The sequence below is a fragment of the Lysobacter sp. 22409 genome (assembly GCF_052045105.1).
Classification (GTDB): domain Bacteria; phylum Pseudomonadota; class Gammaproteobacteria; order Xanthomonadales; family Xanthomonadaceae; genus Lysobacter; species Lysobacter antibioticus_B.
Genome location: NZ_JBQEOE010000030.1, coordinates 1 through 55,877, shown reverse-complemented (window position 1 = coordinate 55,877; position 55,877 = coordinate 1). Strand labels below are relative to the sequence as shown.

The 55,877-nt window shown below is 68.5% G+C and carries 44 protein-coding genes and 2 pseudogenes; 12 read left to right on the top strand and 34 right to left on the bottom strand.

Annotated elements, in window-relative coordinates:
- Window positions 1-645 precede the first annotated feature (645 nt).
- The 6 genes from ACTJJK_RS15495 to ACTJJK_RS15470 all read right to left on the bottom strand — a co-directional run bounded on the left by ACTJJK_RS15495 (window position 646) and on the right by ACTJJK_RS15470 (window position 7,696).
- Window positions 646-1,842, bottom strand: a complete 1,197-nt coding sequence (locus ACTJJK_RS15495; RefSeq protein ID WP_440730651.1) for a hypothetical protein — start codon at window positions 1,840-1,842, stop codon at window positions 646-648.
- A gap of 85 nt (window positions 1,843-1,927) precedes the next feature.
- Window positions 1,928-3,166 (bottom strand): ABC transporter permease, encoded by a 1,239-nt coding sequence (locus ACTJJK_RS15490; protein WP_031373581.1) that lies wholly within the window; start codon window positions 3,164-3,166, stop codon window positions 1,928-1,930.
- Window positions 3,163-3,873 (bottom strand): ABC transporter ATP-binding protein, encoded by a 711-nt coding sequence (locus ACTJJK_RS15485; protein WP_031373580.1) that lies wholly within the window; start codon window positions 3,871-3,873, stop codon window positions 3,163-3,165. The genes ACTJJK_RS15490 and ACTJJK_RS15485 overlap by 4 nt, the downstream gene beginning before the upstream one ends.
- Entirely contained in the window at window positions 3,870-5,447 is a 1,578-nt protein-coding gene (locus ACTJJK_RS15480) for an efflux RND transporter periplasmic adaptor subunit (protein ID WP_440730650.1), read from the bottom strand. Before ACTJJK_RS15480 ends, ACTJJK_RS15485 begins: the two co-directional genes overlap by 4 nt.
- A gap of 197 nt (window positions 5,448-5,644) precedes the next feature.
- Window positions 5,645-6,973, bottom strand: a complete 1,329-nt coding sequence (locus tag ACTJJK_RS15475) for a sensor histidine kinase (RefSeq protein WP_051885307.1) — start codon at window positions 6,971-6,973, stop codon at window positions 5,645-5,647.
- A 12-nt stretch (window positions 6,974-6,985) separates the two neighbouring features.
- The gene (locus tag ACTJJK_RS15470) at window positions 6,986-7,696 is read right to left on the bottom strand and encodes a response regulator transcription factor (RefSeq protein WP_031373577.1); all 711 of its coding nucleotides are present in this window, start codon (window positions 7,694-7,696) and stop codon (window positions 6,986-6,988) included.
- A 106-nt stretch (window positions 7,697-7,802) separates the two neighbouring features.
- Between ACTJJK_RS15470 and ACTJJK_RS15465 the strand changes: the two genes are divergently transcribed.
- Complete coding sequence (locus ACTJJK_RS15465; RefSeq protein WP_031373576.1) at window positions 7,803-8,144, top strand: DMT family protein; 342 nt, start codon at window positions 7,803-7,805, stop codon at window positions 8,142-8,144.
- A gap of 47 nt (window positions 8,145-8,191) precedes the next feature.
- Here ACTJJK_RS15465 and ACTJJK_RS15460 read toward each other — a convergent pair whose 3' ends face one another.
- The 6 genes from ACTJJK_RS15460 to nudE all read right to left on the bottom strand — a co-directional run bounded on the left by ACTJJK_RS15460 (window position 8,192) and on the right by nudE (window position 12,187).
- Window positions 8,192-8,782: a hypothetical protein gene (locus tag ACTJJK_RS15460; protein WP_152566363.1), complete on the bottom strand. Its 591-nt coding sequence runs from the start codon at window positions 8,780-8,782 to the stop codon at window positions 8,192-8,194.
- Window positions 8,783-8,873: 91 nt separating this feature from the next.
- On the bottom strand, window positions 8,874-9,179 hold the full coding sequence (locus ACTJJK_RS15455) for an Mpo1-like protein (RefSeq protein ID WP_440730649.1): 306 nt from the start codon (window positions 9,177-9,179) through the stop codon (window positions 8,874-8,876).
- 32 nt (window positions 9,180-9,211) lie between these two features.
- Window positions 9,212-9,859 carry a hypothetical protein gene (locus ACTJJK_RS15450; protein WP_152566362.1) on the bottom strand — a complete coding sequence of 216 codons (648 nt, stop codon included), beginning with the start codon at window positions 9,857-9,859 and terminating at the stop codon, window positions 9,212-9,214.
- A 90-nt stretch (window positions 9,860-9,949) separates the two neighbouring features.
- Window positions 9,950-10,789: a nucleoside triphosphate pyrophosphohydrolase gene (gene mazG / locus ACTJJK_RS15445; RefSeq protein WP_440730648.1), complete on the bottom strand. Its 840-nt coding sequence runs from the start codon at window positions 10,787-10,789 to the stop codon at window positions 9,950-9,952.
- Window positions 10,782-11,621, bottom strand: a complete 840-nt coding sequence (gene cysQ, locus ACTJJK_RS15440) for a 3'(2'),5'-bisphosphate nucleotidase CysQ (protein WP_051885305.1) — start codon at window positions 11,619-11,621, stop codon at window positions 10,782-10,784. Before cysQ ends, mazG begins: the two co-directional genes overlap by 8 nt.
- Window positions 11,618-12,187 carry an ADP compounds hydrolase NudE gene (nudE, locus tag ACTJJK_RS15435; protein WP_408950813.1) on the bottom strand — a complete coding sequence of 190 codons (570 nt, stop codon included), beginning with the start codon at window positions 12,185-12,187 and terminating at the stop codon, window positions 11,618-11,620. The genes cysQ and nudE overlap by 4 nt, the downstream gene beginning before the upstream one ends.
- Before the next feature lie 77 nt (window positions 12,188-12,264).
- Here nudE and bioA point away from each other — a divergent pair, with 77 nt between their 5' ends.
- Window positions 12,265-13,665 (top strand): adenosylmethionine--8-amino-7-oxononanoate transaminase, encoded by a 1,401-nt coding sequence (bioA, locus tag ACTJJK_RS15430; RefSeq protein WP_440730657.1) that lies wholly within the window; start codon window positions 12,265-12,267, stop codon window positions 13,663-13,665.
- The gene (locus ACTJJK_RS15425) at window positions 13,656-14,393 is read left to right on the top strand and encodes a 16S rRNA (uracil(1498)-N(3))-methyltransferase (protein WP_440730647.1); all 738 of its coding nucleotides are present in this window, start codon (window positions 13,656-13,658) and stop codon (window positions 14,391-14,393) included. Before bioA ends, ACTJJK_RS15425 begins: the two co-directional genes overlap by 10 nt.
- Window positions 14,394-14,594: 201 nt before the next feature.
- Here ACTJJK_RS15425 and ACTJJK_RS15420 read toward each other — a convergent pair whose 3' ends face one another.
- The 4 genes and pseudogenes from ACTJJK_RS15420 to ACTJJK_RS15405 all read right to left on the bottom strand — a co-directional run.
- Complete coding sequence (locus ACTJJK_RS15420) at window positions 14,595-15,734, bottom strand: acyltransferase family protein (RefSeq protein WP_440730646.1); 1,140 nt, start codon at window positions 15,732-15,734, stop codon at window positions 14,595-14,597.
- On the bottom strand, window positions 15,731-16,240 hold the full coding sequence (locus ACTJJK_RS15415; protein ID WP_051885304.1) for a chemotaxis protein CheW: 510 nt from the start codon (window positions 16,238-16,240) through the stop codon (window positions 15,731-15,733). The genes ACTJJK_RS15420 and ACTJJK_RS15415 overlap by 4 nt, the downstream gene beginning before the upstream one ends.
- A 133-nt stretch (window positions 16,241-16,373) precedes the next feature.
- Complete coding sequence (locus ACTJJK_RS15410; protein WP_440730645.1) at window positions 16,374-18,116, bottom strand: chemotaxis protein CheB; 1,743 nt, start codon at window positions 18,114-18,116, stop codon at window positions 16,374-16,376.
- A pseudogene (locus ACTJJK_RS15405) lies at window positions 18,109-20,442 on the bottom strand (response regulator); the annotation flags it as partial. The pseudogene ACTJJK_RS15405 and the gene ACTJJK_RS15410, both read right to left, overlap by 8 nt.
- A 305-nt stretch (window positions 20,443-20,747) precedes the next feature.
- Between ACTJJK_RS15405 and ACTJJK_RS15400 the strand changes: the two are divergent.
- Window positions 20,748-21,800 (top strand): pentapeptide repeat-containing protein, encoded by a 1,053-nt coding sequence (locus ACTJJK_RS15400; RefSeq protein WP_440730656.1) that lies wholly within the window; start codon window positions 20,748-20,750, stop codon window positions 21,798-21,800.
- Between the two features lie 667 nt (window positions 21,801-22,467).
- Here ACTJJK_RS15400 and ACTJJK_RS15395 read toward each other — a convergent pair.
- The 5 genes and pseudogenes from ACTJJK_RS15395 to pilG form a co-directional block, all read right to left on the bottom strand.
- Window positions 22,468-24,861 (bottom strand): annotated as a pseudogene (locus ACTJJK_RS15395) (Hpt domain-containing protein); the annotation flags it as partial.
- A 154-nt stretch (window positions 24,862-25,015) separates the two neighbouring features.
- Window positions 25,016-27,034, bottom strand: coding sequence for a methyl-accepting chemotaxis protein (locus tag ACTJJK_RS15390; protein ID WP_057918989.1), 2,019 nt, complete (start codon window positions 27,032-27,034; stop codon window positions 25,016-25,018).
- Between the two features lie 50 nt (window positions 27,035-27,084).
- Window positions 27,085-27,636, bottom strand: coding sequence for a chemotaxis protein CheW (locus tag ACTJJK_RS15385; RefSeq protein WP_031372854.1), 552 nt, complete (start codon window positions 27,634-27,636; stop codon window positions 27,085-27,087).
- 4 nt (window positions 27,637-27,640) lie between these two features.
- Window positions 27,641-28,006 carry a response regulator transcription factor gene (locus tag ACTJJK_RS15380; protein ID WP_031372855.1) on the bottom strand — a complete coding sequence of 122 codons (366 nt, stop codon included), beginning with the start codon at window positions 28,004-28,006 and terminating at the stop codon, window positions 27,641-27,643.
- Window positions 28,007-28,025: 19 nt separating this feature from the next.
- The gene (pilG, locus tag ACTJJK_RS15375; RefSeq protein ID WP_031372856.1) at window positions 28,026-28,424 is read right to left on the bottom strand and encodes a twitching motility response regulator PilG; all 399 of its coding nucleotides are present in this window, start codon (window positions 28,422-28,424) and stop codon (window positions 28,026-28,028) included.
- 333 nt (window positions 28,425-28,757) lie between these two features.
- Here pilG and gshB point away from each other — a divergent pair, with 333 nt between their 5' ends.
- The gene (gshB, locus tag ACTJJK_RS15370) at window positions 28,758-29,717 is read left to right on the top strand and encodes a glutathione synthase (RefSeq protein ID WP_031372857.1); all 960 of its coding nucleotides are present in this window, start codon (window positions 28,758-28,760) and stop codon (window positions 29,715-29,717) included.
- A complete protein-coding gene (locus tag ACTJJK_RS15365) occupies window positions 29,714-30,595 on the top strand; it encodes an energy transducer TonB (protein ID WP_031372858.1) in 882 nt (293 codons plus the stop codon). Before gshB ends, ACTJJK_RS15365 begins: the two co-directional genes overlap by 4 nt.
- Before the next feature lie 49 nt (window positions 30,596-30,644).
- Here the strand turns inward: ACTJJK_RS15365 and ACTJJK_RS15360 are convergent, their stop codons facing one another.
- The 11 genes from ACTJJK_RS15360 to ACTJJK_RS15310 form a co-directional block, all read right to left on the bottom strand.
- Window positions 30,645-31,061 (bottom strand): DUF4279 domain-containing protein, encoded by a 417-nt coding sequence (locus ACTJJK_RS15360; RefSeq protein WP_031372859.1) that lies wholly within the window; start codon window positions 31,059-31,061, stop codon window positions 30,645-30,647.
- A gap of 119 nt (window positions 31,062-31,180) precedes the next feature.
- Window positions 31,181-31,486, bottom strand: coding sequence for a hypothetical protein (locus ACTJJK_RS15355; protein ID WP_031372860.1), 306 nt, complete (start codon window positions 31,484-31,486; stop codon window positions 31,181-31,183).
- A gap of 173 nt (window positions 31,487-31,659) precedes the next feature.
- Window positions 31,660-32,397, bottom strand: a complete 738-nt coding sequence (tsaB, locus tag ACTJJK_RS15350) for a tRNA (adenosine(37)-N6)-threonylcarbamoyltransferase complex dimerization subunit type 1 TsaB (protein ID WP_031372861.1) — start codon at window positions 32,395-32,397, stop codon at window positions 31,660-31,662.
- Between the two features lie 127 nt (window positions 32,398-32,524).
- The gene (locus tag ACTJJK_RS15345; protein ID WP_031372862.1) at window positions 32,525-32,956 is read right to left on the bottom strand and encodes a VOC family protein; all 432 of its coding nucleotides are present in this window, start codon (window positions 32,954-32,956) and stop codon (window positions 32,525-32,527) included.
- A gap of 20 nt (window positions 32,957-32,976) precedes the next feature.
- Window positions 32,977-35,091, bottom strand: coding sequence for an ATP-dependent DNA helicase (locus tag ACTJJK_RS15340; protein WP_031372863.1), 2,115 nt, complete (start codon window positions 35,089-35,091; stop codon window positions 32,977-32,979).
- 7 nt (window positions 35,092-35,098) lie between these two features.
- The gene (locus ACTJJK_RS15335; protein ID WP_051885162.1) at window positions 35,099-35,731 is read right to left on the bottom strand and encodes a hypothetical protein; all 633 of its coding nucleotides are present in this window, start codon (window positions 35,729-35,731) and stop codon (window positions 35,099-35,101) included.
- A 3-nt stretch (window positions 35,732-35,734) separates the two neighbouring features.
- Complete coding sequence (mrcB, locus tag ACTJJK_RS15330) at window positions 35,735-38,137, bottom strand: penicillin-binding protein 1B (RefSeq protein WP_036149093.1); 2,403 nt, start codon at window positions 38,135-38,137, stop codon at window positions 35,735-35,737.
- Window positions 38,138-38,475: 338 nt separating this feature from the next.
- Window positions 38,476-39,420, bottom strand: coding sequence for a glycosyltransferase family 2 protein (locus ACTJJK_RS15325; RefSeq protein WP_051885163.1), 945 nt, complete (start codon window positions 39,418-39,420; stop codon window positions 38,476-38,478).
- Between the two features lies 1 nt (window position 39,421).
- Window positions 39,422-40,429, bottom strand: a complete 1,008-nt coding sequence (locus ACTJJK_RS15320) for a glycosyltransferase family 2 protein (protein WP_223620272.1) — start codon at window positions 40,427-40,429, stop codon at window positions 39,422-39,424.
- A gap of 244 nt (window positions 40,430-40,673) precedes the next feature.
- Entirely contained in the window at window positions 40,674-42,296 is a 1,623-nt protein-coding gene (locus ACTJJK_RS15315; RefSeq protein ID WP_440730644.1) for a hypothetical protein, read from the bottom strand.
- Window positions 42,297-42,571: 275 nt separating this feature from the next.
- On the bottom strand, window positions 42,572-44,716 hold the full coding sequence (locus ACTJJK_RS15310) for a RelA/SpoT family protein (RefSeq protein ID WP_152566295.1): 2,145 nt from the start codon (window positions 44,714-44,716) through the stop codon (window positions 42,572-42,574).
- Window positions 44,717-44,836: 120 nt separating this feature from the next.
- On the opposite strand from ACTJJK_RS15310, the gene ACTJJK_RS15305 reads away from it, so the two are divergent.
- Both ACTJJK_RS15305 and ACTJJK_RS15300 read left to right on the top strand, forming a co-directional pair.
- Complete coding sequence (locus tag ACTJJK_RS15305; RefSeq protein ID WP_031372870.1) at window positions 44,837-45,361, top strand: hypothetical protein; 525 nt, start codon at window positions 44,837-44,839, stop codon at window positions 45,359-45,361.
- An 89-nt stretch (window positions 45,362-45,450) separates the two neighbouring features.
- Window positions 45,451-45,930 (top strand): hypothetical protein, encoded by a 480-nt coding sequence (locus ACTJJK_RS15300; RefSeq protein ID WP_057972666.1) that lies wholly within the window; start codon window positions 45,451-45,453, stop codon window positions 45,928-45,930.
- Window positions 45,931-45,966: 36 nt separating this feature from the next.
- Here the strand turns inward: ACTJJK_RS15300 and hrpA are convergent, their stop codons facing one another.
- Complete coding sequence (gene hrpA / locus ACTJJK_RS15295) at window positions 45,967-50,016, bottom strand: ATP-dependent RNA helicase HrpA (RefSeq protein ID WP_440730643.1); 4,050 nt, start codon at window positions 50,014-50,016, stop codon at window positions 45,967-45,969.
- Window positions 50,017-50,151: 135 nt separating this feature from the next.
- On the opposite strand from hrpA, the gene ACTJJK_RS15290 reads away from it, so the two are divergent.
- Window positions 50,152-50,733, top strand: a complete 582-nt coding sequence (locus ACTJJK_RS15290) for a Dps family protein (protein ID WP_036149088.1) — start codon at window positions 50,152-50,154, stop codon at window positions 50,731-50,733.
- A gap of 120 nt (window positions 50,734-50,853) precedes the next feature.
- Here ACTJJK_RS15290 and ACTJJK_RS15285 read toward each other — a convergent pair whose 3' ends face one another.
- A complete protein-coding gene (locus ACTJJK_RS15285) occupies window positions 50,854-51,768 on the bottom strand; it encodes a LysR substrate-binding domain-containing protein (protein ID WP_031372874.1) in 915 nt (304 codons plus the stop codon).
- A 179-nt stretch (window positions 51,769-51,947) separates the two neighbouring features.
- Between ACTJJK_RS15285 and ACTJJK_RS15280 the strand changes: the two genes are divergently transcribed.
- The 3 genes from ACTJJK_RS15280 (at window position 51,948) to recQ (ending at window position 55,195) form a co-directional block, all read left to right on the top strand.
- Window positions 51,948-52,838: a nuclear transport factor 2 family protein gene (locus tag ACTJJK_RS15280; protein WP_440730642.1), complete on the top strand. Its 891-nt coding sequence runs from the start codon at window positions 51,948-51,950 to the stop codon at window positions 52,836-52,838.
- Entirely contained in the window at window positions 52,835-53,284 is a 450-nt protein-coding gene (locus tag ACTJJK_RS15275) for a nuclear transport factor 2 family protein (RefSeq protein ID WP_031372876.1), read from the top strand. The genes ACTJJK_RS15280 and ACTJJK_RS15275 overlap by 4 nt, the downstream gene beginning before the upstream one ends.
- A 96-nt stretch (window positions 53,285-53,380) precedes the next feature.
- Window positions 53,381-55,195 carry a DNA helicase RecQ gene (recQ, locus tag ACTJJK_RS15270; RefSeq protein WP_031372877.1) on the top strand — a complete coding sequence of 605 codons (1,815 nt, stop codon included), beginning with the start codon at window positions 53,381-53,383 and terminating at the stop codon, window positions 55,193-55,195.
- The last annotated feature ends 682 nt before the right edge of the window (window positions 55,196-55,877 follow it).

Below are 55,877 nucleotides of genomic sequence, written 5' to 3'. Positions count from 1 at the left end.
TAGCGGACGGAAGCTCTGCTCTTGCTTGAGAGACACGCCGGAGGCCGCGAGAACGCGGTCGCGACTTGCGTCGCTCCTACCCTTAAAGCGGCGACCACTACACCTCAACCTCGCGCTGCTCCCGGCTGGAGCCCAGGGTAGGAGCGGCGCGAGCCGCGACCGCGCTGTCGCGGGTTTGCGGCGTATCGCTCAAGCAAGATCTAGATCTAGATCAAACGCCTAAAGCTTCCGCCACTAAAGCGGCGGGTAACTTTCTTTTGTCTAAAGCAACAAAAGGCCGCCTGGATTCCCTTCGGTCAAAAGTCACCAAAGAAAAATGCTTTTGCTTTGAATCACAGGCCCGCACGAGCGGTGCCTCCGCGGGGATTTTTCATACGGGACATCCCTGTCCCGATGAAAAACGGCCCGCATCCTTGCGGGCCGCCCTCCGGGTCTTCGATTGCCTTCGCGAGTGCTGGGCGACGCACAACAACAGCAACAGCAACAACGCCGCCATCGAATATCGAATATCGACGGCACAGCCTAAGGTTTCAGCCGGAATGAAAGATGCGACGCCAACTTGGCTACGAGTCGCGGCTTACGCCGCTCCTACAAGAGGGCAGCCAACATCCAGACGAGAACTCTCCATCGGGATCTGCGCCCCTTCTATCGCGAGGATTTCGCCACCGCCACATCGCGCTGCCAATAGCCACGCAACTGCTCGCGTTGCCGCAGGCTCAGCCCTTCGGTGCAGGCCTCCAGCAACTCGCTCGCAGCGGCCGCATCGCCGGCCGCCCAGGATTCCCGCGCCGCCTCCAGCAGGGCGCGGCGGCGTACGTCGAGGTTGCCGAACGGGTCGAACCAGGAATCCACGCGCGCGACATCCTTGACTCCGGTCCAGGCGAAACGCGCATCGCCGGCGTCGGCGGCGATGGCGCGGTAGCGCGCGATGGCCTCTCCGCGCTCGATCCGGCCTTGCAGCAGATCCAGGCGAACCTGGAACAGCCGCGCCTGCGGCGTTGCGCCGGCGGCTTCCAGCGCCGCCACCGCGCGTCCGACGTAGCCGTAATCCACCGGACCGGCTACCGATTGCTGGCCGAGCAGATTGAAACTCGCAATCGCGGTGCGGTACTCGATGCGGTCGTGCGCCGCGATCGCCTTGGCATCGGGGCGGCCCAGCGACGACGGCTGCACCAGGCGCACGCCGGGTTCGTCCTTGAGGATCGCTTCGATATCGTGCTTATGGAATTCGCCCACGACCACCACCACCGTGCCGCCCGGATGCGCACGCGCCGCGGCGGCGATGCGCTGCGCCTGCAGATAGGTGCGGTAGAGATAGAGCCGGCGCGGCAGGTCGTGCTTGGCGCGGGAGGCCGGGGTCGCGGCCCAACTCGCCACTTTGGCCAGCTTGGCCGGGTCGTCGGCATGGAAGAAATCGCGCATCGACGCTTCTTGGCCGAAGGCGAGAAAGCCCATGAAACCCTTGGCCGGACGCAGCTCCGGCGGTGCGTCCAGGCTCAGGCCGAAGCCAAGCCGCTGGTCCTCCGCCGGCGGCTCCCAGTCGATCGGGCACAACTCGATCCCGTGCCGGCGCGCGAACGGCACCGCCACGTCCTGTACCTCGTAGGTGAACTCGTAGAAGTCGCCGCGCGCGAACGCTTCCGGCGCACGCTCGATGCAGATCGCATCGGGCTTGGCGCGATCGAGGAACGCGTCCAGCAGTGCCGGCTGGTCGCGCTCGGACACCAATTGCGCGGCGTGGTCGACGCCCAGCACGATCACCGTCGCCGGCGTCGCGCCGGCCTGCGCGCCGAATGCCTGCGACGGCAACAGCAACAGCACCGCCAACCACCACTTGCTCATGTGCGCTCCGCTCCGATCCGACGACCCGGCCACGCTGTCACGGCACGGCGGCGCGTGCCCGTGCCGTTGGTCGCGGTCGGTCGCGCTACTGCTGACGCAAGGCTTCGATCGGGTCGAGCTGCGAGGCCTTGCGCGCCGGGTAATAGCCGAAGAACAGGCCGGTGGCGATCGAGAAGCCCGCCGCCAGGGCGATGATCTGCCCGTTCAAGGCGATCGGCAGGGCGCCGAACTTGCCGACCAGGATCGTGCCGACCACGCCGATGGCGATGCCCAGCGCACCGCCGATCAGCGAGATCAGCATCGCCTCGGCCAGGAACTGGCGCTGGATGTCGCTGGGGCCGGCGCCGACCGCCATGCGCAGGCCGATCTCGCGGATGCGCTCGGTCACCGACACCAGCATGATGTTCATGATGCCGATGCCGCCGACGATCAACGAAATCGTCGCCACCGCGCCAAGCAGCAGGGACATCAAACGCGTGGTCTGGGTGCGGGTGGCGACCACCTCGGCGATGTTGCGCACGCTGAAGTCGTCGTCGCCGCCGGGCTGGATCTTGTGGCGCTGGCGCAGCAAGCCTTCGATTTCCTCTTGCGCATAGGCCACGTCCTCGGCGCGGCCGACGCCGACCGCGATCTGCATGACCGCACCGGTCGGCAGGCCCATCGCGCCCAGCAATCGCCGGCGCCCGGTTTCCAACGGCACCAGCACCACGTCGTCCTGGTCCTGGCCGAAACCGCCCTGCCCTTTCGGCTTGAGCGTGCCCACCACGGTGAACGGCACGCGCCCGAGACGCACGGTCTGGCCGATCGCGTCTTCGTCGCCGAACAGTTCGCGCCGCACGGTTTCGCCGAGGATCACCGACTTGGCGCCGCTGCCGTAGTCGCGCGCCTCGAAGCTGGCGCCGGAGGCGATGGTCCAGCCGTTGATGTCGAAGAAATCCGCCTGCACGCCCTGCCACTGCGTCGACCAATTGTTTTCGGCGTAGACCGCCTGGGTGCCGCCGCGCAACGAGGCGGCCACGTACTGCACTTCCGAGACTTCGTTGCGGATCGCCTCGCCATCGGCCTCGGTCAGGGTGAAGAAACTCGAGGAACTCAGGCGCACGCCGCCGCTGCCGCGTCCGCCGCCGCCCGAACTGATGTCCAGCCGATTCGAACCCAGCCCCGAAACCAGTTTGTCGATTTCCGATTGCGTGCCCTGGCCGACCGAGACCATCACGATCACTGCGGCGATGCCGATGATCACGCCGAGCGAGGTCAGCGCGCTGCGCAGCCAATTGCCGCGCAGGGCGAAGATGGCGGTGCGCAGGACTTCCATGAAACTCATGCGCCGGCCTCCTGCACGTGCAGTTCGCCGTCGCGCATGACGAAGGTGCGGTCGGCGTGCGCGGCCACGTCCGGGTCGTGGGTGATCAGCACGACGGTGTGGTCCTCGGCCTGCAGACGCTTGAACAGGGCGAGGATCTCCTCGCCGGTGCGGGTGTCGAGCGCGCCGGTGGGTTCGTCGGCGAGCAGGATCGGCGGACGGTTGATCAGCGCGCGCGCGATAGCCACGCGCTGCTGCTGGCCGCCGGACAATTCGCTCGGCCGATGGCCGGCGCGGCCGCTGAGGCCGACCGCGTCGAGCGCCTGCTGTGCGCGGAGCATGCGCTCGTCGCGCGGCACGTTGGCATAGCCCATCGGCATCGCCACGTTCTCCAGCGCGCTCATGCGCGGCAACAGGTTGAAGCCCTGGAACACGAAACCGATCTTGTCGCGGCGCAGGATGGCGCGCTCTTCGGCGTCGAGGCTGGCGACGTCGATGCCGTCGCACAGGTACACGCCGCTGGTCGGCGTGTCGAGGCAGCCGATCAGGTTCATCAGGGTCGACTTGCCCGAACCCGACGGCCCCATGATCGCGACGAACTCGCCGCGCGCGATCGACATCTCGACGCCGTGCAGGGCGATCACTTCGGCCTCGGTGCCGGGCGAATAGACCTTGCCGAGCGCGCGGGTCTCGATGACCGCGGTGGCGTCAGCGATGCCGCCGCTCATTTCGTGCCGCGCCCGCTGCCGACCACGATCTCGTCGCCTTCCTGGATGTTGCCCGAGACTTCGGTCCAACTGCCGTCGCTGGCGCCGACGCGGACCACGATCTGTTCCGGCTCGCCCTTGACCAGCTTGTACAGCGGTACGCGGCGCGCGGTGACCAGGTTGGCGATCTCGGCATCCCACTGCTTGCGCTGGGCCTCGTCGAGCATGGAGCGGAACGAGCCGAACTGCTGGTTGAAGCGTTCCTGCATGCGCTGGCGCGCCGCGCCGGAGACGGCGCCGCCGCTGCGGTTGCCGCGGTTGTTGTTGCCGCCACCACCGCCCGGGCCGCGCCCGCCGCCGATGATGATCGGCGCGCCGCCACCGCCGCCCGGCGCGGCCGCAGTCGGCACCGCAGTGCGCGCGGCCATGCGTTGCTTCATCTGCTCCAGCGCGGCGTCGAACGCCGCCTGCTGGTTCGTATCGAGCTTGAGCGCCTGGGCCACCCGCGGCAGGTCGCCGCTGAGGCCGCCGCGCGCGCCGCCGGCCGGACCGTTCGCGGCGCCCGCACCGGCCGCTTCGTCGGCCGGCTTGTAGCGCAGCGCGGCATTGCTGACCCGCAGCACGTCGTCGCGGCGGCTGACCTCGATCTCGGCGTTGGCGGTCATGCCCGGCAGCAGCACGCCGTCGACGTTGTCGACCGAAACCACGACCGGATAGGTGATGACGTTGCTGGTGTTGGTCGCCGACAACCGTACCTGCTGCACGGCGCCGCGGAACTGGCGATCGGGAAACGAGTCGACGGTGAAGTTGACGCTTTGCCCCGGCTTGACCTGACCGATGTCGGCCTCGTCGATGGCCAACACGATTTCCATCTTCGACAGGTCTTCGGCGATCTGGAACAACACCGGCGATTGCAGGCTCGCGGCCACGGTCTGGCCGGGCTCGATGCTGCGCGTCAGCACCACGCCGTCCACGGGTGCGCGGATCACCGTGCGCTGCAGGTTGAGGCGCGAAGTCTGAGTCGAGGCGATCTGCTGGTTGATCTGGGCTTCGGCGCCGGCCAACTGGGCGCGGGCCTGGTCGCGCGCGGCGCGGGCCAGGTCGGCGTCGCTGCGCGCGACGAGCTGGTTCTTGGCCAGTTCCGACTTGCGCTGGTAGTCCAGCTCGGCATTGCGCAGGGTCGCCTGCGCGGTGGCGAGGCTGGCGCGGGCGTTGCTGACCTGGGCCGAGCCCTGGGCGATCTGCGCTTCGTAGGTGGCCGGGTCGATACGCGCGATCACCTGCCCCTTGGTCACGCGGTCGTTGTAGTCGGCCAGCACCTCGGTGACCTGGCCGGAGATCTGGCTGCCGACGTCGACGGTCGAGATCGCCGAAAGTGCGCCGGTGGCCGAGATCGCGACGCGGATGTCGCCGCGTTCGACCTTGGCGGTGCGATAGGCGCCCGCGGCGTCCTCGGCATTGCGCTGACGGTAGTAAGTCCAGGCGCCGCCGGCCACGGCCAGCGCCACCGCCGCGGCGACGATGCGCTTGGGCCACGGCGATTTGCGGCGCCCGTTGTTGTTCGTCGCGGGTGAGGTCGGCTTGGCTGCGCTCATGGGACTCGGATCGTGGGCTATGAAGGCGCGAACGCGCGTGGCTGAATGCGGTTGACAGCGCTCGCTGCATTGACCGCATCGGGCACGAACGGTTCAGTTTCCGCCACGGTCGGTGCAGGCGAAGCGAGCGCTTGGCGGCAAGCGATTCTGCACAGGGATTCGCCAGGGCGCGAAAGCGTCGCAGCCGGCGGCCGGGCTCAGGCGCCGGGTCGGCGCGGCAGCGGCGGCATATGGGTGCTCAGGGTGGCGCTGCCGGGGCGGAAGCGGATCACCGCGGTGGTGCCCTGCTCGGGCGCGCTGGTCAGGGTGACCGGCCAGCCGAAGCGTTCGCCGAGCCGGCGCACGATCGACAGGCCCATGCCCTTGCCGTCGCCGACCGAGAAGTCGGCGCGGTAGAACGGGGTGAAGGCCTTGGTCAGGGTTTCCACCGACATGCCGATGCCGGTGTCGCGGATCTCGATGCTGTCGCGGCTCAGGCGCACGTCGATGCGGCCCTGGTCGGTGAAGCGCACCGCATTGCTGAGCAGGTTGCCGACCATGACCCCGAGAGCGTGCGGCGGCGCGGTCAGGCGCGGCCCGCCCTCGTCGTAAAGATGCAACTCGACCGGTTTGCCGTTGAGCAGCGGCAGGATCCGCTCCATCTCGTTGTCGACGATGTCGCGGACCAGGAAATCTTCGGACTGCGGCTCGACGTCGGACTCGCGCGCCAGGATCAGGAAGGCGTCGATCACCGCCTCCATGTCGCGCCCGGCGCGTTGCACGCGCAGCAACGAGCGTTGCGCGCGCAGGGGCGTGTCGGGGTCGGCCAGCATCAGGTCGGTGGCGACCCGGATCACCGTCAACGGCGTGCGCAGTTCATGGCTGGCGTCGCGGGTGAAATCGCGCTCGCGCTCGACGAAGTCGCTGACTCGTTCGGCCAGGCCGCTGAGCGAGCTCGACAAGCGGCGCACTTCGCTGCCGGGGTCGTAGGGGAATTTGATCGGCTCGATCAGGCTGGTGTCGGGATCGCGCGGATCCCATTGCGAGACCACGTTGGCCAGCCAGCTCACCGGCGAGACCAGTCGCTTCGAGGTGCGGTAGGTATGCCAGGAAATCAGATACGTCGTCAGCAACGACAGCAGCAGCGAGAACAGGCCGGTGTAGAGGATCGCCTCGTCGATCAGCTCGGTGGCGTAGATCATGTAGAAGGTGCCGGGCTCGCGCCGGTCCACCAGCACCACCCGGCCGCCGCCGGGCAGGTTGTGCAGGCCCGAGTCGACCCCGCGGATCACCATCGGCAGCAGCGAGTCGCTGGCGCCGGTCGGGACGAAATGGCCGCGCGTGGTCGAGGTGCGCGGCAACGGATAGTTGGGGTCGCGGATGCGCCCGGCCCAGTAGTCGTCGGCCTCGCGCTGCATGCGCTGTTCCAGCACCACGTGGCGCACCGCGAGTCCCGCCAGGAGGATGCCCAGCGTGATCGCGATGCTGCCGATCAAGGCTTGCAGAATGAACGCGAGCTTGATCTTGCGCGGTAGCCCCTGCGGCATAATCGCGGCCGGTCAGTCCGGCGGCTGGGAGATGTCTGCCACCCGGTAGCCGGCGCTCTGCACGGTATGCAAAAGCTGCTTGTCGAACGGCTTGTCGATGGTCTTGCGCAGGTTGTACAGATGGCTGCGCAAGGTGTCGGAGTCCGGCAAACCGTTGCCCCAGATCTCGCGCTCGATCTCCTGGCGGCTGACCACGCGCGGCGATTCGCGCATCAGGATGGTCAACAGGCGCAAGCCGATCGGCGAGAGTTGCAGTTCGCTGCCGCCGCGGGTGACCCGCAGGCTGGCCGGGTCGAGCACCAGGTCGGCGACCTTGAGCACCTCGCCGCCGACCTGGCGGCGCTCGCGCCGGATCAGGGCGCGCAGGCGCGCTTCCAGTTCCTGGATCGCGAAAGGCTTGGTCAGATAGTCGTCGGCGCCGGCGCTCAAACCGGTGAGCTTCTCGTCGAGCGTATCGCGTGCGGTCAGCATCAGCACCGGCGTGGACTTGCGGGCCTCTTCGCGCAGCTTCTTGCAGACCTCGATGCCGTCCATGCGCGGCAGCATCAGGTCCAGGACGATCACGTCGTAACTGTTCTCGGTGGCAAGGCGGTAACCGTCGAGACCATCGGCCGCGTAATCGACCTCGAAGCCGCGGCTTTCGAGGTACTCGCCGACCATTTCGGAGATATTGCGGTTGTCTTCGACGATCAGGACCAGCCCCCCGTCTCTCGTACCCTGCATGCAGCCTCTCCATTCCTTCAGTTTTGTGAAGGTTGCCCTCGCCAAGGTGGACGGCCCGTGAAGACCCTCGTTACGCTGACCGCCCACTCCGTCACGAAACGCCCCGATGCTCGCCGAACGCCTCTACCCGATCCTGCTTTTGCTCGGTTCGAACATCTTCATGACGTTCGCCTGGTACGGCCATCTCAAATACAAGTCTTCGCCGTTGATGATCGCGATCGCGGTCAGCTGGGGCATCGCCCTGTTCGAGTACTGCCTGCAGGTACCCGCCAACCGTCTCGGCAGCGCGGTGTACTCGGCGCCGCAGCTCAAGGGCATGCAAGAGGTCATCACCCTGCTGGTGTTCGCCGGCTTCTCGGCCTGGTACCTCGGCGAGCCGCTGAAGTGGAACCACTGGGCCGGGTTCGGCCTGATCGTGGTCGCGGCCTGGCTGATTTTCCTGGATTGAGCTTCCCGGATTGATCTTCGCGGATCGAGCGCGGCGCAACGACCCGATCAAGGCCCGCACAAGGACTCGACCTCGACCTCGCGCTGCCAGCGCTGACCACGGACAGTCACCGTCAGATGGCCCTTCCAGCGGGTGAGGGTGCTGGCGTCGTCCATCGCCGCGCGCGCCTGCACCGCCTGCGCCGCCGGCAGCCGGGTCCAGCGCCCGTCCTCCTCGACCGACAGGCTCGGCGCGCCCAGGCGCAGCTCCGCCGAAATCTTCTCGCCCGCATCGGACCAACGCAGGGTCTGACCGCGCTGCCGCTGCAGGCCCAGTGCTTCGATATCCGAATGTGCGCCCTCGCGGCGCAAAGCAAAAGCTTGACCGTTCACCGACAGGTGCAGCGCCGGCCAGGCCGCCAGCGCCGAGTTTTGATCGCCGCGGTTACGCCACAGCGTCGCCACTGCGGAACCGCCCTCGGCCGATCCGGCCCCAGCCAGATAAACGCGGACGATGGGACAGGTCTTGCTGTCCATGCTTTCGCTGAGCCACGGGGAGACGCGCATCGGCACATCGGGCTGTGCGGCGGGCGCCGCCGACACCACGCCCGGCCACAGGTAAGTCAACATAAGGCCGCACACAGCGATCTTGAGATTCAAGATATCTTCCTTGATGGATGCGAACCCGACGCGACTCGTCGGTTTCGCGGCTGTTTTGGGGGTTCTTTCTCGGGCGCGTTCGGGCGGGCGCTCAGAACTTGATCTTGCCGGTCAGGATGTCCTTGAACATCACCCAATCGCCGACGAAGGAATACAGCGGGTGCTTGAAGGTGGCCGGGCGATTCTTCTCGAAGAAGAAATGCCCGACCCAGGCGAAACCGTAGCCGCACAACAGCGCCACCAGCAGCAGCCAGGGCCGGCCTTGGGCCAAGGCCAGCGCGAGCAGCACCAGCACGCCGCAACTGCCGATGAAATGCAGGCGCCGGCTGGTGCGGTTGCTGTGTTCGCTCAGATAGAACGGATAGAACTCGCGGAAACTCGCAAAACGGTTCGCCATGTCCCTGTCCTCGCCTGATCGCCCCGCACCGCTCAATCGGCGGTCTTCGCCTCACCGCCGAACATGCCCCGCGCCTTCAGCACGGTGCGCTTCTTGACCTCGAACAACTCGTCCACCGGGCTACCGGTCAGACAATACGCTTTGTCGCCGTCGATGCGGAAATGCTCGCGCGCAAACAGCTTGCGCCGGTCCTTGCTGGACCACCCAGGCTCCAGCGGATGGTAGGCATCGCTGTCCCATGGTATCGGCCTGGCTTCGGCGATGCCGCGACGATCCTCGCTATCGCGCTCGCCCACCGGTCCGCAACCGAACCAGGCGCCGGACGGGGCCCTGAACACCGGGTAATACTGGTATTTCTGATGGTAAAGCCGGTTGCCGTCGCGCGATACGAACAACAAGGCATGGGGAAAGCGCGAGAACGGCGGCACACCGTGATGGTCGTAGGCCTCGAACTCAATCGTATCGCCGTCGTACTCGCCATAGACGAGCTGCTCGACCCGATACTTCGCCTTGAAGGCGGCGTCCATGAGGAGCACGTCCTTGCCCAGTACGGGTCCGAACTGCTCGACCGACAGCTTCTCGCCGACGAACACGATCAGGTTTTCCTGCTCCGCCGCTTCGACCGAGAAACATGCAGCTAACAGACAGGCCAGCGACCACCGGCGCATGCGACGATTCATGGCGTTCCCTCGCTTATCGATCCTGCACGCATCCTGCCGTGCTGCTCGCAGCGCCGCAAGATCGGGCGCCGCTGGGCGCGAACGCCGCGCTCAGGATTCGCCGCGCTCGGCTCGCTTGCTCTTGTCCCAGTACGCGTCCTGGCCTTCCAGCGGCAACTCCGCCAGGGCCAGACCGTCTTGCGCGGCCAGGGTTTCCATCGCGCGGAAACGGCGCTCGAACTTGAGGTTGGCACGACGCAGCGCGGCACCGACGTCGACCTTGCCGTGGCGGGCCAGATTCGCGCAGACGAACAGCACGTCGCCGATCTCGTCCTCGAGGCGGCCGTGTGCGGCCGCATCGTCGGGCGCGGCGGCGACCGCGGCGAACTCGGCGCGGACTTCCTCGATTTCCTCGTGCAGCTTGGCGATCACCGGGCTCACGTCGGGCCAGTCGAAACCGACCGCGGCCGCGCGCTTTTGCAGTTTCACCGCACGCTGCCACTCGGGCAGGCCGCGGGCGATACCGGCCAGCGCCGAGGTGTCGACCTCGCCCGCCGCCTCGCGCTCGCGGCGCTTCTGTTCTTCCCAGGCCACGGTCTGGGCCTCAACGTCCTCGACGCTGGCGTCGCCGAACACGTGCGGATGACGGCGCACCATCTTGTCGCTGATCGCCGCGACCACGTCGTCGAAAGCGAACGCGCCCTGTTCCTCGGCCATGCGCGCATGGAACACGACCTGCAGCAGCAGATCGCCGAGTTCGTCCTTCAGCGAGATCAGGTCCTTGCGATCGATGGCGTCGGCGACTTCGTAGGCTTCTTCGATCGTGTACGGCGCGATCGAAGCGAAATCCTGTTCGATGTCCCAGGGGCAGCCGCTGTCGCGATCGCGCAGGCGCGCCATGATCGTCAACAGCCCGGCGATACCCGGCGGCAGGTTCAGCACTTCAGCCATCGAGCCACTCCTTCCACGGCAGAGCCAGGTCGCCCACGGCGACGAAATCGCCGTTGAGAATGCCGGCGCGCTGGTTGTAACGGAACGGCCGGCCTTGCGGGTCGAACACGGCGCCGCCCGCGGCTTCGAGCACGCACTGGCCGGCGGCGGTGTCCCATTCGCTGGTCGGGCCGAAACGCGGGTACAGATCGAGACCGCCCTCGGCGATCCGACAGAATTTCAACGACGAACCCAGGCTGAGCATGTCGATGCCGCCGGGCGCTTCGCGTTGCAGACGCGCCATCGCCCGTTCGGCGCGGTCGCTGTGGAAGGAGCGGCTCGCGGCGACCCGCAGCGGCTGCGCCGCCGGTGCGCGCACCCGTACTTCGCGCTCGTCGTCGCCGTCGCGGCGGTAGGCGCGGCCGCCGCGCTGGGCATGCCAAAGCGCTCCACCGACCGGCGCCTGGATCAGGCCGAACACCGGCACGCCGTGGTCGATCAGGGCCAGATTCACCGAGAACTCGCCGTTGCGCTTGACGAATTCGCGGGTGCCGTCGAGCGGGTCGACCAGCCACAGGCGCGACCATTCGCGACGCTGCTCGAAACTGACCTCGTGCGCGGATTCCTCCGACAGCACCGGGATGTCCGGGGTCAGGCGGGCCAGCCCGTCGACGATGAGGTGGTGCGCGGCCATGTCGGCGGCGGTGACCGGCGAAGCGTCGGCCTTGCGTTCGACCGCGAACTCGCCGTCGTAGACGGTCAGGATCGCGGCCGCGGCGGCGCGGGCGATCGCGATCGCGCCTTCGATCTGTTCCGGGCTGAGCAGGGCTGGTTTCACAGGGGCTGCGCTCATGCTTGCGGCTCCGGGTGCGGCTCGCCGTTGCGCAGCCATTCGCGGGCGATGAACAGCGCGGCGATGCTGCGGCCTTCGGAAAAATCCTCGCGCAGGATCAACTCGTGCAGGTCGTCGAGTTTCCACGGCACCACTTCGAGCTCTTCGGGTTCGTCGCCGGGCAGGCGCTCGGGGTAGAGATCGCGCGCCAGCACCAGATGCGCCTGATGGCTCATGTAGGTGGGTGCGAGGGTCAGCGAGCGCAGCACCTTCAATGAGCGCGCGCCATAACCGGCTTCTTCCTTGAGCTCGCGGTCGGCGGCCTCGATCGGGCTTTCTCCGGCATCGATGCGGCCCTTGACGAGACCGAGCTCGTAGCGGTGCACGCCGGCGGCGTATTCGCGCACCAGCAGCACGGTGTCGTCGTCGATCATCGGCACCACCACGACCGCGCCGTGGCCGCGCCCGTGCAGGCGCTCGTACTGGCGGCGTTCGCCGTTGGAGAACTCGAGATCGAGCCGTTCCAGCCGGTACGGGCCGGCCTCGTGCTCGGTGACGTGATGAATGGTCGGCAGCCGCCGGGTCATGGCGCGGCTCCGGGCGTGAGCAGGGAGCGGAAAGGCACGATAATAGGGGGATGCGAGAGATCACTCACGACACGACGATGCTAACAGAGCCGGGCGCCGACGCGGCGGACTCCTGGCGCGAACGCGACCTGGCGGTGCTGTGGCACCCCTGCACCCAGATGCGCGAACACCCCCATACGCTGCCCTTGCTGCCGATCGCGAGCGGGCAAGGGCCGTGGCTGATCGGCCGCGACGGGCGTCGCTATCTGGATGCGATCTCGAGTTGGTGGACCAATCTGTTCGGCCATGCCGAACCGCGCATCGCCGAGGCCATCGCGACCCAGGCGCGCACCCTCGAACACGTGATCCTGGCCGGCTGCTCGCACGCGCCGGCGGTCGAACTCGCAGAGCGCCTGCTGGCGCTGGCGCCGCGCCAGGACGGGCGTGCGCCGCTGAGCAAGGTGTTCTACGCCGACAACGGCTCGGCCGGGGTCGAGGTGGCCCTGAAGATGGCCTTCCACTGGTTCCGCAACCGCGGCATCGAAGGCCGGACCAAGTTCATCGCCCTGGAGAACGGCTACCACGGCGAAACCCTCGGCGCCCTCGCGGTCGGCGACATTCCGCTGTACCGGCGCATCTACGCACCGCTGCTGGCCGAGTCGCTGTTCGCGCCCTCGCCCGACGCCTACCTGTGCGAACCCGGCCAAACCCCGGCCGAGCGCGCCGAACAGGCCGCGACGGCTTTGCGTCATCTGCTCGAACGCCATGCCGATGAAGTCTGCGCGCTGATCCTGGAGCCGCGCGTGCAATGCGCCGGCGGCATGCGCATGCACGACCCGCTGTATCTCAAGCTGGCGCGCCAGCTGTGCGACGAGCACGGCGTGTTCCTGATCGCCGACGAGATCGCGGTCGGCTTCGGCCGCACCGGCACCTTGTTCGCGAGCGAACAGGCCGGGGTCATGCCCGACCTGCTGTGCCTGTCGAAGGGCCTGACCGGCGGCGCCCTGCCCCTGGCCGCGGTGCTGACCACGCAATCGATCTACGACGGTTTCCTCGACGACTCGCGCGAGCGCGCCTTCCTGCACTCGCACAGCTACACCGGCAACCCGCTCGCCTGCGCGGCGGCGCTGGCCAGCCTGGATATTTTCCGCGACGACGACATCGTCGCCCGCAACCGCGTCACCAGCGCGCGCATGGCCCGGCTCGCCGCCGATTTCGCCGACCACCCGCATGTCGCCGACGTGCGCCAGGCCGGCATGATCGTCGCCTTCGAGCTGACCCGCAACGGCGACAAGCGCACGCCGTTCGACCCGGCCGCCCGCTTCGGCCTGCACGCGTATCGTGCCGCGCTCGACCGCGGCGTGTTGCTGCGGCCGCTCGGCGACGTGCTGTACTGGATGCCGCCCTATTCGATCGACGAGGACGCCCTGGGCTTGCTCGCCGACACCACGCGCGCGGCGATCGATCATGCCGTGCGGGAGGCCGACGCATGCGCCTGACCCGAGTCCATGTCGATGCCGATCTCGCCGCCGGTCGCGAGATCGCGTTGCCCGAAGGCCCCGCCACGCATCTGGCGCGCGTGCTGCGCCACGAGGTCGGCGACGCCTGCGTGCTGTTCAACGGCGACGGCCGCGACTACCACGGCCGCATCGTCGCGCTCGGCAAGCGCGAGGTGCGGGTGGTGCTCGAATCGGCGCAGGAGGTCGAACGCGAATCGCCGCTGCCCCTGGTGCTGCTGCAAGGCATCGCCCGCGGCGAGAAGATGGACCTGATCCTGCAGAAGGCCACCGAGCTCGGCGCGCACGCCGTGCATCCGTTGTGGTCGCAGCGCAGCGAGGTCAAGCTCGACGAAGCGCGCGCGGAGAAACGTCATGCGCATTGGCGCAGCGTGGTCGCGTCGGCCTGCGAACAGAGCGGTCGTGCGCGCGTGCCCGAGGTCTCGGCGCCGCGTTCCTTGGCGGCGACGCTGGCGGCGCTGCCGCCCGGCGGCCTGCGCCTGATCCTCGATCCGGAAGGCGAACTCGCCTTCGCCACCTTGTCAGTCGAGATCGAGGCACCGGTACTGCTCGCGATCGGCCCGGAAGGCGGCTGGTCGCCGCTCGACCGGCAGCAACTGCGCGATGCCGGCTTCCAGGGCCTGCGCCTGGGCCCGCGCATCCTGCGCACCGAAACCGCCGGCCTGGCGGCGATCGCGGCCTTGCAGGCGAAGTTCGGCGATCTGGCTTGAGCGACGTCTCGTTGTCGCTTTAAAGGCAAAAGCAAAATCCCCCCTGCCCCCCTTTTCAAAGGGGGAAGTGCACGACGCGACGGTGCTGCTGCCTTAGAGCCGGTGCTATTGCCCCTTTTAAAAGGGGGCGCGCCTGCGCAGCAGATGCGAGGGATTTGCTGTTGCTGTTGCTGCCGCCTCACCCGAACCCGGCAACGACACTCAGATCTTGAAATAGATCCGCCGCGCGTCCAGCCAGCGCACCACGCCCCACCACAACGCGACGAAGACCAGCGCGAACGCCAACGAAGGCAGATAAGGCCCGAACAGCGGCGTCATCCAGTCGGCGAAACCGCGGCGGTAGATCGGTTGCAGCCATCCCATGCCCATCAGCAGGTACAGCAGCAAGGCCGAGCCGCCGTAAGCGGCGATGGCGTTGACGCCGAAGGCGCGTCCGAGCGCGGGCCAGCCGCGACGGTCGATCAGTTCGTGGAACACGGCCAGCACCCAACACGACAAGCCGCCGCTCCACAGCACGTAGGCCGGGGTCCACAGGTTCTTGTTGAACGGCTGCCAATACGCCCCTACCCAGCCGGCGAGCAGGCAGACCGCGCCGGCGATCCACAGCGCGCGCAGGTTGCCGCGGCGCAACCAATCGCCGGCGCGCAGTCCGAGCAAGGTCGTCGCCAGCGCGCCGAGCGTCGACACCAGGCCTTCGGGGTCGTGGCCGCGGCCGCTGGCCGGGTCGATCTGAAAGACGTGGACGCCGAACAGCGCACGGTCGAAACGACTGGCGATGTTCTCGAAGGGTGCATAACTGCCGCCGGCTGCGAGCAAAGCCGCATAGCCGAACAACAGCGCGCCCCAGGCGATCCATTGCACCCGCGCCGGCACATACAACGCGATCAGCGCCGCGGCGGCGAAACACAGGCCGATGCGCTGCAACACGCCGGGTATACGCAGGTGCTCGTGGCCGAACGCCCAGATCGCGCAGACATGCAGCAGCAGGCCGAGGCCGACGATGCGCGCCGCGCGCCACAACGCCGGACGCAGCAGGGTCGCAGCGGCTACACCGTGTTCGCGGCGCGGCATCAGCGCCAGCGCGATCGACACGCCGACGATGAACAGGAACATCGGGAATACGAGGTCGGTCGGGGTGAACCCGTGCCATTGCGAATGCAGCAAGGGCGCGTAGACATGGCCCCAATCGCCAGGGTTGTTGACCAGCAGCATCGCCGCGACGGTGAGCCCGCGCAGGGCGTCGACCGAGGCGTAGCGTTTCGGCGCCGACGCGGCCGACCGCGGGCCGGATGACGAGCCAGACGGCGACGTCGCGCCGCCGGCCTGCGGCGCCGGACTCACGCCGCTTGTGCGAGCGCTTCGCCGATCATCGCTTCCAGCGCTTCCAGATCGGGCAGCAGCGCCGGATCGTCGTTGAGCAGTACTCGCGCCTGCACGGCGTGCGGCAGCACGTCGCCTTCGCGTCCGGCGACCGACAAGCTGTCGCGCGACACCGTGACCAGGCGCGGGAAGCCCTGGGTCAACAAAGCGAAATACGGCAGGCGCGAGGCGGCGCTGAGCGCCTTCAGCACCACGACCTTGCTGCCCAGGCCGCCCTGCTCGCGGGCGAGCCCGGACAGTTCGCCGAAAGCGACCAGCGGCAGATGCCAACCGCGCCAACGGATCTGGCCGAGCAGCCAGCGCGGCGCGTCCTCGATCGGCGCCGGCGGCGCGTACGACAACACCTCGGCGATGGTCGCGTTGGGCAGCAGCAGTCGTGCGCCGCCGACCTGGATCAACACGCCGCGGATGTCGGCTTGCGAGGTGGCTTCAGGGGCTGCGTCGCTGATCTGGTTCTCGTTCGACATCGCTTCGCGTCCTCGCCGCGGATTGCGCGGCCTTCAACGGGTGGATCTGCTGCGGTGGATTCCTTGATGCCGGAATCCGGGATTCGGTGCCGTCGCCACACGGCGACGGCGTTCGGGCTCTTGGCTTGCGGCCTTAGATCGCGCTTTGTACGGACCAGCGCGAGGCCAGCTTGGCGGCCAGATCGGCCGGCTGTCCGCTGCCGGCGCCGCGCGCGATCGCCGCGCTGGCCGCGGCCGCGTCGTAGCAACCGTCGGGCGACTGGCCGGCGACCAACGCGCCGTGCGCGGACAGCTTCATCGCCGTATCGACCTGGGCCGGGTCGGCGCCGCTGAACAGCAACACCGCGCTGTCGGAAGCCGGCAAGGCGTCGATCACCTCGGCGCCTTCGACGAACTGGATGCCGCTGTCGCTGACGTCGATGCCGAGTCCCGCCGGCAGGATGTAGATCACCCCATCGATGGTGCGCGTGCCGGGTTCGGCGAGCTTGACCAGCACCGAGGTGGCGCGCTGCATCTGAGCGACCAGCTTGTCGTAGCGGCCGCCGTCGAGACGCTGTTGCACCAGCACCGGCCGGCCGAAATTCTCCGGCAACGCGCCGAGCAACTGGCGCACCGCATCGGGTCCGCCGATGCCGGCGAGCACGAGCACGGCGCCATTGCGCGTCGAGGCCGGCAGGCTGTCGTCGACCAGTTCCAGGCCGGAAATACGGCGCTCGATTTCGTCGAGATCGTGCTTGCCCATGCCTGCGTTGCCATGCGCGCCGCTTTGACCGGTCGCCGCGCTGACCAAGCTGGCCTCGTCGCTGAACGACCAGTCCGGCACGGCAGGCGCCGGCGGCAACGGCGCTTTCGGCGCCGCCTGCAGGTCTTCGTTCAAGTCGAACTCGAAGTCGCTCTCGAAGTTGCGCGCTTCGGCCGCGGCGCGTTCGTTGCGGCCGTCGTCGAAATCGAGCGGCGCGACCGTCGATGCGGATTCGGGCCCGGACTGGTCGTCCTGGATCGAGAAGGCGCTGTCGAAGTCGATCAGCTCGCGGACCTGGTCCTGCGGCGGCGCGCGCCACACTTCGAGATCGCCCAGCCCGGTTTCGTCGAGCGCGGGCACGTCGGCATGGGCCGCGGCCGGCTCCACCCACTCGCCGAGCGTCTGCGAATACGGCGCGGCGTTGCCCGGAACCTCGTCCTGGCTGTCGACCGCTTCCAAGGTCAGGTGGCCGATGTCGAAATCGTCGGCGGCGACCGCTTCGGTGGCGATGATTTCTTCGGCTTCGAGCTGTTCGGCGCCGTCCTCGGCCATCGCTTCGGCGGTGATGAATTCGATACGGTCTTCGGCCGGCGGCGGCGACGGTGCGACCCGCGCCAGTTCGCCGATCTGTTCGGCGGCGACGAACGACAGCGGGTCCAGCGAGGCCTCGGCCGAAGCCGGGTCGAACCCGACCGGCTCCTGCGCCAACGGCGATCCCGCCGCGAACGGACGCTCGAACCCGGTCGAGATCAGCATCGGATCGGGTTCCGGCTCGGGCTCGCGGCCCGGCGGCAACACGTCGTCGTGACGGTGCAGTTTGGCGCTGAGATGGCGCGCCCAACGCGCTTCGTCCCAGCCCTCGCGCGACACCGTCAGTTCGGCTTCCTCGAAGATCACCTCGATCGAGGGATCGACCAGCAGGTTCTCGAAACGGTCCAGCGCGTCCTCGGTGGCCGGGTCGAGCACGACCACGACCACGTCCGGATCGGCAGCGTCGAGCGCAGCCGGTTCCAACGCGGTCGGATCGCCCACCAACACCAGGTTCGCGCCGGCATCGCCGAGCGCGCTACGCAAACGGTCGCAGGCCACGCCGGCCCGCGCCAACAACGCTACGCGACGTTCTGCTTCAGCCATGATGACGCGCGATTCCAAGCAGTTCGAACACGTTGCGGATCAATTCAAGCTCCTGATAAGGCTTGCCGAGATAACGCTCGACACCGATCTCGAACGCACGCTGGCGATGCTTCTCGCCGGTACGCGAGGTGATCATCACGATCGGCACTTCGCGCATGCGCGCGTCGGCCTTCATCTGGGTGGCCAGCTCGTAGCCGTCCATGCGCGGCATTTCGATGTCGAGCAGCATCAGGTCGGGCACGCGCTCGGCCATGCGTTCGAGCGCGTCGATGCCGTCCTTCGCGGTAATGACCTCGAAGTTGTGGCGTTCGAGCACGCGTCCGGTGACCTTGCGCATCGTCACCGAGTCGTCGACCACCATCACCAGCGGCACGCGGCGGGTTTCCGCCGGGGCCGGCGGCGGCTCCACCACCTGGGCGAAGTCGAGCAACTGCGCGGTACGGCGGCGCACCAACGGCGCGACGTCGAGGATCACCACCACGCGGCCGTCGCCCATGATGGTCGCGCCGAAGATGCCGGGCACCGACGCCACCTGCGGGCCGACCGGCTTGACCACGATTTCGCGGTTGCCGATAACCTGGTCGATGGTGATGGCGGCGCGCAGATCGCCGGAGCGGATCAGCAGCAACGGCATCTGCAACTGGCCTTCGGCCTTGGCCGGCGCGTGGCCGATCAGGGTGCCGAGGTCGTGGACGACATAGTCTTCGCCGCCGTAACGGTAGTTGGCCTCGCCCGCGTCGAGCAGCTCGCGCGACAGGCGGCCGACGCCGCGCACCGAAGCGATCGGCACGGCGAAGGTGATGTCGCCGATGCGCACGAACACCGCCTGGGTGACCGCGAGCGTCTGCGGCAGGCGCAGGGTGAAGTGGACGCCGTGGCCGGGACGCGAGTGGATGTCCAAGGTGCCGCCGAGCTGGCGCACTTCGCTGGCGACCACGTCCATGCCGACGCCGCGACCGGCGAGGCGGCTGACTTCGTCGGCGGTGGAGAAGCCCGGCTCGAGGATCAGCGAGTCCAGGTCGGCTTCGGCGATGACCGCGTCGGCACGTACCAGGCCGCGTTCTTCGCCGCGGCGACGGATCGCCGCACGGTCGAGACCGGCGCCGTCGTCGGCCACTTCCAGCACGACTTCCGAACCTTCGCGGCGCACCGCGATGCGCACCGTGCCTTCGTCCGGCTTACCGGCGGCGCGACGCTGTTCGGGACGTTCCAGGCCGTGCGCGACGGCGTTGCGGAGCATGTGCTCCAGCGGCGCGGTCATGCGCTCGAGCACGTTGCGGTCGAGTTCGCCCTGGGTGCCTTCGAGCTTGAGCGTGACCTGCTTGCCCAGTTCGCTCGAGGCCTGGCGGACCACGCGGCGCAGACGCGGCAACAGGGTGTCGAACGGCACCATGCGCGTGCGCATGAGGCCTTCCTGCAACTCCGAACTGACTCGCGACTGCTGCAGCAGCAGGGTTTCGTACTGACGGGTCAGGTCGTCGAGGGTGTTCTGCAGGCTGTTCTGGTCGGCCGCCGATTCGGTCAGCGCGCGCGACAGCTGTTGCAGGGTCGAGAAGCGGTCGAGTTCCAGCGGATCGAACGACTGGTCGCCCGAATCGCCCTCGCGCTGGTAGCGCGCGATGATCTGCGCTTCGGTCTCGATTTCCAGACGGCGCAACTGGTCGCGCATACGCAGGTTGGTCTGCGCCATTTCCGCGATGGCGCCGCGGAACGCACCCAACTGCTGCTCCAGGCGCGCGCGATAGATCGCGACTTCGCCGGCGTAGTTGACCAGGCGGTCGAGCAGGTCGGCGCGGATACGCACCTGTTCCTGCGGCGCCCGCACGCCGATCTCGTCTTCGTCGCCCAGCGGCGCGTCGACGATCGGCGCGGACAGCGGCTTGAGGCCGTCGTGATCGGCCGCGACCGGCTGCGCCTGCGCTTGCGGCAGCGCGGCTTCGGCCGGCTCCAGACCGGCGAAGCTCGGCATCGCCTCGCCGCGCCAGCGCGCTTCGAACACCGAGATCAGTGCTTCCGGCATCGCGATCGCGCGACCGGTGCCGACGCGGGTGACCATGGCGTGCAGGCGGTCGAAACCGCGTTCGAGCAGGACCAGACCGTCGCGACCGAGTTCGGTGCGATGGTCGACGACCGCTTCGAGCAGCGACTCCATGACGTGGCCGAGTTCGCCCACGGCCATGATGCCGGCCATGCGCGCACCGCCCTTGAGCGTATGCAGATCGCGTTGCAGCCCGACCAAGGGCTCGCGCTCGCTCGGCGTCTCGCGTAACTGCGCGAGCAGACCGTCGGAGTGGTCGAGCAGGTCGCCGCCCTCTTCGACGAAGATGTCGACGAGTTCGGGATCGAGTTCGCTCACATCGAGCGCTTCTTCCGGATCGGGATTAGCGTTGGAGGCATGCGCGAAGATCGCGGCCAGCGCGGCCGGCACGCCGGCGGCGATGCCGGTCTGCACGGCCGTGCTTGCGCCCGCCGCCAGCGCTGCGGCCGGACGCTCGACCTCGGCGCTCGACGCTTCGTCGTTGTCGTTGGCCGCGGCTTCGCTGTCGGTGCCGCGGTCGTCGAGACGGACCTGGGCCAGATCGGTCGCCGGCTGTTCGGCATCGGCCTGAGCTTCGGCTTCGGCCTGCTCGCGTGCGAGGCGTTCGGCTTCGGCGTACTCGGCTTCCAGGCGTTCGTATTCGAGACGCTCGGCTTCGGCTTGCTCGGCGGCAATGCGTTCGGCTTCGAGGCGTTCGGCCTCGGCCTGCTCGGCGGCGAGGCGCTCGGCTTCGAGGCGTTCGGCTTCGGCCTGCTCGGCGGCAAGGCGTTCGGCTTCGAGGCGCTCGGCTTCGGCTTGCTCGGCTGCAACGCGTTCGGCTTCGAGGCGCTCTGCTTCGGCCTGCTCCGCAGCAAGGCGTTCGGCTTCGGCTTGTTCGGCGGCGATGCGCTCGGCTTCCAGGCGCTCGGCTTCGGTCTGCTCGGCCGCGATACGCTCGGCTTCGAGGCGGGCCGCTTCGGCCTGCTCGGCTTCCAGGCGTGCCTGCTCGGCGCGCTGAGCTTCGGCGGCGTATTCGGCTTCGAGACGCTCGTATTCGAGACGTTCTTCCTCGGCCAGGCGTTCGGCTTCGGCTTTTTCCGCAGCGATGCGCTCGGCCTCGGCTTGCTCGGCGGCCAGACGCTCGGCTTCGAGGCGCTCGGCTTCGGCCTGTTCCGCAGCGATACGTTCGGCTTCGAGACGTGCGGCTTCGGCTTGTTCTGCGGCAAGGCGCTCGGCTTCGAGGCGTTCGGCTTCGGCCTGTTCCGCAGCGATGCGTTCGGCTTCCAGACGTGCGGCTTCGGCTTGCTCGGCGGCCAGACGCTCGGCTTCGAGGCGCTCGGCTTCGGCCTGTTCCGCAGCGATACGTTCGGCTTCCAGACGTGCGGCTTCGGCCTGTTCTGCAGCAAGGCGCTCGGCTTCGAGGCGTTCGGCTTCGGCTTGCTCGGCAGCCACACGCTCGGCTTCAAGACGGGCCGCTTCGGCACGCTCGACTTCGAGACGTGCGGACTCGATGGTGCTGTCGGCGAAACCGACCGGCAGCAGGTCGAGACCGAGGCTCAGCTCGTCGCCGTCGAAATCGGTTCGGGAGACCGGCTTGGCCCCGGCATCGTCGTTACCGGCGACCTGGGCGAATTCGCGCGAGGGGTCGTAATCGCCGAACGCGCTGAGATCGTTGACGGTGAGCTCGGACAGATCCTGGCCTTCCGGCAGGACGTCGTCGTGGTAGAGCTCCTCGGTGATCATCGGCGAACGCGCGTCGGGCAGGCTGTCGCGCAGCGCGGCGATGCGTTCGGGCAAGCCGACGAACATCGGCACGTGCGGCATCGGCGACTTCAGCGCCTCGACCGTAGTGCGGATCGCATCGGCCACCGCGGTCAGCGCGGCCACGCCTTCGGCGCTGGCCGGCGCGGCGCTGGCGAGCAGACGCTTGACGTAGGCTTCGGTCGGCGCGGTCACGTCGGTGATGACCGGCACTTCGGTCATCGCGAAGGCGCCGTTCAAGGTGTGGATCGAACGCTGCAGACCGTCGCTGGCGAGCTGCGGTTGCGGGTGCGAGGCCGCCAGCCACGCTTCGATGGTGACCAGGTGACCGGCCACTTCGCCGTCGAGGATTTCGAGCAGGACCGGGTCGACCGACGCCGGCACGTAGGGCCCGTCGATCGCGACCGGAGCCGCGGTTTCGGTTTCGGCTTCGACCGCGGCTTGCGGCGGCTGGTAGAAGGCTTCTTCGCCGGTCGCGAGCAGATCGGCATGCGCCTCGATGCCGGCGACGTCGACGGTCAGCGGGCCCTGGTTGCGCAGGGCAGCGTAGAAACCCGGCAGCGCGCGATGAGCGTGCTCGACCAGGTCGATCACTTCCGGGCTCGCCACGCGGCCGTGTTCGCGCACGCGGTTGAGCAGGTTTTCGATGTTCCAGCTGAACTCGCCCAGGGTGCGCGCGCCGACCAGGCGGCCGCTGCCCTTGAGGGTGTGGAATACGCGCCGCACAGGCTGCACGCGGGCCAGATCGTCCGGCGCTTCGCGCCAGGCCGGCAGCAGGTTGTCGAGGTTGGCGATCTCCTCCTCGAATTCCTCGAGGAAGATTTCCCGCACTTCGTCGTCGATGTCGTCGACTTGTTCGAAACCGCCGGTCGCCACCGACTGTCCGAGCATCGACGGCGGTGCGTCGGGCACGGCGTTGAGCAAGGAGGCGTCGATCAGCGCGCCGCCCGCGGCGACGGACGCCACGGTTTCGGTCGCGTTGGTTTCGGTCGTGATGGATTCAGTCGGGGTGGTTCCGGGCGCGGCATCCGATGCCATGGCGAGCGTCGGCTCGACCGGTTCGGCGGTATCGGCCGCGACGGCGTCGCCGACCGCTTGCGCGTCGACGGTCTGTTCGCTGCGCTGAAGGTCGAGGCTGTCGGCAACAGCGGATTCCGGCGTCGAGGCCTCGACGGCCGGCGCCTGCGCCCGGGCCGTATCGACCGGGGCGGCTTCGACGGCCGGGGTCGCGGCGACCGGGGTGGCTTCGGCCGCCGGCTCGACCCGGATCACGTCCGGCAACGGCCAGTAGCGCAGGGTTTCCAGGCTCTGGCGGGCGATGTCGAGAATGTCGTCGCGGTTCGGGCGTTGCTCGCGCAGCGCTTCGAGGTAGTACTCCAGGCTCGCCAGCGCATCGGCCAGCGTGTCGAGCTGCTGGCCGCTGGGCACGCGGCGGCGGCCGATCAGTTCGACTTCGGTGTAGCGCTTGACGCCGGTCAGGTAGTCGGCCGCCAGCGGCAGCTCGATCATGCGCAGGGCGCCGGCGACTTCGTCGAGCACGCGCGGCACTTCGGTCAGTTCTTCGTGGTCCCACTTGGTCTCGACGAAGGCGACGAAGGACTGGCGCGCGTCGCCGAAATTGGCGATGGCTTCGCGTGCGACCACGTCGAGCACCTTGCGCGCCTCACCGGCGAGCAGGTTCTCTTCGGCCTTGTCTTCGGGCAGGCCCAGGCGCGAAACCTGGTCGTCCAGCGAGGCGTCGACATAGAGCAAGGCGCCGGCCACGTCGAGCAAGGTGCCTTCGTCGGCGGCGCGGCGGCCTTCGACGATTTCGTGCATGGCTTCGCGCTGCTGCAGCACCACGGTGCGGGCCATGCCCAGCCCCATCATGCCCAGCGTGTCGCTGACCCGGGCCAGGGCGTCGACCTGCGGACGCAGCTCGCCGGGGTCGGTCTGGTTGGTGCGCAGGTGCAGGTCGAGGGCGTCCTTGACCCGCAACAAGTCTTCCTTGATCGCCGCCGCGACGGTGTCGAGCAGAGCGCGGTTGCGGCCGCTGAGGCTGCCGCGGGCGTGTTCGAGTTCGGACTCGCTGGGCAGGTGCGCGGCGAGTTCGAAGGTCTGGCGCAGGTCGTCGAGCGCCGGATGGCGGCCGTCGCTGTGGGCGACGTGGTACAGCAACTGGCGGGTCGGCTCGGCCGCGGGTTCGCCGCGCGGCGCGCTGAAGCCGTCGTCGGACAGCATCTGCCGCGCTTCGCGGTCGACGCCGCCGAAGGCCTGGCGCAGCGCGCGGGTGGCCGGCAGGGCGCCGTCGCGCAGGGCGTGGGCGACCGACGAGGCCACCCACAGCATGCGCCGCACCGGTTCCAGCACGACGTCGGCGAGCAGGCCGTCGATCGCGGAGGCGAGCTGAGCCGGATTCGCCGGCGCGCCGTCTTCCGGCCAACCGGCCAGGGCGTCGCGCAGCGAGGCGAGATGCGGCGCGCTGGCGTTGCGGCCGGCGGCGCTGCCGACCGGCAGCGGCGGCGGCAGGTGCGCCGGCAGCGGTCGGTCGAGATTCGGTGCGAACAGGACGCTTTCGTTGAGCCCGGACTCGCCGCGCGTGGCGCGCAGCTCGTTAAGCAACGGCAGCAGCACGATCGGAATGTCGCGATGCCCGCCCTGCAGACGCTCCAGGTAGTCGGGCAGCAGCACCACGCCGCGCATCAGCGCCGCGCAGGCCTCGTCGCGGTCGGCGACCTGGCCCTGCTGCAGGGCGATGGCCAGACGCTCCATCTCCTCGGCGACCATGGCCGGCGCATACAGCTCGACCATGCGCAGGGTGCCGTGCACCTGGTGCAGATGGTTCGCGCACACCCGCATGCGCGAGGCGTCGGCGGGATCTTCGGCGAATGCCTCGATCTCCTGGCGCGCCTGGCGCAGGGTTTCGTCCAGCTCGGGCTTGATCCAGCCCAGCGTGGTGGTGTCGATCGCTTCGCGCAACGCGGTCATGACGCGACCCGCCTGTCGGCGGGACCGCGTCGCAGACGCGGACCGTGGCTCTGCCAGCGATGTGTCGGAAGCTTCATCCTCGATACAACCCTTCTTTTAATCCCGTCCCAAGCCGCCGTTCAAAGCGCCGCGTCGTGTCTCGGCTGCCGCCGGGTCAGGCCGGCAGCTTGAAGTCGGCGACCGAACGGCGCAGGTCGGCCGCCAGTTGCGCCAGGTTTCCAATCGACGCTGCGGTCTGGTTGGCGCCTTGCGAGGTCTGCGAGGTGATCTGCTGAATCGTGTTCATGGTCTGGGTGATGTTCGAGGCGGCGCTGGACTGCTGCTGCGCCGCACTGGAAATGCCCTGAATGAGGTTGGACAAGTCGGACGACACCTTTTCGATCTCGCCCAGCGCGGTACCGGCGTCCTCGGCCAGTCGCGCACCCGCGACCACTTCCGAGGTCGTCTGTTCCATCGAGCTGACAGCTTCGTTGGTGTCGGACTGAATTGTCTGAACCAGCGTCTCGATTCGCTTGGTTGCGTTGGAGGCGCGTTCTGCGAGTCGCTGCACTTCGTCGGCCACGACCGCGAAGCCTCGGCCCGCTTCGCCGGCGGAGGCCGCCTGGATCGCGGCGTTCAGCGCCAGGATGTTGGTCTGTTCCGAGATGTCGTTGATCAGTTCGACGATCGAGCCGATTTCCTGCGAGCTTTCGCCCAGGCGCTTGATTCGCTTCGAGGTTTCCTGGATCTGGTCGCGGATCGAGTCCATGCCCTGAATCGTCTGCCGCACCACGCCCGCGCCCTTGGTCGCGATCTGCACCGAGCGCTGCGCCACGTCGGCCGACTCGGCCGAGTTCTTCGAGACCTGGTCGATCGAGGCCGCGATTTCGCTGATGCGGTCGGAGGCGGAGTTGATTTCCTGGGCCTGGTGCTCGGCCGCTTCGGCCAGGTGCATCGCGGTGGCCTGGGTTTCCTGGGCGCTGGAGGCGACCTGCACCGAGGTGTCGGTAATGGTCTGCACCAGGCTGCGCAGCTGCTCGACGGCGAAGTTGATCGAGTCGGCGATGGCGCCGGTCATGTCCTCGGTCACCGTCGCCTTGACCGTCAAGTCGCCTTCTGCGAGCGAACCCATTTCGTCCAGCAGGCGCATGATGGCCTCCTGGTTACGGTCGTTGAGTTCCTTGGTGGTCTGGTAGCGGCGCTGCTGAGCGTAGTTCAGCGAGAACAGCAAGCCGGCGATCGCGACCAGCGCGGCCAGGCCGGAGATGATCGACAGCCACAGGTTGCCGAACACGCTCTTGTCGCGCAGCGAACCGAACGCGGTGAAGGCGCTGAACAGCGTTTCGCTTTCGCTCAGCAGGCGTTCCGAGCCGCCGGTGATCGATTCGGCCGCGGCCTGGGCCTGGAACAGGTCCTTGGAGCTGGCCGAGATCGCGTCGAGGTCTTTCTTCATTTCCAGCCACAGCGCTTCGGCCTGGCCGAGCGCGGCGAGCGCGCTGGAGTTGGACAGCGCGGTCACGCCGAACGAGGTGTCGCCCTTGCGCAGGCCGGTGAGGACGTTGCCGAACACAGTGGCGTCGCGTACAAGCGCTTCGCCGGCCATGCCGGCGCCGCTGCCGCCGGCGCGGATTTCGGTGATGCGTCGGGCCATGGTCGCCGACAGCACGACCTGACGCAGGGCGATGTAGACCTGCGAGGACGGCGAGCCGGAGGCCGACATGGCGCGGACCAGTTCGTCGAGGCGGGCCTGCAGCTGCGGGACGCGGCTGGAGAAGCTGTCGGCGTTGCCGGCCAGGGCCAGCACCGCCTTCTCGCTCGCGATCACCTGTTCGGCGCTCTGTCCCAGCGGCTGCCAGCTCTTGCTGACCACGCCGATCGGGCCCGACACGCCGGCGGTGTCGCCGAAGTTGTCGTTGAGCGTCTGCACGTCTTCGTCGATCGCGGCCTTGGTCTTCTTGAACTCGGCGAAGGCGTCCTTCGCGCCGCCGACCGCTTCACGGCCTTGAATGGCGAGCTTCTGCGAATTCACCTGCAGGTTCGACGCCGCCGAGCCGGCGCCGCCGAGCCTGGCGCCTTTCCAGGTCGCGTAGCCTGTGTTGAGACCGAACACCAGCACCGATACGGCCAGTACGATCAGCCAGGTGTTGGCGCCCAGAAGGCGGCTCTTGCCGGCGTTGTCCATCACAGTGCTCATGGTTCGCAAACCTCGGTGAACTTACTAGTCGGGCTGATGAAGGGAGCGGCTCAGGCCGCTGCTTGTCGGAATTCGGGAGTACGGGCCAGGCGGTCGAGGCTGAAGATGCCCCAGTACCGGTCGTCCAGGCGGTAAGCCCGGTCGATGAAGTACGCGTAGCGGCCCTCGGTGAGGCCCTGCTCGGCGACTTCCTCGAGGCCGATCTGTTGCTGGTCGTGGAAACTGCGCTGGCCGTAGAGCTCGTCGATCAACACGGCGACGTCGCCGCCGGGCTGGCGCACCAGCAGGATGCGCTGCCCCTCGTGCAGCACCGTGCGCTCGCCTTCCAGGAACTGCTTGAGGTCGACGATCGGCAGCAGGCTGCCGCGCACGTTGGCCAGGCCGAGCATCCACGGCTGCGAGCCGGGGACGTGGGTGACCTGCGGCAGCGAGAGGATTTCCACCACCTCGGCGAAAGTCGAGGCCAGGCGCCGGTCGCCGATGCGGTAACCGACGCCGCGCCACAGGCCGGGCGCGTCGAGCTGTTCGGGCAGGCCGGGCACGTGCGCCAGACTGCGGCGCTCGTAATCGGTCAGCACATCGAACGGCGGCTTGAGCGTCATCGTTTCAGTTACCCAGCAATGCGTTGATCCGCGCGATCAATTCGTCCTCGCGCGGCGGTTTGACGATGTAGTCGCGCGCGCCCTGGCGCATGCCCCAGGCGCGATCGGTTTCCATGCCCTTGGTGCTCACGATCAAGACCGGGATGGCACTGGTCTGCGCGTCGCGGCTGAGCGCGCGCGTAGCCTGGAACCCGTTCATGCCCGGCAACACCACGTCCATCATCACCAGGTCCGGCAGCTCGCGTTTGCAGGCTTCGATGCCGTCCTCGGCGCTGCCCGAAGCGAAAACTTCGTGCCCATTGCGTTGCAGCAATTGGGTCAGGACCGCGGTATCCGTCGGCGAGTCCTCGATAAGCAGGATGCGTGCCATGGTGTGCCTTACCCCCCGGTCAGGCGTGTACGTGCTTGCGAATCGCGTCGAGGAGTTCCTCGCGCGTGAAAGGCTTGGTCAGGTATTGCTCGGACCCGACGATGCGGCCCCGCGCCTTGTCGAACAGGCCGTCCTTCGAAGACAGCATGATCACCGGCGTGCCCTTGAACAGTTGATTGTTCTTGATGAGCGCGCACGTCTGATAGCCGTCCAGACGCGGCATCATGATATCCACGAAAATGATCTGTGGCTGCTGGTCGGCGATCTTCGCCAGCGCTTCGAATCCGTCGATGGCCGTGACCACCTCGCACCCTTCGCGTTTCAACAGTGTCTCGGCGGTTCGACGGATGGTCTTGGAATCGTCGATCACCATGACCCTTAGACCATCGAGGCTGCCGCTACGAACCTCGTCGAGCATTCTTTGTATCCCCCATTGCAAACGCCGATATCCCCGGGCGTCGCGAAGCCGTCTTTATTCCAAGCCGCACGCGGGCTGTCAAGCGCGCATTCCGTGCCTGGAAACTGAATACGCAGCGATTCCGTCATCCGGAACAGGCTCGCCGTGCGCTACCGAACGTTGTGCAGGCCGATTACTCGGTCCGCCCATCGCCGCCCCGTCGCATCGCGCAGTAGCCATGATCGCTGCGTGTCGCAAATGGACGCAGCGCGACCGTTTCCGACCCCGTCATCATGACAGATACCGGCGACCCGCCTGCTACCATCGCCGTCAATCTTTTAGGATTCCGTTCCCATGCCGTTGGACATCGTCGTCGTGATGGACCCCATCGGGTCGATCAAGATCGCCAAGGACTCGACCTTCGCCATGCTACTGGAAGCGCAGCGCCGCGGACATCGGCTCTGGTACGTGCAGCCGGGCGGACTGAGCCTACACGGTGGCCATGCGGTGGCGAAGGTGACGGCGCTGGAAGTGCGCGACGATCCGAGCGGCTGGTACAAACTGGGAACTTGGTCACAAATTAAGTTGGCGGCCGGTCACGTCGTACTGATGCGCAAGGACCCGCCGGTCGACGCCGAGTACCTGCACGATACCCAGATCCTGAGCATGGCCCAACGCGCCGGCGCCTTCGTGGTCAACGATCCGCAGGGCCTGCGCGACTACAACGAGAAGCTCGCCGCCCTGTTGTTCCCGCAGTGCTGCGCGGCGACCCTGGTCAGCCGCAACCCCGCGGCGGTCAAGGAATTCCTCGCCTTCCACCAGGAAGCCGTGCTCAAGCCGCTCGACGGCATGGGCGGGCGCTCGATCTTCCGCGTCCGCGCCGGCGAGCCGAACGTCAACGTGATCCTGGAGACCTTGTCCGACGGCGGCCGCCACCTGGTGATGGCGCAGAAGTACCTGCCGGAGATCAGCGACGGCGACAAACGCATCCTGCTGGTCGACGGCGTGCCGGTGGACTACGCCCTCGCCCGCATCCCGCAGGGCGACGAGTTCCGCGGCAACCTCGCCGCCGGCGGCCGCGGCGAAGGCCGCCCGCTCAGCGAGCGCGACCGCTGGATCGCCGCCGAAGTCGGCCCGGAAATGAAACGCCGCGGCATGCTGTTCGTCGGCCTGGACGTGATCGGCGACTACATGACCGAGCTCAACGTCACCAGCCCGACCTGCATCCGCGAGCTCGACGAACAATTCGGCCTCAACATCGCCGGGCTGCTGTTCGACGCGATCGAGGCCCGCGTCGCCGCCCAGGCCGCATGAGCGCCGTCGCCCCCGCCTCCCCGGCCGGCGGCATCGCCGAGCCGCAACGCTTCAGCGCGACCATGGTGCTGTCGCTGCTGGTGCACGGCATCGTCGTGCTCGGCGTCGGCTACACCCTGGAGCAGGCCGCGCCGGTGGTGCCCACCCTCGACGTGATCCTGACCCAGACCCAGACCGCGCTGACGCCCAAGCAGGCCGACTTCCTCGCCCAGGCCAACAACCAGGGCGGCGGCGAGCACGACAAGAGCACGCGCCCGCGCGACAACCAGTCCGGCCCCGCCCCGCAGGCCGAAGCCGGCGTCGCCCAGATGGCGCTGCGCGCCCAGTCGCCGACCGCCCAGCCCGAGCCGGTCGCGCGCGTGGTCAGCAGCACCCGCGGCGAAACCGTGACCGCGCGCGACCGCAGCACCCAGACCCCGACCGAGCGGCCGCTGCCGACCGGCCCGCGCAAGATCGAACACGACATCGAGATGGCGCGCCTGGCCGCCGAAATCCACATGCGCTCGGAGCGCTACGCCAAGCGCCCGACCCGCAAGTTCGTCTCGGCCAGCACCACCGAGTACGCCTGGGCCGGCTATCTGCGCGAATGGGTCGACCGCGTCGAACGCGTCGGCAACCTCAACTACCCCGACGAAGCCCGCCGCCGCCGGCTGGCCGGACAAGTGGTGATCAGCGTCGCCGTGCGCCGCAACGGCAGCGTCGAACGCGCCGACATCATCCGCAGCAGCGGCATCGCCCTGCTCGACGCCTCCGCCCTGCGCATCGCCAAACTGGCCGAGCCCTACCCGCCGCTGCCCAGGACCGAAGAGAACCCGGACATCCTCCACGTCACCCGTACCTGGAATTTCCTGCCGGGCGGGTCGCTGGTGGACGAGTAACGCGCTGCGAGGTCATGGGCTCGCCAAGCTTGCCTCGTGACCGTCAGCGCTAGTTTTCCGTAGGCCAATTGTAGATGTCGAAATCCAGGCTGACGCCCAAGCGACCCAGCTCAAGCAGCAGTGAAGACTCGATTCGACAGCCTTCGTTCCACCCGGAAAGATGCCAGCAGCAAAAAATATTGACGAGAGTCACCTCGTCGATATTGCGCACGCTCGGGAGCGTGTTGGAGACATGCTCCAGCAGCCAAAGGATATGGTCTGCGATGTCATCGGATTCGACATAGCCCCTGCTGGTCAAGAACCAACCGCCGACCGGGAGCTCCCGCTTTCGATGCTCGGGCCCCACCTCGTCTCCACGCTTCTGCGATGACGTAGGCTCGACGCCTAGCGCATCAGTGACCTTTGCCGGATCAAGGTCGTGGCCACAGATCCGAAGCGTCGCATATTTCATATTCCTGTCAGTCATGAAACGGTCTCGCCGCAGATACCCACTGATTGCACTCCAACGCGACTCTCACGGCCAATGTTCATGATTCGCCAAGAACGATAGAACGACGGCATCCGCCTTGGTCACTTCGAAACGCTCTACTTGACGCCGATTCCATGCTGGCTTGCCCAAGCTTCGAACTGCCGAGCATCGGCAGGGGTGATCAATACTTGACGCGCGAACCAGCCGCGCTTCAAACGGACCATGAAAGATCGAGCGAGAAATCGGCTCTTGAAGTTGAACGCCGAGATGGATCCTATCGAGGCCACACCGGTCTCCTTGATCTCTTCGATGCGATCCCTGTCGAGGAAGTGAACTGTCACCTTCCTGAGAACGACGAAACGAATGCCATCGTCCTCAACAATCACGTCGTAAAGCCACGTAAGAGGCTGAAACCCAGCCATCAGCAGTCAAATCCCAGAATGGTTTCGATCATCGAAGGTCGTTCCAAGCTTTCCAAATCGGGATAACCCGTCGCATTCACAGCGGGCGGCGCCTGTTTACATTGCTGGACTACTATCCGCCGATCGCATGCTGTCTTCCTTGAGCGACAGCGCGGACGCTGCGAATAGGTGAATCAGGACGCGGCCTTGCGCTCGCTGCGCAGGGCGACCTGCTCGGCGATGGTCAGGGCGACGTTGTTGCGCAGGTAGGCGGGCTCGACCAATTCGGGAGCGACCGCTTCGCCGCGCGCATACGCCAGCGCCGCCAGCCGCGCGAGATCGGCCGCATGCGGCAGGGCTTCGGCGTCGATGCCGGCGAAACGCGCGCCGAGCCGCTGTTGCAGCGCGCCGTGGGCGGCGGCGAAACCGGTGCCGACGCCGAGCCAGTTGGGAGCATCGCCGGGCACCACGGCCGCATCGGGCGCGATCACGGTTTCTTCGTCGAGCGCGTGCGCATCGCCGCCGCGCAACTCGAAGGCACCGGTGTAGACCTCGCCCATGCGCGCATCGATCGCGGTATACACGCGCAAAGCGTCGTCGCTGCCGGCGTTCGCTGCGAGCGGATGCGCGCGCAGGGCCAGCACGGCCAGCGTCGATACCGGCACGATCGGCCGGTCCAGGGCCAGGGCGATGCCCTGCGCGATCGCGATCGCCAGGCGCACGCCGGTGAACGCGCCGGGGCCGCGGCTGATCGCGATGGCATCGAGTTCGGATCGCCGCACGCCGGCTTCGGCCAACAATTGCTCGGCCCAGGGCAAGGACAGTTCGGCGTGGCGCCGCGGCGCCAACTCGAAGCGCTCGCGCACTTCGCCGTCCAGCCACACGGCGACGGAACAGGCTTCGGTGGCGGTTTCGAACGCTAGCAGTTTCATGGGGCTCGGCAGGGTCGGACGGGCGTTTCGCGCCGCGATTGTCTCATGCGGGCGCTCCTGGAACCCCCGCCGCACTGTGCCCGGCGCCACTCGCCCGGTCGCGCCGCCAAGGCCTCGCCGGCACCCCTCACTCGCCGTCGGCGACCGCCGGATCGTTCGGGTTCGGCTGCCACAGCTCGATCAAGCCGCCTTCGGGGTCGAGCACGTAGCCGAACTTGCCCTGCTCGCTGTCTTCACCGCGATCGAGCACCTGGCAGCCCTCTTCGCGCAGCGCGAGCAGCATCGCGTCGAGGTCGTCGACGCGGAAATTCACCATGTAGGGCTTGCTGCTGGGCTGGAAGTACTCGGTGTCGGCCTTGAACGGCGACCACACCGTATAACCCGTCTGACCGGTCGGCTGGCCGTCGGCATCGAGCCGGCCCCAGGGGAACAGGGCACCGCCCCAGTCCTCCACGCCGACGCCCAGATGCCTGGCGTACCAAGCCGCCAGCGCGGCCGGATCGTCGGCCTTGAAGAACACGCCACCCAGGCCGTGCACACGCGGTTTGCGCTCCGTCATGCTCCTACCCTCCTCGCGGATCAGCGGTAGTGGTCCTCATCGACCGACGAGGACGATTCTAGACTCAGGGGCTCACCGGCGAAGAAGGCGGCCACGTCCTCGACCCGGCGCGTGCGCGGCAGCGGCGGCAGCGAATCGAGGAAGGTCTTGCCGTAACTCTTGGAGATCAGGCGCGGGTCGCACAGCACCAGCACGCCGCGGTCGGTCTCGCTGCGGATCAGGCGGCCGGCGCCCTGCTTCAGCGCGATCACCGCCTGCGGCAGTTGTTCGTCGCGGAACGGGTTGCCGCCGCCGCGACGGATCGCGTCCAGGCGCGCTTCGAACACCGGGTCGTCGGGCGCGGCGAACGGCAATTTGTCGATCACCACCACGCTCAGCGCCTCGCCGGCCACGTCGACGCCTTCGCGGAAGCTCGCCGCACCGAGCAACACGCCGTTGCCGGAGGCGCGGAAGCGTTCCAGCAACACGTGGCGCGGCGCTTCGCCCTGGACGAACAAGGGCCAGGGGCCGCCGCGCAACAGTTCGGCGGCTTCGCGCAAGGCGCGGTGCGAGGCGAACAGGACGAAGGCGCGGCCGCCCGAGGCTTCGAGCACCGGCCGCAGCTTGTCGACCATGCTCTCGTTGTAATGGCGCACTACCGGATCGGGCAGCCCGGTCGGCAGATAACACAGCGCTTGCTCGGCCCAGTCGAACGGACTTGGCGCGAGCAGGGTCTTGGGCTCGACCAGGCCGAGCTTGGTCGCGTAATGCTGGAACTGGCCGCCGATCGCCAAGGTCGCCGAGGTGAACACCCACGACGCGCGAGAACGTTCGCGATGCTCGGCCAGCGGGCCGGCGACGTCGAGCGGCGTGCGGCTGAGGCGGAAACCGCGCGCGGTCAGTTCGTACCACAGCACGCTGCTGTCGGGGCCGGCGGGCGTTTGTTCTTCCTCGTCGTCGGCGGCGGCAGCGTCCGTGTCGACCGCTTCGAGCGCGACCTCCGCCAGCTGCCGGCGCGGCGGTTCGAAATCGTCGTCTTCCTCGACGACCGGCTCGGGCGGGCGCGCGACGGTCGGGCCGCGCCAGCGCCGCAGCTTGGTCTCGAAGTCCTTGGCCCGTGCGTGGCAGCTCTCGAAGCCCGGCGCGGCGGCGCGCAGCGGTTCGAGGGTGGTGCGCATGCTGCGCAGGGCCGCGGCCAGCGTATCGAACGCCGCTTCCACCTCGGGCAATTCGGCGGCGCGGCGACGGGTCGCGCGCACCGGCAACTCGTCCATGGCCGCACGCACGGTGCGCACCGCCTGTTCGAGTTCGCGCGCGGGCCCCTGCACGCTGGCGAGCGCGCCGGTGACCTGCTTGCACTCGGCCAGAGCGTCGCGGGCCAGCTCGACCAGCGGCCGCGCACTGATCGCCTCGCCGAAGAACTGCGAAGCCAAATCGGGCAGCTGATGCGCTTCGTCGACGACGAAGGCCTGCGCGCCCGGCAGGATTTCGCCGAAGCCTTCCTGCTTCAGCGCCAGGTCGGCGAGCAACAGATGATGATTGACCACGACCAGGTCGGCGGCCTGGGCGCGCTGGCGCGCCTGGATCACGAAGCAGTCGCCGAACATCGGGCAGTCGCTGCCGAGGCAGTTTTCCGCGGTCGAGGTGACCATCGGCAGCAGCGGCGAGTCTTCCGGCAAGGCGTCCAGTTCGGCCAGATCGCCCATGCGCGTGCGCCCGGCCCAGCTGACGATGCGCTGGAACTGGGCGGCGTATTCGCGGCTGGTGAAACGCGGTTCGCCCTTGGCCTGCTCGGTGCGGTATTTGCACAGATAGTTGGCGCGGCCCTTCAACAAGGCCGTCTTCAAGCCGACCCCGAGGGCGTCGCGCACCCGCGGCAGGTCGCGGTGATAGAGCTGGTCCTGCAGCGCGCGGGTGCCGGTCGAGACGATGGTCTTGAGCCCCGACAGCAGCGCCGGGACCAGGTAGGCGAAGGTCTTGCCGGTGCCGGTGCCGGCTTCGGCGAGCAGGGCCGTACGCGATTCGAAGGCATCGGCGATCGCCGCCGACAAGTCCTGCTGCGCCGAGCGCGGCGCGAACGCGGCGATGTTGCGCGCGAGGTCGCCGCCCTCGCTCAGCGCGGCACGACTGGCTACGCCAAGGCGGCTGGGTTCCATATCCGATTCAATACCGCGCTGGCGCTGCGACCGTGCAGGCGTCGATTTTAGCCTGTGCCTGCTTCTTCGCCTCGGTGAGCTGGCTGCGCTGCGGCACCAGGGCGTCGTAATGCTCCTGCCGCTGCGCCAGTTTCATCGCCGCGCCGACACCGTCGAGCTTCGCCTGCCGCACCTGGGCGATGGTCGCCCAATGACGGCGGCACAGCGGGCCGACCTGGGACCCGGAATCGAAGGCCTTCTGTGCGTAGCCCTCGGCATCGTCGAGACGGTGCTGCAGCAGCGCCGCCTCGGCGCGTTCCTGCAGCAGGGCCGGGTCGGCGGCGTTGATCTGCAGCGCCTGGTCGAGCGCCGCGGCGGCTTCGACGTACTTGCGTGCGCGTTCCAGTTGCGCGGCCTGCTGGCGCAGATCTTCGACTTGCGGATCGCGGATCGGTTGCACGTCGAGTTCGCGCGCGGCGCCGCCGGCGGCGGCGCGCACCGCGACGACCGCGGCCTCGCCGTTGAAATTCGCTTCGGCCAACTGCGCCGGCTGCGGCGGCGCCACCGCGCAGGCGCTCGCCAGGCAGGTCAAGACGACCAGGACGACGCCTTTGCGCCGGGCACCTCGGGGGAAGGCGCCGGTGAAATCACTGCACTTCATGACTTACTGCTCCGGGGGCGGGGAATCGGGAGACGGCGCCGGTTCGCGCGCAGGTTCTTCCTTGTCCTTGCCGATGCCGAACCACTCGCGCCAGCCGCCGCCGGAGGCTTCGCCTTCGGCCTGCGGCGCCGGGCACGGCGCGTATTCCGGCGCGAAGCCGGCCACGAACGGGAAGCGGCGCGCGCCGACGCAGCTCGCGTCGGTGGTGTGGGTGCCGATCACCGCCTGCCAGTCCAGGCCCTTGTCGGTGACCTTGAGCGGCGCGGTCGGCAGGCGCGAGAAGATCGCCGACCACACCCGCATCGCACCGGTCGCCCCGTACAGGCCGGTGGTCTGGTTCTGGTCGTTGCCGACCCAGATCACCGCCAAGTGATCGCCGGTCCAGCCGGCGAACCAGCTGTCGCGGCCGTCGTTGCTGGTACCGGTCTTGCCCGCGGGCGAGAGACGGCCGAGGCCGTCGCCGATCAACTGCCGGCCGGTGCCGTTGCTGACCGCCTGCTGCAGGGCGATGGTGATCAGGCGCGCGGCGATCGCGTCGCCTTCCTGCGCCGGGGCCGGTTCTTTGTCGTAACGCTTGACCGCCTTGCCGTCGCTGCCGAGCACGCCGCGCACCGCATGCAGCGGCTGGATTTCGCCGCCCGAGGCGAGGAACTGGTACAGCTGCGCCATCGCGTACGGGCTCTGGTCGACCGCACCGAGGATCAGCGAGGGGTTGTTCGGCGCTTCGATGCCGGCCAGGGTCTTGATCAGGTCGGCGACGCGTTCCGGCGCGACCTTCATGCCGATGCGCACCGTGGCCTGGTTATAGGACATGGCCAGCGCATCGATCATGCGCACCAGACCATGGCTGCGGCCGTCGGAATTGCCGGGGTTCCAGTTGCGGCCGCGGCCGAGCTTGACCGTGACCGGCGAGTCGTCGACCCACGAGGCCAGGCTGAATTCGTTCGGCTGCGCCAACGCCAGCAGGTACACGAACGGCTTCAACAGCGAGCCGACCGGGCGCTGCGCTTCGACCGCGCGATTGAAACCGTGCTCGGTGAACTCGCGGCTGCCGACCACGGCCACGACTTCGCCGTTATGCACGTCGGTGACGACCAGGCCGGCCTGCAACGGCGGGCGGCGCTTGCTGTCTAGGCTCTTGAGGGTGCGCGCGACCGCGCCTTCGGCCTGCGCCTGCGCCGACGGCGACATGCCGCTCATGACGCTGAGGCCGGCGCCGGCGAGCGCATCGGCCGGGTAGTCGCGCGCGAGTTGGCGGCGGACCAGGTCGACATACGCCGGGAAACGATTGGCGGCGACGCTGCCGGGGTTGGAGGTGATGCCGAGCGGCGTCTTCAACGCGCGCTGGTATTCCTTGTCGTCGATCAGCTGGGTCTCGTGCATCTCGCCGAGGACGAAATTGCGCCGCTCCAGCGCGCGCTCGGGATTGCGCCGCGGGTCGTAATAGGACGGGCCGCGCACGATGCCGATCAGCAACGCGATCTGTTCGGTGTTGAGATCGCGCAGGTCGCGGCCGAACCAGAACTCGGAAGCCGCGGCGACGCCGTGGATGGCCTGCGAGCCGCGCTGGCCGAGATAAACCTGGTTGAAATACGCCTCGAGGATGGTGCGCTTGTCGTAGCGCGCCTCCATCAGCAGGGCGTAGATGATTTCCTTGCCCTTGCGGGTCAGGGTCTGTTCCTGGCCGATGCCGAGCAGGCCGCTGCGCGCGAGCTGCTGGGTCAGGGTGCTGGCGCCCTGCTTGGCGCGGCCGGCGGCGACGTTCTTGAACGCCGCGCGCGCCATGCCGCTGAGGTCGATGCCCATGTGATGGGCGAAGTCGCGGTCCTCGACGGCCTGCAGGCCGGTGACCAGCAATTCGGGCACTTCCTCGATCCGCACCAGGCGGCGTTCTTCCTGCTTCTGCCCGTACAGCGTGGCGATGCGCGCCGGGTCCAGGCGCGTGGTCTTCAGCGACTTGCGCGAGGTCAGGTCGCGCAGGCTGGCGACGCGGCCGCCGGACACCACGACTTCGATACGCCGTGCCGGCACGGCGCCGTCGACATCGTTGAAACCGCGGCTGGCGACGGTGAAACGGCCGCCCTGGCGGGCATAGGTACCGGGGCGCTCGCCGCTGTCCTCGCGGTAGGAGGCGGCGTCGAGTTCGGTCTTCAGCGTGCCCGGATCCAGGGCCAGGCCCGGCGCCAGTTCGAGCGGACGCGCATAGACCCGGGTCGGAATCTGCCAGCGCAACTGACCGAAGCGCTGGCCGACCTCGTGATTGAGATAGAGCGTGTACGGAATCAGGAAACCGAGCCCCAGGCCGATCGCGGCCAGGGCCCAGGTCACCAGTCGGCGGCGCCAGGTCGGCGCATGGCCGTCGCCGTCATTACCGTCGTTGTCGAGCTCGTCTTCGTCGTAATCGATTCGGGCCACGGATATGCAACACAGGGAGTCGCGGCAAGTCTAGCGCAGGCATCCGGAGCCCGTGCCCGGGGCCCCGCGGCGGCGGCATCGGCGTTCATACCCGGTGAATGCAGGCTGAGGCCGGGGGCTGGAGGGGCCGGCGGGGTGGATGCGATGCGGTCTGGGTGGGGTGGTTCGGGGGCGGCCGGAGCTGGCGATAGCTAGGGCGCGAGGGCCGACGGGGCGGTCGAGGGGGTTTGGGCGACGGCTGGGCACGCAGGGGCTGCCGGGTCGCAGGTTGCCGGTGGTTTTTTGGCGCGAGCGATGTCGCGCCTGGACAGGAACTTCGGCCTTGTTTTTCAGCCGAGATCACGCGGCATCACCCCGTCGCGGCCTCGCAGGCCGTCGCGCAAGCCGCGCAGCATCGCGCGCAGATAGGCCGGGCGCGGTTTCAGCAACAAGGCGGTGCCGACGAATTTCAGCACCAGCCGCGGCAGGTCCTGCGCCATCCAGCGGCGCGGCACTTCGGCGCGACGGTACAGCAGCACGCGGTTGCGCATCATGTAGTACAGCCGGGTCGGGCTGTGCACCACGGTGCGATAAGGAATCAGACTGGAGACCTGGACCAGGTCGCCGATGCGGTGCTGCATGCGCGCATCGCAGATGCCGTACAGGCGATAGCCGCGATGGCGCGCGCGCGAGCTCCATTCGATGTCGACGTTGTCGATGAACAAGCCCTCGTCCATGCCGCCGACCGTGTCGAGCACGTCCAGCGGCAACAGGGTGCCCGAGGTGATCAGGAAGTCGCAGTCGACCACCTGCCCCGGCCCGCCGTAGAGCTTGCGGTTCATCGGGAAGGCGATCTGCACAAAAGGTGCGACCTCGCCGGTGCGTTCGTCGCGGAACTGCGGCCCGACCGCGGCCACCGGCCCCTGCCCGCGCAGTTGCTGCAGGTGGCGCATCAGCACGGCGACCATGTCCGGATCGACGATGCTGTCCTGGTCCATCAACAGCACCTGTCCGAACCCGGCCGCACGCGCGGCGCGCGCGGCGTGGTTGATGGCGCTGCCCAGGCCGACGTTGCGTTCGGAGCGGAACACCTCGACACCCTGCCCGCGCAGCCGCTCGAAATACGCCTCCAGCGCCTCGCCGGTGCTGGCGTTGTCGAAGATCTGCACGCGCCCGACCTGGTCCCTGACCGCGGCGATCACGCGTTCGAGCAGCTCGATCTGCGGGTGATAGGTGACGATGGCGGCGCTGACGTCGATGCGCCCCGGCTCGCCGGTCGGGTGGGTGGCGGCCATATCAGCGCAGCCCCAACAGATCGCAGACCAGGGAGCGCAGCCCGGCCGAATAACGGTGATACCGGCCCTGGCGCCATTCTTCGCGGATCAGCGGCAGGCGCCGACCGAAACCGGTCGGCATCGCCAGACGCAGGCGCAGGTGGGCCCAGCGTTCGTCGATCGCGGCGCGCTTGTCGGCGCCGACGTCGAGCTGGGCACTATCGATGTGTCGGCGCAACGAGTCGAGCTTGGCGACCATCAGCTGCATGTGTTCGCGCCGTTGCTTGCCGCCGCCGAGACGCTCGACCAGGCTGCGCCGGCGCGCGCCGATCTGGTTGCCGCCATGCTGGCGGTAATCGATCGTCGGGGCTTCGACGCAGTCGATCTCGCCGGTCGCGGCGGCAATCAAGGCCAGCCACTCGTCATGGACCCAACCGTCCGGAATCGGCAAGGCGCGGTCGAGCAAGTCGCGCCGCATCGCCATGGTCGCGCCGGTCACGATGTTGCGCCGGAGCAGCACGTCGAAGCCCCGGCCGCCGTGCACCGCGGCCAGTTCCCAAGCGGCGACCTCCAGGGTCTGGAACATGCGCTGGCCGAGATCGCGGCCTTCGCCGTCGACCAGGCGCGAGTCGCCGTGCAAGACGGTCAGCGCCGGCCGGCGGCGGAAGGATTCGAGAAAGTCCTCGATCTTGTCGGCATGCCAGACGTCGTCCTGGTCGCACAGGAACACCACGCCGGCCCCGGCGCGCTGCAGCGCCGCCTCGAAGTTGCGCAGGTAGCCGAGATTGAGCCGATTGCGCTGCAGATCGACCTCGATGCCGCGCTCGCCGGCCCGCGCCGCGAACTCGCCGAGCAAAGCCCAGGTCGCATCGGTCGAGGCATCGTCGGCGATCACGATCCGATCCGGCAGCCGCCGCTGCGAAAGCAGGCTGTCGAGCTGGGCCGGCAGATAGCGCACACCGTTGTAGGTACACAGCACCACGGTCGCGACCAAGCCCGCGGCCTCGTCGCGCGGATCGAGCATGCTCATTGCGGCACGCGCTCTGCGCGCGGGCGCTGACGCCACCGCAACGGATATCGAACGACGGCGAATGGCGTATCGAAGGGCAAGGGAGCGTCGAGGCCAGGCAGGAATCGCGGCATTATCGCTCAGGCGGTGCCGGGACGCTGTACCTAAGCCCACCCGCCACAGCGCAAATCGGAGAAAGCCGGCGCCCGCCCGCCGCGAACCGCACTGGTGCCGGCGGCCGCGGCGAGATCCTGCAGCGCCCGCCTCAGTTCGAAGCCGCTTCGGCGCTGCGCACGCGGGCGCTGAGTTCTTCGATGCCGGCGGCGCGGGGGTCGAGCGAACGGGCGGCGTCGAGCGCGCTGCGGGCGGCGCGCAGTTCGCCGGCGCCGAGGCGTTCGTCGCCGACCGCGATCCAGCGCTGGGCCAGGCGCGCGGCGGCTTCGCGCGCCGGCGCGCCGCCGCCTTCGAGGGCGCGCCGCGCATCCAGGCATTCGCCGGCGCGCGACAGGCGGTTGGCGCTGAGTTCCTTGTCGAAGCAACGCTTGGCGGCCGGCAACAGGCGCGCCGCAGCGGCGCGTACCGCCGGGTCCTGCGGCGCGATCGCCTGGGCCGCGCGCAATTTGTCGTAGGCGCTGTCGCCCGGCGGTGTCAGCAGGTCGCCGCGCTGCTCGGCGGCGGCGGCTTCGCTCAACAGGCGGCGCAGCGATTGCCGTTGCGCGGCCGGTGCCTGCTGCTCGAAGCGCTTGCGCGATTCGCGGGCGCGGTCGAGATGCTGCTGGGCCAGCGCGACCGCCGGCACCTCGATCGCCGCGCTCTCGGCGATACCGCGCGCCTGCAGCAACACGGTCTCGGCCTCGGGGACACGGAAATCCGCGGCGAGGCGCTCGCTGCGCGCGGCATAGGCGTTGGCGACCGCAGCCAGCCCGCGCCGCGCCGCGTCGTCGTCGGCATGCACCGCGAGCAGGTCGCTGTAACCGGCCAGCGCGTCGTCGAAACGCTGTCGGCGCAGCGCCAGGTCGCTTTCCCGGCGACGCCGTTCGACATGGCTTTCGAGCAGGTTCAGCGCATCCGGCAGATCGGCATGACCGGGGTCGGCGGCCTGTACGCGCTGGATGCCCGCCGCGCCGCGCGCGAGGTCGCCGTCGGTCAGCGCCTTGCGCGCCGACTGCAGCAGATCGGCGAGGGTGTCGTCGCGGCCTTCGAGGGCGTCGTTGCGTTGCGGTTGCAGCGCGAGCACGCGCAGATACAGCGGCAGGGCCGCATCGGGCGCACCGTCGAGCCGGCCCTGCGCACGTGCGGTCGCGGCATCGGCCACCAGCCGGTCGAGCCCGGCATGGGCCGCTTCGCGTTCGCGCAGCCGTCGCGCCATGGCTTCGACCTGGTCGCGCGGCGTCGCCAACTGACGCGCCATATCCAGCCGTTGTCGGGCGAAGTCGAAATGGCCGCCGTCGATCGCCTGGCCGGCCTGATCGAGCGCGACCCGGCCGACCTTGACCAGGCCTTCGCGGGCATCGCTGCGGTCGGGATCGAGGGCCAGCGCGGCCTCGAACAACTCGCGCGCGCCGTGGCCATCGGCCGAACTCAGCCGGCCTTCGGCCAGGGCCCGCGTCGCCTCTTCGCGCAGGCTTTGCGCACGCGTGTCCGGCCACAGCCATTCCGACATCGCCTGCCGCCCGAGGACCAGCGCCAGCAGTAAACCGGCAGCGACGAGGATCGCGCCACGCAGACCCCAGCGCCGGACACGCAAGCCGTTGTCGCGCTCCCGTGGCGGTGCCCGATCGAAGCGCAACGCGCTGTAATCCCCGGCCAGCGGTTCGATGCGCACGGCAGAGGTGTCGGAGGGAGACGGCGGATCGCGCTTCACCGCGACAGGATAACGCCGGCGCATGACTGCCGCGTCTTCTTCAGCGTGTGTGCCAATTGTCTCCGGGGACGCATCCGCCTTGGGGCGGAAACCGTAGCCCTCCCTGTAGGAGCGGCGTAAGCCGCGACCGTGGAAACAGAACTGCGACATTACCGTCAGGAGACTGCGTATCCATCGAAAAAGGCCGACTGATTTTCCACGCGGGACCGGTTTCGCGGGCGGGTGCCGATTCGCGGTCGCGGCTTACGCCGCTCCTACAGGGACAGCGCGCGGCGCGGGAATGATGCCGCGCCTGCGACTCAATGCCGCTGCGCATACTCCACGCCCGGCAGTGAGGACAGCTTGCCGAGCAGGGTCGAGAGCTGGCCGTAATCGGCCACCCGCAGACGCAGGCGCAGGCGGACCTGGGCGCTGCTGCGCTCGACGTCGCTGCGGATGCTGATCACGTGGGCATTGGCCTGGGCGATGACGTTGGTCACTTCCTTGAGCAGCCATTTGCGGTCGAGCGCCAGTACTTCGATGTCGACTTCGTAGCCGCTGCCCTTACGGCCCCACTCCACCGGCAGCACGCGCTGCGGCTGGGCCGCGGCGAGGCGGACGAAGGCGCTGCAGTCGGGACGGTGCACGCTGACGCCGCGGCCGCGGGTCAGGTAGCCGGCGATCGGCTCGCCCGGCAGCGGCTGGCAGCAACGCGAGATCTGCACCAGCAGGTTGCCGACGCCCTCGACGGTGAAATCGGTGGACTTGCCGGGGGTCTTGCGCGGCGCCGGCGGGATCGTGGTGGTCGAGGTCGGCGCGGCCGACGGTGGCGGCGCCGACAGTGCGCGCTCGTGTTCGAGCAGAGCACGGCCGATCTGGTGCGGACCGATGTCGCCCAGCGCGACCTGCACGTACAGGTCCTCGTCGTTGGCGAGGTTGAACCGGGCGCGCGCCGGGGCCAGGTCGGCGCCGAGCACGCCGAGCCGGCGCAGTTCCTTGTCGAGCAGGTCGCGCCCGGCCTGTTCGTTGCGCGAGCGGTCGAGCTTGTGGAACCAGTTGCGGACCTTTTCCCGCGAACGGTTGCTGGCCAGGAAGCCGTTCGCCGCGACCAGCCAGTCGCGGCGCGGCTCGCCGGTCTTGGCGGTCAGGATCTCGACCCGGTCGCCGCTGCGCAGCTTGTGGTCGAGCGGCACGATGCGGCCGTCGACCTTGGCGCCGCGACAGCGGTGCCCGACCTCGGTGTGCACGTGGTAGGCGAAATCCAGCGGGGTGGCGCCGGTCGGCAGGTCGATCACCTCGCCCTTCGGCGTCAGCACGTAGACCCGGTCCTCGACCAACTCGGTGTCCAGCTCGCTCGCCAGCGCGGCGTCGGCGCCGTCGCTGCCGCCTTCGCTCTTGCTGTCGAGCAGGCGCCGCATCCAGGCGATCTTGCGGTCGAACGCGGCGTCGGCGCTGTGGCTGCCGACTTCCTTGTACTTCCAGTGCGCGGCCACGCCGAGTTCGGCCTGGCGGTGCATCTCTTCGGTGCGGATCTGCACTTCCAGGGTCTTGCCCTCGGGCCCGACCACGGCGGTGTGCAGCGAACGGTAGTCGTTGCGCTTGGGCCGGGCGATGTAGTCGTCGAACTCGCTCGGGATCGGCGTCCACTGCGCGTGCACCACGCCGAGCGCGGCGTAGCACGAGGCCAGGTCCTCGACCATGACCCGCACCGCGCGCAGGTCGTAGAGCTCGCCGATCGGCACGTCCTTGCGCTGCATCTTCTTCCAGATGCTGTAGATGTGCTTGGGCCGGCCCGCGACTTCGGCCTTGAGGCCCTGCGCGGCCATCGCCTCGCGCAGGGTGCGCTTGACCTGCTCGATGTAGCGCTCGCGGTCGCCGCGTTTCTCGTCGAGCAGGCGCGCGATCTTCTGGTAGGTCTGCGGCTCCAGGTAGCGGAAGGCCAGGTCTTCCAGCTCCCACTTGAGCTGCCAGATGCCGAGCCGGTTGGCCAGCGGCGCATGAATGTCGCGGGTCAGCGCCGCCAATTCGCGGCGGGTGTCCGGCGGCAGGCGTTCGGCATGGCGCATGCGCGCCAGTTGCCGCGCCAACAGAATCGGCACCACCCGCAGGTCGCGCACGATCGCCAGCAGCAATCGGCGCAGGCCCTCGGTGCCCGAGCGCCGGCCCTGTTCGGCATGCAGCGCCCAGACCTGGCCGGCGGCGCGCTGGCCGTCGAGCAAGGCCGCCAACAGGGGATGCTCGCGTTCGAAGCCCGGCCCGAGCGCCTTCGCCCAGCCCGGGTAGGCGTGCAGGATCGCCGCCGCGACCGTGTCGCTGTCGGCATCGAGCAGGGCCAGCGCGTCCAGGGTGGCGGCGATGACGGCCGGCGAATCGAGTGCGCCCTCGCCGGCCTCCGGCCTCTGCGCAGCGGCTTCCAGCGCCTTGCGCAAGGGCCCGGCGATGATCGCCGCCGCAGGCAGAGCCAGCACGTCGGCAGGGGAATGGCGGGACTCGGCGGGAGACGCGTTCACAACGGGGGAGAAGAGGTTCGAAGCGCAAGGGACGAGCGACTACACTAGCGAGCAACCGCCCCGAGGAACAGCACGATGTCCGCGATTCACCCTTCCGCATTGCGTCCCTTGCTGATCGCCGCTGGTGTCGCGATCGCCCTGGCGCTGAGCGCGCCGGCCGCCCTCGCCCAGTCCAAGATCGAACAACAGATGAGCGCCGAACAGTTCAAGGCCGCCGGTCTCGACCAGCTCAGCCCGGAACAGCTCGCCAATCTGAACGCCTGGCTCAACCGCACCCTCGACGCCGAGACCAGCAAGGCCGTGGTCAAGGCCAAAGAAGAAACCCGCGAATTGGTCAAGCACGAGAACCGCGGTTTCCTCGGTTCGGGCTCGCGCGAAGCGGTGGTCGCCCGCCTCAACGGCAAGTTCGACGGCTACGGCCAGGGCCAGGTCTACGTGCTCGACAACGGCCAGGAATGGCGCCAGGTCGACGGCGTCGACCTGCCCGGCGTGCACCTGGATTCGCCGCAGGTGCGCATCAACCCCAGCGTGATCGGCGGCGCCTGGTTCCTCTCGGTCGACGGCTACAACACCCGCGCCAAGGTCACCCGCGTCAAGTAATGAATGCCGCCCGTGCTCCGACGCCCCACGGCGTCGGCGCGCGGGCGTTCTCCTTCACCGTTTCGCCGCTGCCCCGTCCGGAGTCCGACATGCGTGTGCTGTCCTCGTTGACCGTTGCCGTCCTGCTCGCGATCGCGCCCGCCGCGTTCGGCGCCGAGCGTCCCTATGTCGCGGTCGAACAACGCTTCAATGCCGAACAGATGAAGGCCACCGGGCTCGACACCCTGTCGCCGCAGCAACTGGCCCTGCTCAACGAACTGTTGTCGCAGGAGCAGACTGCGGCCGTCGCCGAGGCCACCAAGGCGGTGCGTTCGGAACGCAAGGGCCTGCTCGACCGCGGCGACGTGGAACCGGTGCAGAGCGCGCTCAAGGGCGAGTTCCGCGGCTGGTCGATCGGCACCGTGTTCGAACTCGAAAACGGCCAGCGCTGGCGGGTGACCGAAGGCTCGCTGTTCCTCGGCAAGCCGGTGCCGCCGCCGAAGGTCACCATCAAGCCCGGCCTGATGGGCGGCTGGTTCCTGGAAGTCGAAGGGCAGACGCCGAAGGCCAAGGTCCGCCGCCTCGACTGAGCGCGGCGCGCCCGAAGGCGCGCTTCTGCCAACGGCTCAAGCGCGCAGCGACGCCAGTCGTTGCGCGAGCTTCTTCGGCGACACGCCGCCGCGCACGCCCAGCTCCTGGGCGAACAGCGACACCCGCAGCTCCTCGATCTCCCAGCGCAGCGCCTGCCAGCCGGCAGCCTCGGCCCGGCCGGCGGCGTTCGCTGCATCGAAGGCCTCGACGAAGGGCTTGAGCTCGAGCATCCGCGCCTGGTCGCGCACCGGATCGCGCAAGGCGCGCTCGCTGCGCACCGCCAGGGCCTTCAGATAACGCGGGTACTCCGCCAGCGCGGTGGTCGCGACGTTGCGCAGGAAGCCCGGCGGCGTCAGCCGCGCGAGCTGCGCGCGCATGTCGTCGAGGTTGCCGCTGGCCCAGCCCATCAACGACGACTCCAGGCGCGAACGCACGTCGGCGACCGCAGTCAAGATGGCCTCGGCCTGCGCCAGGCGTTCGGTCGCCTCCGGGAACAGTTTGCGCGCGACCGCCTCGCGACGGGCCTCGAAGGCCGCCGCATCGCGCACCGCGATCAGTTCGGCATCGTCGCCGAGCAGGGACTGCAGGGCGCCGTCGACCAGATCCTCGCGCAGCCGGTCGCTGTCGCGCAGGCCGTTCTGACGCGGCGCGGCCGATTCGATCGCGGCGTACAACAAGCCGGTCTTGGCCTGCACCGGCAGTTGCTTGCGCGCCTGCTTGAGCTTGTCGGCCATCGCCAGTGCCAGCAGACGCCGTACCCCGCCCGGATGCGCGCGCAACGCGGCCTCGCGCTCGGCGTGCACGCGCAGCGAGACCGTGTCGCCGTCGTCGTGCAAGGCCGGGAACGCCGGCACGCCGGCCGCGCCGGGCACCGACATCGGGATCGCCTGCTCCGGGAATGCGGTCAGCCCGCGCTGGCCGAGGCCGTCGGCGGCGCGCGCGGCGAAGGCGCGCGCCGCACGCTCGCCGAAGCGCGCGCGCAGCTCATCGAGATCGCGCGACTCCGCCAGCACCACCGCGGCCTGGGCCATGCCGGCGCCCTTGTCGGCACGCGCATCGGCGAGCTCGAGCAGACGCAGGTTCATGCGCAGATGCGGCTCGATCGAAGCCGGATCGAAATCCGTCGCCGCCACCTCGACCCCGGTCAGCTTGCGCAGGAAACGCGCGAGCGTGCCGACCAGATCGTCGGCCTCGGGTTTGCTGTGTGCCTCGTGGAAAGCCTTGGCGAAATCCGGCGCCGGCACGAAGTTGCGGCGCAGGATCTTCGGCAGGCTCTTGATCAGGGCCGCGGCCTTGTCGGCGACGAACCCCGGCGCCAGCCACGACAGCTGCGCCGGATCGAGTGCATTGAGCAGGTGCAACGGCACCGCCAGGGTCATGCCGTCGTCGGCCGCGCCCGGCTCGAAGCGATAGCTCACCGCCAGCCGCGCATTGCCGAGCTGCAGATACGGCGGGAACCGCGCGGCCTCGCTTTCGCCGCCGATCATCAGCTCGGCGTTCGACCACTCCAGCTTGGCTTTGTCCTCGGCCGGCAGCTTGTGGTACCAGGCGTCCAGCGCCTGCACGTTGTGGACCTGCGCCGGCAGGCGGTCGAGGTACCACTGCGCCATCCATTCCTCGTCGACCACCAGGCCGGCGCGGCGTTGCTTGGCTTCTTCGTCGTGGGCCTTGGCCAGGGTGGCGAGGTTGCGCGCCAGGAACGCGGAGCGGGTGTTGATCTCGCCGGTCACCAGGGCGTCGCGGGCGAAGATCGCGCGGCTTTCCTCCGGGTACAGCGCGCCGTAATGGATCGGCCGCTTCGGCGCGAGCACCAGGCCGAACAGACTGATTTGTTCGCTGCCGACCACCCGCCCTTGCGAGCGCGCCCAGCGCGGGTCGTGATGGCGCCGCGCCAGCAGATGCGGCAGTTCCTGGATCGCCCAGTCCGGCTCGATGGTCGCGTTGGTCATCGACCACACCCGCTCGGTGTCGAGCAGGGTCGCCGACAACACCCACGGCGGCGGCTTCTTGGCCAGTGGCGAGCCCGGGAACAACTGGAACTTGCGCCCGCGCGGGCCGTCGTAGAAACCGCGGTCGGCGCGGAAACCGATCTGGGTCGGCAGGCCGGCGATCAGGGCGCGGTGCAGTCTGGCGTAACCCTCGGGACTCGGGTTTCGGGACTCGGGACTCGCAGAAGCGGTGACAGCAGGCTGGTCGAGTTCCGAGTCCCTGGTCCCGAGTCCCGTCTCCTCGCACACGAGCTTGAGTTGCCGGTGCAGCTCGCGCCACTCGCGCATGCGCAGGAAGCCGAGGAAATGCTTCTCGCACCAACTGCGCAGCTTGGATTGGGTCAGCTCTTCGTGGGCGCCCTGGTAGGCATCCCACAATTTAAGGATGCCGACGAACTCCGAACGCGGGTCGGCGAACTCGGCATGCGCGTTGTCGGCGGCGGCGCGCTGGTCGGACGGACGCTCGCGCGGGTCCTGGATGCCGAGGAAGGCGGCGATCGGGATCATCTCGCGCAGGCAGCCGTGGGCATTGGCCGCGACCAGCATGCGCGCGAGTTTCACGTCGACCGGCAAGCGCGCCATGGTCCGGCCGGTGGCGGTGAGCTTCTTGTCCTCGCCGACCGCACCGAGTTCCGACAGCTGTTGCCAGCCGTCGGCGATGGCGCGGCCGTCCGGCGGTTCCAGGAACGGGAAGTCCTCGATATGTCCGAGGCCCAGCGACAGCATGCGCAGGATCACCCCGGCCAAGGCGGCGCGGCGGATTTCCGGGTCGGTGTAGCGCGGCCGCGACTCGAAATCGGCCTCGCTGTAGAGGCGGTAGCAGGTGCCTTCGCTGATGCGGCCGCAGCGGCCTTTGCGCTGGTCGGCGCTGGCTTGCGAGACCGGTTCGATGTGCAGCCGGTCAAGTTTGCCGCGCGGGCTGTAACGCTTGACCCGGGCCAGGCCCGGGTCGACCACGTAGCGGATCCGCGGCACCGTCAGCGAGGTCTCGGCGACGTTGGTCGCGAGCACGATGCGGCGCTTCGGCCCGGGGTTGAACACCCGGTCCTGGTCGCGCACCGACAACCGCGCGTACAGCGGCAGCACTTCGGTCTCGCGGTACTTGCGCCGCTCCAGCGCCTGGTGGGCGTCGCGGATTTCGCGCTCGCCGGACAGGAAGATCAGCACGTCGCCGCGCGGGTCCTCGCGGGTGATTTCGTCGCAGGCCGCGACGATGCCGTCGTTGACGCTGCGTTCGCCCTGGCGGGCCTCGCGCACGCGGCCGTCGACCTGGCTCTCGCCCTCGCCTTCCAGCGGCCGGTAGCGCACCGTCACCGGATAGCCGCGGCCCTCCACGCTGACCACCGGCGCACCGTCGAAATGCGCGGCGAAGCGCTCGGTGTCGATGGTCGCCGAGGTCACGATGATCTTCAGGTCGGGCCGCTTCTTCAGCAGTTGCTTCAGATAGCCGAGCAGGAAATCGATGTTGAGGCTGCGTTCGTGGGCCTCGTCGATCAGGATCGTGTCGTAGGCCGACAGCCAGCGGTCGGACTGGATCTCCGCCAGCAGGATGCCGTCGGTCATGAACTTGATCGCGGTACGCTCGCCGACGTTGTCGTTGAAGCGGACCTGGTAGCCGACGGTCTCGCCGAGCGGCGTCTGCAATTCCTCGGCCACGCGCCGGGCCACCGCGCGCGCGGCGATGCGGCGCGGCTGGGTGCAGCCGATCATGCCGGCGGCGCCGCGCCCGGCGGCCAGGCATAGCTTCGGCAACTGGGTGGTCTTGCCCGAGCCGGTCTCGCCGGCGATCACCACCACCGGATGCTTGCGGATCAACTCGACGATGCGCTCGGCTTCGGCCGCGATCGGCAAACCCGGGTCGACCGGCGCGCGCGGCAGCGAGGCCGCCCGCGCTTCGCGCTGCGCCACCGATGCCGCCAGGGCCTGCGCGAATGCAGCGCGCGCGCGCTCGTCGCCGGGCTTGCCGCTCCAGCGCGACCACAGGCCGTGCAAGCGACCGCGGTCGCGGCTCAAGGCGCCATCGATCGCATGCCGCGCCTGTCGTAACGCGGCACTAGCATTCTCGTGGCTAGACTGATTGGAATCGGTACTCTTCATCGATAGATCGTTCGTATCGCAACGCTAGGCACAAACCATTTCACTTCGCGGCCGACTGCGCCTATTGTCGCCGCATTGTTCAAAAAACCCCCGATCGAAACCGTTCGATCGCCCGCATCGGAGAAGGAGTCGCACATGGCCAAGCCCAATAAGCCCGCCAAGACCAGCAAAACGGACAAGACCAAATCGGACAAGGTGTCGGTCGCCCCGGCCGCGTCGCCGTCGGCCGCCGACAGCGCACCCTCGATCGATATCGGGATCTCGTCGGGCGATCGCAAGAAGATCGCCGAAGGTCTGTCGCGCTTCCTGGCCGACAGCTACACCCTGTACCTGAAGACCCACAACTTCCATTGGAACGTGACGGGCCCGATGTTCAACGCCCTGCACGTCATGTTCGAAACCCAGTACACCGAGCAGTGGACCGCGCTGGACGACATCGCCGAGCGCATCCGCGCGCTGGGCTTCAACGCACCGGGTTCCTACGCCGAATTCGTCAAGCTGTCCTCGATCACCGAAGAGCCGGGCCTGACCGACAGCGCCGACTGGCGCGAGATGGTCCGCCAGCTCGTGGTCGGCAACGAAGCGGTCTGCCGCACCGCGCGCAAGGTACTCGACCAGGCCGACGACGTCGACGACGCGCCGACCGAAGACCTGCTGACCCAGCGTCTGCAGACCCACGAGAAGTATGCGTGGATGCTGCGTTCGCTGCTGCAGTAAACCGTTGAAGGCAGGCCGGCGCGGAGCGTCCGTGCCGGCCCGCCGCGCTGTACCAAACCCCTCTTCCGCCCCGCGGGAGAGGGGTTTTTCATTACCTGGCGTCGACCTTAGCGCCGGTTCTCACCGCCGCCCGCCGCCGTCCCAGCCCAGCGCGTCGGCCTGCGCCTGCGCCAGCAACCAGTCGCGGAAGGCGCGGATCTTGGCGCTGCCGCGGCGCACCTCGGGATAGGCCAGCCAGTAGTCGCGCTCGTCGCGCAGCACCAGTTCGAACGGCTGCACCAACCGCCCCGAGGCGAGTTCGCTGCGGAAGAACAGCGGCGAGGTGATCGCCACGCCGTGCCCGGCGATCGCCGCGGTCACTTCGTATTGCTCGACCCCCAGTTCGACCCCGGGCCGGGCCGACAGATCGGCATCGCCGACGCCCGCTGCTTCCAACCAACTGCGCCACCAGCGTTCGCGACCGATCCGCGGCAGGGTCAACAGATCCGCCGGCGTCCGCAGCGCGCCGCTTTCGATCAGGTCCGGGCTGCACAGCGGCGTGAACAGACCCGGCAACAGGAAATGCGCGCTTAATCCTGACCATTCGCCGCGGCCGTTGCGGATGCCGACGTCGAACTCGCCCTGGGCCAGGTCGACCAGGGGCACGCCGGTGTCCAGGCGCACCGCCAACCGCGGATGCGCCAGCTGAAACCCGCCCAGGCGCGGCACCAGCCAATTGGCGCCGATGGTCGGCAGCGAGGTGATCGCCAGTTCGGCTTCGGAGCGCGCCTGGCTTTGGGCGAAGGCCGAACGCAGCGCCTGGAAGCTGTCGAGCACCGTCGGCGCCAACCGCTCGCCGGCCCGGGTCAGCACCACCTTGCGCGGCAAGCGCTGGAACAACACCAGGCCCAGCCGCTGTTCCAGGCGCTTGATCTGGTAACTGACCGCAGCCTGGGTCATGTCCAGCTCCTCGGCGGCGCGGGTGAAGCTCTGCAGGCGCGCGGCGGCCTCGAAGGCGCGGATCGCGCTGAGCGGCGGCAATGTCGATATATCCATAATCTGACCTTATGTATCTGGCGCGATTTTCGCGTTGTCGGCCGCCCCACCCGCTCCTAGCCTAGTCCGAAACCCACGCCGGGCAGCGCCCGGACCGGTCGCCACCGCCCGCGGCAGGACTATCTGCCAAAAGCCGAGCTTGGGCAAACAGGTCTCGCCTCTCTCTCCGGAGCACCGCCATGCAACGTCGATTCACGCTCGTGCTTTCGCTGGCTCTGATGGGCCTTATCCCGGCCGAGGCCGGGGCCGGCTCCGCGGCCGACCCGGCCGCCGTCGTCGCCGCCGACTTCGACGCGCTCAACCGCAACGACCTGGAAGCCTTTCTCGCCCTGTACGCCCCGCAGGCGCAGATCTTCGGCCTGCCCGCCGACCCGCACGCCCTGGTCGGCAGGCGCCTGGAACAGATGTACGGCGCCGAGCGCCTGCGCGCGCATTTCGCCAAGGCCATGGCGCAACCCGACACCCCGCATATCGAGCAGACCCGCACGGTCGCGCTCGGCGAACTGGTGGTATCCCGGGTCCACATCGCCGACCCCAAGCGCGCCGAGCCGCAGGTCCTGATGGTGGTGTACCGGGTCCGCGACGGCCTGATCGAAGACCTGTGGCACGTCGGCAAGGAAACCGCCGACAACCGGCCGCAGGCTGCCGGCGCCGTGGCCACCGCGCGTGCGCTGGTCGAGGCCAACAACCGCGCCGACGCCGAACGCTTCCTCGCCCTGTTCGCCGCCGATGCCCGCCACTTCCGCCGCGCCGAAGACCCGCACCAACTGGCCGACCTGCCCTCGCGCGCCGTCGTCGACGAGGCCAGCCGCGCCAAGACCTATCGGGCGCTTTATGCGGACGGCCCCTCGGTGCAAGTCGACCTGCTCGATGCCTTCGCCGTCGGCGACCTGGTCGTGACCCACGAGCGCATCCGCACCCGCGGCACCTCGGCCGCCGCCGGTGAGACCTACGAGATGTTGGCGATCCTGCGCGTCCGCGACGGTCGCGTCCTCGACCTGTGGCCTCTGCAGAAAATCGCCCGCCCCGCCGATGCGGTCGTCTCGGCCGCCGCCGGGGCGCGGCCATGAAGCGGATGCCAATCCTGCTGATCGCACTGTCGGCGCTATCGGCGGGCGCCGCCGTCGCCGCCATCGTCGCCGCCGACGACGCCCAGGAAGTCGTGGTCCGCCGCTACGTCCAGGCCTGGAACGACGCCGACGCCGAGGCTTTCCTGGCCCAGGCCACCGCCGATGCCGGCGCCTGGCGCCGCGGCGACGACGAACCCCTGCCCGGCCAGCCCCTCATCGCCGAGGCCACGCCGCAGGCGCGTTCGCGCTATTACCGCGCCGCCTTCGCCAAGCGCCCGCATCCGCGGGTCGAGATCCTGGGTCTGCAATCGCTGGACGACATGGTGGTGGCGCGCGAACGCGTCACCGGCACCGCCGACGGCAAGACCGTCGACGGGTTGACGATTTATCAGGTCCGTAACGACAAGATCTGCAACGTCTGGCACATCAAGCGGCGCTCGCGCTGAGCCGCGGCCCTGGCGCGCCACGACGGCGACCGCGTTTCAGCGGCGCTCGCGGCCTCGTCGCGACCGTCTGCGACGCCGCGCCGCTAGACTAGGCGCATGCAGCAGCCCGCACTCGAACTCCTCCATCGCGTTTTCGGCCATACCGCGTTCCGCGGCGAACAAGCCCAAATCGTCCAACACGTGATCGACGGCGGCGACGCCCTGGTGCTGATGCCGACCGGCGGCGGCAAGTCGCTGTGCTATCAGATCCCGTCCTTGCTGCGCGATGGCTGCGGCCTGGTCATTTCGCCGCTGATCGCACTGATGCAGGACCAGGTCGAGGCGATGCGCCAGCTCGGCGTGCGCGCGGCCTACCTCAACTCCACCCTCGACGCCGCCGAAGCCGCGGCGGTCGAGCGGCAGTTGCTCGACGGCGAACTCGACCTGCTGTACGTCGCTCCCGAGCGCCTGCTGAGCCCGCGTTGCCTGTCGCTGATCGACCGCGCGCGCATCTCGCTGTTCGCGATCGACGAGGCCCACTGCGTATCGCAATGGGGCCACGACTTCCGCCCCGAATACCGCGAACTGACCATCCTTCACGAGCGTTGGCCGGACATCCCGCGCATCGCCCTGACCGCGACCGCCGACGCGCCGACCCAGCGCGAGATCGCCGAACGCCTGAACCTGGAAGACGCGCGCCGCTTCGTCAGTTCCTTCGACCGGCCGAACCTGCGCTACCGCGTCGTCCACAAAGACAACGGCACCCGCCAGCTGCTCGATTTCCTCAGCGCGCATCGCGGCGACAGCGGCATCGTCTACGCCTTCTCGCGCAAGCGCGTGGAATCGATCGCCGAGCAACTGGTCGCCGCCGGCATCCGCGCCCTGCCCTACCACGCCGGCATGGACGCCTCGCTGCGCGCCGGCAACCAGCGCCGTTTCCTGCAGGAAGACGGCGTGGTCATGGTCGCCACCATCGCCTTCGGCATGGGCATCGACAAACCCGACGTGCGTTTCGTCGCCCACGTCGACCTGCCCAAGTCGATCGAGGGGTATTACCAGGAAACCGGCCGCGCCGGCCGCGACGGCGAACCGGCCGAGGCCTGGCTGTGCTACGGCCTCGGCGATGTGGTCAACCTGCGCCAGCTGATCCAGCAAGGCGAGGCCGGCGAAGAACGCAAGCGACTGGAACTGCGCAAACTCGACTCCCTGCTGGGGTTCTGCGAATCCACCGAATGCCGGCGCAAGAGCCTGCTGGGGTGGTTCGGCGAACCGCACCCGGGCGGCTGCGGCAATTGCGACAACTGCCTGGAGCCGCCGCAAAGCTGGGACGGCACCGAGGCCGCACGCAAGGCGCTGTCCTGCGTCTACCGCACCGGCCAACGCTTCGGCGCCGGCCACGTCATCGACGTATTGCGCGGCGCGCAGACCGAGAAGATCACCCGCTTCAATCACGAACAGCTCAGCACCTTCGGCATCGGCAGCGACCTCGACGCCAAGCAATGGAGCAGCGTATTCCGCCAGTTGGTGGCCGGCGGGCTGCTCGAAGCCGACATCGAGCGCCATGGCGCCCTGCGCCTGACCGCCGACAGCGGCCCGGTGCTGCGCGGCGAACGCAGCCTGCGCTTCCGCACCGAGGCACCGAAGGCCGCAGGCGGCGCGCGCAAGTCCCGCGGCGGTGCGAGCGCGGCGCCGATGATCGACCTCGACCCGGAATCGCTGGTGCGTTTCAACGCCCTGCGCGAGTGGCGTTCGACAACGGCGCGCGAGCAGAACGTCCCGGCCTATGTGATCTTCCACGACAGCACCTTGCGCGCGATCGCCGAGCATGCGCCGGACGATCTCGACGAATTGGCGCGTATTCCCGGGATCGGGGCCAGCAAGTTGGATCGCTATGGCGAGGCGGTGTTGCAGCATTTGTTCGATCAAGGGTGAGGGTTGCGCTGGGCGGCTTGGGGCACGTCCTTGCTTCGTCGCTTCGGTAGGGTTCATGTAGGAGCGACGTGAGTCGCGACCGCTGGACGCGCAGCCATCGCAACGCCGATGACGCCCATAGAAGCGACAAACTTTCGTAGGGGTAGGAGCGGCGCGAGCCGCGACCGCGCTGCGACGCTCTTGCGGCGTATCGCTCAGTTAGATCAAGATCAAACGCTAAAAGCTTCCGCCACTAAAGCGGCGGGTTACTTTCTTTTGTCATAAGCAACAAAAGAAAGGTAACCAAAGAAAAATGCTTTTCTTTGAATCACCAGCCCGCACGAGCGATGCCGACGCAGGGATTTTTCATACGGGACATCCCTGTCCCGATGAAAAACGGCCTGCATCCCTGCAGGCCGCCCTCCGGGTCTGCTGTTGCCTTCGCTAGTGCGAGACGACGCACAGCAACAGCAACGCCTACGCTGCTTCAGGGTAGGAGCGACGCAAGCCGCGACCGTGACGATGATCGTTTAGCGACCATCGTCGACCGAGATAGGCTTCCATCTCTCAACCGCGGCGCTATTGCTGTTGCTATTGCCGTGAAAGCTTGGCGCAACGATGAGCTCGCGATGCAACCGTAGACCCGGAGGGCGGCGCACAGGACGTGCGCCGTTTTTCGATAGGACAAGGATGTCCTATCGAA

Excerpts from the sequence above, each read along its gene's own strand:
- ACTJJK_RS15425 (WP_440730647.1), top strand. The coding sequence starts at position 13,656 with ATGCGCCTGACCCGAGTCCATGTCGATGCCGATCTCGCCGCCGGTCGC.
- ACTJJK_RS15355 (WP_031372860.1), bottom strand. The coding sequence starts at position 31,486 with ATGGCTGGGTTTCAGCCTCTTACGTGGCTTTACGACGTGATTGTTGAG.
- pilG (WP_031372856.1), bottom strand. The coding sequence starts at position 28,424 with ATGCTCGACGAGGTTCGTAGCGGCAGCCTCGATGGTCTAAGGGTCATG.
- ACTJJK_RS15275 (WP_031372876.1), top strand. The coding sequence starts at position 52,835 with ATGAAGCGGATGCCAATCCTGCTGATCGCACTGTCGGCGCTATCGGCG.
- ACTJJK_RS15490 (WP_031373581.1), bottom strand. The coding sequence starts at position 3,166 with ATGAGTTTCATGGAAGTCCTGCGCACCGCCATCTTCGCCCTGCGCGGC.
- ACTJJK_RS15305 (WP_031372870.1), top strand. The coding sequence starts at position 44,837 with ATGTCCGCGATTCACCCTTCCGCATTGCGTCCCTTGCTGATCGCCGCT.
- ACTJJK_RS15315 (WP_440730644.1), bottom strand. The coding sequence starts at position 42,296 with ATGCGCCGGCGTTATCCTGTCGCGGTGAAGCGCGATCCGCCGTCTCCC.
- ACTJJK_RS15290 (WP_036149088.1), top strand. The coding sequence starts at position 50,152 with ATGGCCAAGCCCAATAAGCCCGCCAAGACCAGCAAAACGGACAAGACC.
- ACTJJK_RS15495 (WP_440730651.1), bottom strand. The coding sequence starts at position 1,842 with ATGAGCAAGTGGTGGTTGGCGGTGCTGTTGCTGTTGCCGTCGCAGGCA.
- ACTJJK_RS15475 (WP_051885307.1), bottom strand. The coding sequence starts at position 6,973 with ATGCCGCAGGGGCTACCGCGCAAGATCAAGCTCGCGTTCATTCTGCAA.
- ACTJJK_RS15340 (WP_031372863.1), bottom strand. The coding sequence starts at position 35,091 with ATGGAACCCAGCCGCCTTGGCGTAGCCAGTCGTGCCGCGCTGAGCGAG.
- ACTJJK_RS15380 (WP_031372855.1), bottom strand. The coding sequence starts at position 28,006 with ATGGCACGCATCCTGCTTATCGAGGACTCGCCGACGGATACCGCGGTC.
- tsaB (WP_031372861.1), bottom strand. The coding sequence starts at position 32,397 with ATGAAACTGCTAGCGTTCGAAACCGCCACCGAAGCCTGTTCCGTCGCC.
- ACTJJK_RS15455 (WP_440730649.1), bottom strand. The coding sequence starts at position 9,179 with ATGGCGAACCGTTTTGCGAGTTTCCGCGAGTTCTATCCGTTCTATCTG.
- ACTJJK_RS15415 (WP_051885304.1), bottom strand. The coding sequence starts at position 16,240 with ATGTCGAACGAGAACCAGATCAGCGACGCAGCCCCTGAAGCCACCTCG.
- bioA (WP_440730657.1), top strand. The coding sequence starts at position 12,265 with ATGCTAACAGAGCCGGGCGCCGACGCGGCGGACTCCTGGCGCGAACGC.
- ACTJJK_RS15285 (WP_031372874.1), bottom strand. The coding sequence starts at position 51,768 with ATGGATATATCGACATTGCCGCCGCTCAGCGCGATCCGCGCCTTCGAG.
- ACTJJK_RS15280 (WP_440730642.1), top strand. The coding sequence starts at position 51,948 with ATGCAACGTCGATTCACGCTCGTGCTTTCGCTGGCTCTGATGGGCCTT.
- ACTJJK_RS15485 (WP_031373580.1), bottom strand. The coding sequence starts at position 3,873 with ATGAGCGGCGGCATCGCTGACGCCACCGCGGTCATCGAGACCCGCGCG.
- ACTJJK_RS15470 (WP_031373577.1), bottom strand. The coding sequence starts at position 7,696 with ATGCAGGGTACGAGAGACGGGGGGCTGGTCCTGATCGTCGAAGACAAC.
- ACTJJK_RS15335 (WP_051885162.1), bottom strand. The coding sequence starts at position 35,731 with ATGAAGTGCAGTGATTTCACCGGCGCCTTCCCCCGAGGTGCCCGGCGC.
- ACTJJK_RS15385 (WP_031372854.1), bottom strand. The coding sequence starts at position 27,636 with ATGACGCTCAAGCCGCCGTTCGATGTGCTGACCGATTACGAGCGCCGC.
- ACTJJK_RS15360 (WP_031372859.1), bottom strand. The coding sequence starts at position 31,061 with ATGACTGACAGGAATATGAAATATGCGACGCTTCGGATCTGTGGCCAC.
- gshB (WP_031372857.1), top strand. The coding sequence starts at position 28,758 with ATGCCGTTGGACATCGTCGTCGTGATGGACCCCATCGGGTCGATCAAG.
- ACTJJK_RS15450 (WP_152566362.1), bottom strand. The coding sequence starts at position 9,859 with ATGAATCGTCGCATGCGCCGGTGGTCGCTGGCCTGTCTGTTAGCTGCA.
- mazG (WP_440730648.1), bottom strand. The coding sequence starts at position 10,789 with ATGGCTGAAGTGCTGAACCTGCCGCCGGGTATCGCCGGGCTGTTGACG.
- ACTJJK_RS15345 (WP_031372862.1), bottom strand. The coding sequence starts at position 32,956 with ATGACGGAGCGCAAACCGCGTGTGCACGGCCTGGGTGGCGTGTTCTTC.
- ACTJJK_RS15480 (WP_440730650.1), bottom strand. The coding sequence starts at position 5,447 with ATGAGCGCAGCCAAGCCGACCTCACCCGCGACGAACAACAACGGGCGC.
- ACTJJK_RS15390 (WP_057918989.1), bottom strand. The coding sequence starts at position 27,034 with ATGAGCACTGTGATGGACAACGCCGGCAAGAGCCGCCTTCTGGGCGCC.
- cysQ (WP_051885305.1), bottom strand. The coding sequence starts at position 11,621 with ATGAGCGCAGCCCCTGTGAAACCAGCCCTGCTCAGCCCGGAACAGATC.
- ACTJJK_RS15365 (WP_031372858.1), top strand. The coding sequence starts at position 29,714 with ATGAGCGCCGTCGCCCCCGCCTCCCCGGCCGGCGGCATCGCCGAGCCG.
- ACTJJK_RS15300 (WP_057972666.1), top strand. The coding sequence starts at position 45,451 with ATGCGTGTGCTGTCCTCGTTGACCGTTGCCGTCCTGCTCGCGATCGCG.
- hrpA (WP_440730643.1), bottom strand. The coding sequence starts at position 50,016 with ATGAAGAGTACCGATTCCAATCAGTCTAGCCACGAGAATGCTAGTGCC.
- ACTJJK_RS15410 (WP_440730645.1), bottom strand. The coding sequence starts at position 18,116 with ATGGCTGAAGCAGAACGTCGCGTAGCGTTGTTGGCGCGGGCCGGCGTG.
- nudE (WP_408950813.1), bottom strand. The coding sequence starts at position 12,187 with ATGACCCGGCGGCTGCCGACCATTCATCACGTCACCGAGCACGAGGCC.
- ACTJJK_RS15325 (WP_051885163.1), bottom strand. The coding sequence starts at position 39,420 with ATGGCCGCCACCCACCCGACCGGCGAGCCGGGGCGCATCGACGTCAGC.
- ACTJJK_RS15320 (WP_223620272.1), bottom strand. The coding sequence starts at position 40,429 with ATGAGCATGCTCGATCCGCGCGACGAGGCCGCGGGCTTGGTCGCGACC.
- ACTJJK_RS15465 (WP_031373576.1), top strand. The coding sequence starts at position 7,803 with ATGCTCGCCGAACGCCTCTACCCGATCCTGCTTTTGCTCGGTTCGAAC.
- recQ (WP_031372877.1), top strand. The coding sequence starts at position 53,381 with ATGCAGCAGCCCGCACTCGAACTCCTCCATCGCGTTTTCGGCCATACC.